This window comes from Reyranella sp. (genome assembly GCF_030651995.1).
GTDB lineage: Bacteria > Pseudomonadota > Alphaproteobacteria > Reyranellales > Reyranellaceae > Reyranella.
Genome location: NZ_JAUSBN010000041.1, coordinates 111,281 through 167,692 on the forward strand (window position 1 = coordinate 111,281; position 56,412 = coordinate 167,692).

Here is a 56,412-nt window from a genome sequence, read left to right on the forward strand (position 1 = left end):
AGCAGTCGCGACCAATTGTTTCCCGTTCGCACGGCGACACACCATATTTTGATGTTGTCGCCGTCCGGGCGGCACGTTTAACATAGGCTTGTGAGCGGGCCCTCAGGTCGCGGGGCCCCCCAAGCGGAGGTGCGTTACCGACATGCCAGCCGCCAAGTCCGGGGGTGATTCCCGCAACACCCTGTATTGCAGCTTCTGCGGCAAGAGCCAGCACGAAGTCCGCAAGCTCATTGCCGGTCCGACCGTGTTCATCTGCGATGAATGCGTCGAACTCTGCATGGACATCATCAGGGAAGAGAGCAAGACGACCCTCGTCAAGTCCAAGGATGGGGTACCGTCTCCCAAGGAAATCCGTCAGATCCTCGATGATTACGTCATCGGCCAGGATCAGGCGAAGCGTATTCTTGCTGTGGCCGTGCACAATCACTACAAGCGGCTCAGCCACGGCGGCAAGGCGAACGAAATCGAGATCGCCAAGTCCAACATCATGCTGATCGGCCCGACGGGCTGCGGCAAGACGTTGCTGGCCCAGACGCTGGCCCGCATGTTGGACGTGCCGTTCACCATGGCCGATGCCACGACGCTGACCGAAGCCGGTTACGTCGGCGAGGACGTCGAGAACATCATCCTGAAGCTGCTTCAGGCAGCCGATTACAACGTCGAGCGGGCGCAGCGCGGCATCGTCTACATCGACGAGGTCGACAAGATCAGCCGCAAGTCGGACAACACGTCGATCACGCGCGACGTGTCGGGCGAGGGTGTCCAGCAGGCGCTGCTGAAGATCATGGAAGGCACCGTCGCCTCCGTGCCGCCGCAGGGCGGGCGCAAGCATCCGCAGCAGGAGTTCCTGCAGGTCGACACGACCAACATCCTGTTCATATGTGGTGGCGCTTTCGCCGGCCTCGACAAGATCATCTCGATGCGCCGTCAAGGCACCTCGATCGGCTTCGGTGCGGAAGTGCGCGGGCCGGAGGATCGCCGCACCGGCGAAATCCTGAAGGATCTCGAACCGGAAGATCTGCTGCGATACGGCCTGATCCCCGAATTCGTCGGCCGCCTGCCGGTGATCGCCACTCTAGAGGACCTGGATGAGGTCGCGCTCATCGAGATCCTGACGCGCCCGAAGAACGCGCTGATCAAGCAGTATCAGCGGCTGTTCGACATGGAGGGCGTGAAGCTCAAGTTCTCCGACGATGCACTGCGCGCGGTGGCCCAGAAGGCGATCCTGCGCAAGACCGGCGCCCGCGGACTTCGCTCCATCATGGAGACGGTCCTACTCGACACCATGTACGACCTCCCGTCGCTGGACGGGGTCGAGGAAGTGGTGATCAACCGGGAAGTGATTGAGGGGCGCGCCCAGCCGCTTTATGTGCACGGCGAACGCAAAGAAGGCGTTGCCGCTGCGCCGGCCTGAGTTTTGCTGCGTCGGCGGCAACCGTCGCCGGCGGTCTCCCCGACGGGGCTTGAACAACCCTCTGTTCAGGCCAATCTCTGATAACGAGTGCGCGCGTTCGCGTGCCGTGGATTGCCCACTGGGGATCCGCGGCCGAGGCACGGGTAGCTCTAACAGCGTACGTTGCGAGGCATCATGAACGCCCCCATTCAAGGAACCGTCTATCCCGTCCTGCCGTTGCGCGACATTGTCGTGTTTCCAGGCATGATCGTCCCGCTCTTCGTCGGTCGCGAAAAGAGCGTCAAGGCCCTGGAAGAGGTCATGAAGGACGACAAGCAAATCCTGCTGATCGCGCAGAAAAATGCCAGCCAGGACGATCCCGGCCCCGACGACATCTATACGATCGGCACGCTCGGCACCGTTCTGCAGCTCCTCAAGCTGCCCGACGACACCGTCAAGGTGCTGGTCGAGGGCGGCCGTCGTGTGAAGATTGTCGGCTACAACGACCGCACCGACTTCTTCGAAGCGCGTGCAGTCGACATGGAAGAGTCCGCCGGCGAGAGCGCCGAGGTGCAGGCGGCCGCACGCACCGTGGTCTCGGAGTTCGAGAACTACGTGAAGCTGAACAAGAAGGTGCCGCCGGAAGTCGTCGTCTCGATCAACAAGATCGAGGAGCCGGCCAAGCTTGCCGACACCATCTCCGCCCACCTGGCGCTCAAGGTTGCCGAGAAGCAGCAGTTGCTCGAGCTCGACTCCGTCTCGAAGCGGCTGGAGCGCATCCTCGGGCTGATGGAAGGCGAGATCGGCGTCCTGCAGGTCGAGAAGAAGATCCGCAATCGCGTGAAGCGTCAGATGGAGAAGACGCAGCGCGAGTACTATCTCAACGAGCAGATGAAGGCGATCCAGAAGGAGCTTGGCGAGACCGAGGACGGTCGCGACGAGGTTTCCGAGCTGGAGAAGCGCATCAAGAAGACCCGCCTCAGCAAGGAGGGGAGGGAGAAGGCCAATGCCGAGCTGAAGAAGCTCCGGACGATGAGCCCGATGTCGGCCGAGGCGACGGTGGTGCGCAACTACCTCGACTGGCTGCTGTCGATTCCGTGGCGTAAGCCGACCAAGATCATCAAGGACCTGAAGTACGCCGAGGAAATTCTCAACGCCGACCATCACGGCCTGGAGAAGGTGAAGGAGCGTATCCTCGAGTATCTCGCGGTCCAGCAGCGCGTCGACAAGATGAAGGGCCCGATCCTGTGCCTCGTCGGCCCGCCCGGCGTCGGCAAGACCTCGCTCGGCAAGTCGATCGCCAAGGCCACCGGACGGAACTTCGTTCGCATGTCGCTGGGCGGCGTGCGCGACGAGGCCGAGATTCGCGGCCATCGGCGGACCTATATCGGCTCGCTGCCGGGCAAGGTCATCCAGAGCATGAAGAAGGCGAAGTCCTCGAACCCGCTCTTCCTGCTCGACGAGATCGACAAGCTGGGCGCGGATTTCCGCGGTGACCCGTCGTCGGCGCTGCTCGAGGTTCTGGATCCGGAGCAGAACACGACGTTCAACGACCACTATCTCGAAATCGACTACGACCTGTCGAACGTGATGTTCATCACCACGGCCAACTCGCTGCGCATGGCGCAGCCGCTGCTGGACCGCATGGAGATCATCCGCTTGGCCGGTTACACCGAGGACGAGAAGGTCGCGATCACCCGCAAGCACCTGATCCCGAAGCAGATCGAGGCAAACGGGCTCAAGGAGAGCGAGATCGAGATCCACGACGACGCCGTGCGTGACCTCGTGCGTTACTACACGCGCGAGGCGGGCGTCCGTAACCTGGAGCGCGAGATCGCCAACCTGGCCCGCAAGGCCACCAAGGAAATTCTCATGAAGGGGGCGACCAAGGTAAAGATCGGCCGCAAGAACCTCGAAAAGTATGCCGGCGTCCGGCGCTTCCGCTTCGGCGAGGCGGAGCTCGAGGACATGGTCGGCATCACGACGGGCCTGGCCTGGACCGAAGTCGGCGGCGAACTGCTTCAGATCGAGGCCGTGCTGGTTCCGGGACGTGGCCGCATGACCGTCACCGGCAAGCTCGGAGACGTGATGCAGGAGTCGGTGCAGGCGGCCAATGCCTATGTCCGCTCGCGCGCCCATGTGTTCGGCATCAAGTCGAATATCTTCGAGAAGCGGGACATCCACATCCACGTGCCCGAGGGCGCGACGCCGAAGGACGGCCCGTCCGCCGGCGTGGCGATGATCACCTCGATCGTGTCGGCGCTGACGGGCATTGCGGTGCGCAAGGAAGTGGCCATGACCGGCGAGATCAGCCTGCGCGGGCGGGTCATGCCGATCGGCGGTCTCAAGGAGAAGCTGCTGGCGGCGTTGCGCGGCGGTCTCAAGACCGTGCTCATTCCCAAGGAGAACGAGCGCGATCTTCCGGAGATTCCCGACAATGTGAAGAAGGGCCTGGAGATCGTGCCGGTCTCGACCGTGGACGAAGTCCTGGCCCGCGCCCTGGTGAAGCCGCTGGTGGCGATCGAGTGGGTCAACGACCTCGACGCCGTGGCCGCCAAGCCGGCCGAGCCGACAGAGGCTGCCAGGGCCCACTGAGCCCGTCTGGCCGAACGAGAATGCGAAGCCCCGGAGAGATCCGGGGCTTCGTCGTTTGGGGCCAAATCATGCGATCTGTTTCGGCGCGGCCACAAAATATGGTATAAGTGGCTTAGGATTTGGATTGCCGGACCGGGAGAGGCTCGCCTGTGAACAAGCACGATCTGATTGCCGCCGTCGCTGCGTCGACGAATCTCTCCAAGGTCGATGCCGCGAATGCCGTCGATTCGATCCTCACGGTCATCACCAAGTCGCTCAAGAAGAAGGAAAAGGTCCTTCTGGTCGGATTCGGGACATTCCAGGTGACCAAGCGGAAGGCAGGCGAGGGGCGAAATCCCCAGACCGGCGAGAAGATCAAGATACCTGCGGCAAATGTGCCGCGTTTCAAGGCCAGCAAGGCCCTGAAGGACGCGATCAACTAGGCTTTTCCCTCATCGCTGTGCTACCACGCGCGTCGGGCGATTAGCTCAGCGGTAGAGCATTCCCTTTACACGGGACTGGTCGGCGGTTCGATCCCGTCATCGCCCACCAATTTTGTTTCGCTGGTCATCATGTGTGTGGCGGAACGTATTGAAATATCGGGCATTTGTGCACCTCTTCGCTGGTGCAGTATGCTTGACACACAATAGGCGCTCCTATATCTCTCCGCGCGCCGTTTGGGGCTGAAAGCGGGCGTAGTTCAGTTGGTTAGAATGCCGGCCTGTCACGCCGGAGGTCGCGGGTTCGAGTCCCGTCGCTCGCGCCAGCCCAAACACTGGCAGCCCATAAAAACAGGGCGCAAGGGGTGGCGATGGAAGCTCTTCTGCGGGAATACCTGCCAATCCTGATCTTCCTTGGACTAGCCTTCGGGTTGGTCTGCGCCATGCTCGGCGGGTCGTATCTGATCGCCCGCCAGAATCCGAACTCGGAAAAGCTGTCGCCGTTCGAATGCGGCTTCGCACCGTTCGACGATGCGCGCGGCCAGTTCGACGTTCGCTTCTATCTCGTCGCGATCCTTTTCATCATCTTCGATCTCGAGGTCGCGTTCCTGTTTCCGTGGGCGGTGGCGCTGGGCGATATCGGCCTTTTCGGCTTCTGGTCGATGATGCTGTTCCTCGGCGTGCTGACGGTGGGCTTCATCTACGAATGGCGTAAGGGAGCCCTGGAATGGGAGTGATCACTCCGGCCAAGCCCAATTCGGCGGCCGAGGCGGCGCTGTCGCGGGCGCTTAACGACGAGCTGGCCGACAAGGGTTTCGTGGTCGCCCAGCTCGACAAGCTGGTCACCTGGGCGCGCACCGGTTCGATGTGGGGACTGACCTTCGGTCTGGCCTGCTGCGGCGTCGAGATGATCCATTGCTGGATGAGCCGCTACGATCTCGACCGCTTCGGCTTCGCCCCGATGCCCAGTCCGCGCGCCGCCGACGTGATGATCGTGGCCGGCACGCTGACCAACAAGATGGCGCCAGCGCTTCGCAAGGTTTACGACCAGATGGCCGAGCCGCGCTACGTGATCTCGATGGGCTCGTGCGCCAACGGCGGCGGCTACTATCACTACAGCTATTCCGTCGTGCGCGGCTGCGATCGCATCGTGCCGGTCGACGTCTACGTGCCGGGCTGTCCGCCGACCGCCGAAGCGCTGCTCTATGGCGTGCTGCAGCTTCAGAAGAAGGTCCGTCGCACGGGCACGCTGGTGCGCTGATGAGCGAGGCCCTCAAGGAACTCAGCGACCATATCGCCCAGACGCAGGCGGGCGTGGTGTCGAAGACGGAAGTCCGCCTCGGCGAGCTGATGCTAGAAACGACGCCGGACAAGATCGTCGCTCTGCTGACCTACCTGCGCGACGATCCGAAGTGCCTGTTCAAGCAGCTGATCGACATTTGCGGCGTCGATTGGCCCGAGCGCGAGAAGCGCTTCGACGTCGTCTACAATCTGCTCAGCCTCAAGAACAACCAGCGCATCCGCGTGAAGGTGCAAACCGACGAAACGACGCCCGTGCCGTCGGCCGCACCGGTCTACAGCTCGGCCGGCTGGTTCGAGCGCGAGACCTACGACCTTTACGGCGTGTGGTTCTCCGACCATCCCGACCTGCGCCGCATCCTCACGGACTACGGTTTCGAAGGGCACCCGCTGCGCAAGGATTTCCCGCTGACCGGCTTCGTCGAGCTGCGCTGGGACGACGTGCAGAAGCGCGTCGTGTACGAGCCGGTGAAGCTCGCCCAGGAATTCCGCCGCTTCGACTTCCTCAGCCCCTGGGAAGGGGCGCCCAAGGTTCTTCCGGGCGACGAGAAGGCCCAGGAACCGGCCGCGGCACCGGCGAAGGCGAACTGACATGTCCGACGTCGAAATCAAGACACTGACCATGAACTTCGGGCCGCAGCATCCGGCGGCCCACGGCGTGCTGCGCCTCGTCGTCGAGATGGACGGCGAGATCGTTGAGCGCTGCGATCCGCATATCGGCCTGCTGCATCGCGGCACCGAGAAGCTGATCGAGTACAAGAGCTACCTGCAGGCGGTGCCGTACTTCGACCGGCTCGACTACGTCTCGCCGATGAACCAGGAGCATGCCTACGCACTCGCGGTCGAGAAGCTGCTGGGCATCGAGGCGCCGGAGCGTGGCCAGTACATCCGCGTCCTGTTCTCCGAGATCACGCGCATCCTCAACCATCTGCTGAACGTCACGACCTTCGCGATGGACGTCGGCGCGCTCACGCCGCCGCTATGGGGCTTCGAGCAGCGCGAACTGCTGATGGAATACTACGAGCAGGTGAGCGGCTCGCGCATGCACGCGGCCTATTTCCGGCCGGGCGGCGTCCACCAGGACCTGCCGGCGGGCATGCTCGATTCGATGGAAGGGTGGATCAAGCAGTTCTACCCGTTCATGAAGGACATCGAGAGCCTGCTGAACGAGAACCGCATCTTCCGTCAGCGGACGGTCGATATCGGCATCGTGTCGGCCGACCAGGCGCTCGACTGGGGATTCTCGGGCCCGCTGATCCGCGCCTCGGGCCTGCCGTGGGACCTGCGCAAGTCGCAGCCCTATGACGTCTACGATCGCATGGATTTCGACATCCCGGTCGGCAAGACCGGCGACTGCTACGCACGGTACCTCGTGCGTATCGAGGAAATGTACCAGAGCACCCGCATCATGGAGCAGTGCATCGCCGCGCTGCGCAAGGTCGGTGGTCCGGTGCGGGTCGACGACCGCAAGATCTCGCCGCCGCGCCGCGGTGAGATGAAGGACTCGATGGAAGCGCTGATCCATCACTTCAAGCTCTACACCGAGGGCTACAAGGTGCCCGCCGGCGAGACCTACACGGCGGTCGAGGCGCCCAAGGGCGAATTCGGCGTCTATCTCGTGTCCGACGGCACCAACAAGCCTTACCGCTGCAAGATCCGCGCTCCCGGATTCCCGCACCTGCAGGCGCTCGAGATGATGACCAAGGGACACCAGCTCGCCGACATGTCGGCGAACATCGGCTCGCTCGACATCGTGTTCGGCGAGATCGACCGCTAGGAGACGATGCGATGGCGATGATCACCGCCGACCCCAAGGACGTCCCGCAGGTCGCGAGCTTTTCCTTTACGCCCGAGTACATGGCGAAGGTCGAGGAGCAGATTGCCCATTATCCGCCGGGCCGTCAGGCGAGCGCCGTGATCGCGGTGCTGGACCTGGCGCAGCGCCAGCAGGGCTGGCTGCCGCGCGCGGCGATGAACGAGGTGGCGCGTCTCCTCGAGATGGCGCCGATCCGCGTCTACGAGATCGCGACCTTCTATACGATGTTCCAGTTGCGGCCGAAGGGTAAGTACCTGCTACAGGTCTGCACCACGACGCCGTGCTGGCTGCGCGGGTCCGAAGCTGTAATGAAAGCCTGCCAGCATGCCGCCGACGGCGAGACGTTCAGCGTGCAGGAGGTCGAGTGCCTGGGCGGCTGCGTCAACGCGCCGGTCGTGCAGATCAACGACGATTTCTACGAGGATCTCGACGAGGCCTCGATGAACAAGGTGCTCGACGCGCTCCGGCGCGGCGAGACGCCAAAGGCCGGACCGCAGGTGGACCGCCAGACGTCGGCGCCGCAGGGCGGCCTGACAACGCTGAAGGGCGAATAGACGATGCTTGGCGACAAGGACCGCATCTTCACCAACCTCTACGGCGTCCATGACTGGCGCCTGGCCGGCGCGCGCACCCGTGGCGCCTGGGACAATACCAAGGCGATCCTCGACAAGGGCGTCGACTGGATCATCGACGAGATGAAGAAGTCGGGCCTGCGCGGGCGTGGCGGCGCGGGATTCCCGACCGGCATGAAGTGGTCCTTCATGCCCAAGGAAGTGAAGGACCGGCCGCACTATCTCGTCGTGAACGCCGACGAGTCGGAGCCCGGCACCTGCAAGGATCGCGACATCATGCGCCACGATCCGCACCTGCTGATCGAGGGCTGCCTGGTCGCGGGCTTCGCGATGCGCGCCCATGCCGGCTACATCTACGTGCGCGGTGAATTCTACAACGAGGCGCAGCACCTGATCGCTGCGATCAAGGAGGCCTATGACGCGGGCCTGCTTGGCAAGAACGCCTGCGGCTCGGGCTGGGACTTCGATCTCTACGTCCATCGCGGCGCCGGCGCCTACATCTGCGGCGAAGAAACGGCGCTGCTCGAGAGCCTAGAGGGCAAGAAGGGCATGCCGCGGCTGAAGCCGCCGTTCCCGGCGGGCGCCGGCCTCTATGGCTGCCCGACCACGGTGAACAACGTAGAGTCGATCGCGGTGGCGCCGACGATCCTGCGCCGCGGCGCCGCCTGGTTCGCGGGCATCGGCCGGCCCAACAACACCGGCACCAAGCTCTTCTGCATCTCTGGCCACGTGAACCGGCCGTGCAACGTGGAAGAGGAGATGGGCATCCCCCTGCGTGAGCTGATCGAGCGCCACTGCGGCGGCGTGCGCGGCGGCTGGGACAATCTGCTGGCGGTGATCCCCGGCGGTGCCTCGGTGCCGCTGCTGCCGAAGTCGATCTGCGACACAGTCCTGATGGACTTCGACTCGCTGCGCGACCAGCGCTCCGGCCTCGGCACCGCGGCGGTCATCGTCATGGACAAGTCGACCGACGTGGTGAAGGCGATCGCGCGGCTCAGCTACTTCTATAAGCATGAGAGCTGCGGCCAGTGCACGCCCTGTCGCGAGGGCACCGGCTGGATGTGGCGCGTGATGGAACGCATGGTCACGGGCAATGCGCGCCTTGAAGAGATCGACGCGCTCGAAGACGTCACGAAGCAGGTGGAGGGCCACACGATCTGCGCGTTGGGCGACGCGGCGGCGTGGCCGATTCAGGGCCTGATCCGGCATTTCCGGCCCGAGATGGAGCGCCGCATCCGCGCGCGCACCGAAAAACTGGCAGCCGAGTAGGCGGGGCGGGGAGCAGGCAATGCCCAAGGTCAAGATCGACGGCGTCGAGTTGGAGGTGCCGGCCGGCATCACCGTGCTGCAGGCCTGTGAGCTGGCGGGCGTCGAAATTCCGCGCTTCTGCTATCACGACCGTCTCTCCATTGCCGGCAATTGCCGCATGTGCCTGGTCGAGGTGAAGCCGGGCCCGCCCAAGCCGCAGGCGAGCTGCGCGCTGCCCGTCGCCGACAAGCAGGAGATCTTCACCCAGACGCCCACCGTGCAGAAGGCGCGCAAGGGGGTGATGGAATTCCTGCTCATCAACCATCCGCTGGATTGCCCGATCTGCGACCAGGGCGGCGAATGCGACCTGCAGGACCAGGCGATGGCCTACGGGTTCGACCGCAGCCGCTATCACGAGAACAAGCGCGCGGTGCCGGACAAGGAGCTTGGGCCCCTCGTCAAGACGTCGATGAACCGCTGCATCCATTGCACGCGCTGCATCCGCTTCGCGACCGAGGTCGCCGGCGTCGAGCAGCTCGGCGCCACGGGCCGCGGCGAGAGCATGGAAGTCACGACCTATGTCGAGCAGGCGCTGTCGACCGAGCTCGCCGGCAACCTGGTCGATCTCTGCCCGGTCGGCGCGCTGACGTCGAAGCCCTACGCCTTCGAGGCGCGTCCCTGGGAACTGACCAAGACCGAGTCGGTCGACGTCCTGGATGCGCTGGGCTCCAACATCCGCATCGACACGCGCGGTGCGCAGGTCATGCGCGTGCTGCCGCGCCTCAACGACGACGTGAACGAGGAGTGGATCTCCGACAAGACGCGCCACGCGATCGACGGGCTGCGTCATCAGCGGCTGGATCGGCCCTATGTCCGCACCAAGGGCAAGCTCGTGGAAGCGACCTGGGACCAGGCCTTCGCCGCCATTGCCGCCAAGCTGACCGGTCTGGACGGAAGCAAGATCGCGGCGATCGTCGGCGACCAGTGCGACGCCGAGTCGATGGTGGCGCTGAAGGACCTCATGGCTTCGCTGGGCTCGCCCAACGTCGACTGCCGCCAGGACGGCGCCAAGCTCGACGGTCCGCGCGGCAGCTACATCTTCAATGCCGGAGTCCGTGGCATCGACCAGGCGGATGCGATCCTGCTGATCGGCACCAATCCGCGCGTCGAGTCGCCGGTGCTCAATGCCCGCATCCGCAAGCGCTATGTCCACGGAAAGTGCCCGATCGGCAGCATCGGCACCGCTGAAGACCTGACCTATCCGGTCGAGCGGCTGGGCGCAGGCCCGGCGACGCTGCGGGAACTGGTCGATGGCAAGCTCGGCTTCTTCGACAAGCTCAAGAACGCGAAGCACCCGCTGATTGTCGTGGGCATGGGCGCGCTTGCCCGCGAGGACGGCGCCGCGGTGCTGGCGATGGCATACGAGCTGGTCGGCAAGCTGAACGCGGTGCGTGATGACTGGAACGGCTTTGCCGTCCTGCACACGGCGGCGGCGCGAGTCGGCGGCCTCGACCTCGGCCTGGTGCCGGGCGAGGGCGGCCGCGACGTGGCCGGCATCCTGGAAGGCTGCCAGAAGAAGGAGATCGAAGCGGTCTTCCTGCTCGCGGCCGACGAGATCGATACGACCAAGCTCGGCAAGGCCTTCGTGATCTACCAGGGCCATCATGGCGATGCCGGCGCCCATCGCGCCGACGTGATCCTCCCGGGCGCGGCCTATACCGAGAAGCCCGGTATCTACGTGAACACCGAAGGCCGCGTCCAGGTTGGTCGCCGCGCCGGTTATCCGCCGGGCGATGCCCGTGAGGACTGGGCGATCCTGCGCGCGCTGTCGGAGCGGCTGGGCAAGACGCTGCCTTACGACACGCTGCACCAGGTCCGGGCGCGACTCGTGGCCGTCAACAAGGTCTTTGCGGCGATCGACCAGCAGGCGCCCGGCGCCTGGGGCACGTTCGGCAAGCCGGGCGCGACCACCGATGCGCCGCTCAAGTCGGCGGTGCCGAACTTCTACATGACCTGTCCGATCAGCCGCGCGTCGAAGACCATGTCCGATTGCATGGCCTCCCGGTCCCATCTCATGGCGGCGGAGTAGGGACATGTACGCCGATCTGATCACCTTCTTCACGACCAACTGGCTGGGCATGGCGATCGTCATGCTGGCGCAGTGCCTTGCGGTCACCGTGCCGCTGCTGGTGGCCGTGGCCTACATGACCTATGTCGACCGCAAGGTCTGGGCCTCGATCCAGCTGCGCCGCGGTCCCAATGTCGTCGGTCCGTTCGGCCTGCTTCAGCCCTTCGCCGACGGGCTGAAGCTGGTGCTCAAGGAGACGATCGTTCCGTCGAGCGCCAACGGCGTCCTGTTCATCATCGCCCCGATGATCGCCTTCATGACGGCGCTGGTCGCCTGGGCGGTCGTGCCGTTCGACGACGGCTGGGTGATCGCCGACATCAACGTCGGTATCCTCTATCTCTTCGCCATCTCGTCGCTGGGCGTCTACGGCATCATCATCGCGGGCTGGGCCTCGAACTCGAAATACGCTTTCCTCGGTGCGCTGCGCTCGGCGGCGCAGATGGTGTCCTACGAGGTCTCGATCGGCTTCGTGCTGATCACCGTGCTGCTGTGCGTCGGCTCGCTCAACCTGTCGCAGGTCGTGCTGGCCCAGTCCGGCTGGTTCTGGAACTGGTTCTGGCTGCCGCTGCTGCCGATGTTCGTGATCTTCTTCATCTCCGCGCTGGCGGAGACGAACCGCACGCCATTCGACCTGCCGATGTCGGAAGCCGAGCTGGTGGCGGGCTTCCACACCGAATACTCGGCCATGACCTTCGGCCTGTTCTTTCTCGGCGAGTACGCCAACATGATCCTGCTCTCGGCCCTGGGCGCGGTCCTGTTCCTGGGCGGCTGGCATTCGCCGATCCCCTATGCGCCGTTCACCCTGGTGCCGGGCGTGGTCTGGTTCGCCCTCAAGATCGCCTTCCTGCTGTTCATCTTCAGCTGGACCAAGGGCACCCTGCCTCGTTACCGCTACGACCAGCTGATGCGTCTGGGCTGGAAGGTGTTCCTGCCCGTGTCGCTGGGCTGGGTCGTCCTCACCGCTGCCGTCCTGACGTTCGGCGGCTGGCTGCCGAAGCCCTAGGAGCAATCGCCAATGGCTTCCCTCGACCGTACCGCGCGCGCCTTCCTGCTCACCGAGCTGCTGGCGGGCTTCGCCCTCACCCTGAAGTACATGTTCAAACCCAAGGTGACGGTGAACTATCCCTACGAGAAGGGTCCGCTCAGCCCGCGCTTCCGCGGCGAGCATGCCTTGCGCCGCTACCCCAACGGCGAGGAGCGTTGCATCGCCTGCAAGCTCTGCGAGGCGATCTGCCCCGCCCAGGCCATCACGATCGAGGCCGAGCCGCGCGACGACGGCAGCCGCCGCACGACGCGCTACGACATCGACATGACCAAGTGCATCTATTGCGGCTTCTGCCAGGAAGCCTGCCCGGTCGATGCGATCGTGGAGGGGCCGAACTTCGAGTTCTCGACCGAGACGCGCGAGGAACTCATGTACAACAAGGACAAGCTGCTCGCCAACGGCGACCGGTGGGAGACACTGATCGCGGCGAACCTCCACTCCGAAGCGGCGTATCGCTGAGCCGGGCGGGGGAGAGACAGATCATGATACTCCAGGCCCTGGCCTTCTACGTCTTCGCCGCGATCACGGTGGCTTCGGCCGCCATGGTCGTCGTCTCGCGCAATCCCGTCTATTCGGTGCTGTTCCTGATCCTGGCGTTTTTCAACGCCGCAGGCCTGTTCCTGCTGATCGGGGCCGAGTTCATCGCGATGATCCTGGTCATCGTCTATGTCGGCGCGGTGGCGGTGCTCTTCCTCTTCGTGGTCATGATGCTCGACATCAACCTCACGCAGCTGCGGGAGGGGTTCCTCGATTACTTCCCGGTGGGCGCGCTGATCGGCGCTGTGCTGTTCGCGGAGCTGCTGCTGGGCGTCGGCATCATCGGTGCCGGCTCGGCGACCATCGCGGGCCTGAATGAGCATGGCGCCCAGGTGACGGCGATCGACAATACGCGTGCCATCGGGCGGGTGCTCTACACCCAGTACTTCTATCTCTTCCAGGTCGCCGGGCTGGTGCTGCTGGTCGCCATGATCGGCGCCATCGTACTCACCCTGCGCAGCCGGCCCGGCGTCCGCCGCCAGAAGGCGGGCGAGCAGATCAACCGCACGAAGGAACAGTCGATCACGGTGGTCAAGGTGCCGACGCGGGGAGGGGTGTGATGACGATCGGCCTGGGCCATTACCTCACCGTCGCCGCGGTGCTGTTCACGATGGGCATTCTCGGCATCTTCCTGAACCGCAAGAACGTCATCGTCATCCTGATGTGCGTGGAGCTGATGCTCCTCGCGGTGAACATCAACCTGGTGGCCTTCTCGGTCTTCCAGGGCAACATCGTCGGGCAGATCTTCGCCATGCTGGTGCTGACCGTGGCCGCCGCGGAGGCGGCGATCGGGCTGGCGATCCTGGTGGTCTATTTCCGCAACCGCGGAACGATCGAAGTCGAAGACATCAATGCGATGAAGGGCTAGGGGCGCGCTCATCATGGATCTCGCCATCAAGCTCATCGTCTTCCTGCCGCTGCTCGCGGCGGCGATCGCCGGCCTCTTCTGCCGCGTCATCGGGGCACGTCCCGCGCAGGTCGTGACCAGTGCCGCGCTGCTGATCGCGGCGGCCCTCTCGGTCTTCGTCTTCGTAAAGATCGGCTTCGGGACGGAGAAGCTGATCGTCGTGAAGCTCTTCTCCTGGATCGATTCAGGGACCCTCGACATCGCCTGGGCGCTGCGCGTCGACACGCTGACCGCGGTCATGCTGATCGTGGTCACCGGCGTGTCGTCGATGGTCCACATCTATTCCATCGGCTACATGGAAGACGATCCCGGCATCCCGCGCTTTATGTCGTATCTCAGCCTGTTCACCTTCTTCATGCTGATGCTGGTGACGGCCGACAACCTCGTGCAGCTCTTCTTCGGCTGGGAAGGCGTGGGCCTCGCTTCCTACCTGCTGATCGGCTTCTGGTACGACAAGCCCTCCGCCAATGCCGCCGCGATGAAGGCCTTCATCGTGAACCGGGTCGGCGACTTCGGTTTCGCGCTGGGCATCTTCGCCGTCTGGATGCTGTCGGGCTCGGTCGGCTTCGAGGAGATCTTCGGCAAGGCACCGCAGATGGCGCAGATGCGCATCGAGTTCCTCGGCATGGACCTGCCGGCACTGGAGACCGCCTGCCTGCTGCTGTTCGTCGGCGCGATGGGCAAGTCGGCGCAGCTCGGCCTGCACACCTGGCTTCCGGACGCGATGGAAGGCCCGACCCCGGTCTCGGCCCTGATCCATGCCGCCACGATGGTCACCGCCGGCGTCTTCATGGTCTGCCGCCTGTCGCCGCTGTTCGAGCTGGCGCCCACCGCCTCCATGGTCGTGACCCTGATCGGCGCCGCGACGGCCTTCTTCGCCGCGACCGTCGGCCTGACCCAGTTCGACATCAAGCGCGTCGTCGCCTATTCGACCTGCAGCCAGCTCGGCTACATGTTCTTCGCCTGCGGCGTGGGCGGCTACTCTGGCGCCATGTTCCACCTCACGACGCACGCCTTCTTCAAGGCGCTGCTGTTCCTCGGCTCGGGCTCGGTGATCCACTGCCTCCATCACGAGCAGGACATGCGCAAAATGGGGGGCGTGCGCGAGAAGGCGCCGCAGACCTTCATCCTGATGTGGGTCGGAACCCTGGCACTGTCGGGCATCGGCATCCCGTTCCTCCTAGGCAACGGCCTGGGATTCGCGGGCTTCTACTCCAAGGACATCATGCTGGAGTCGGCCTACGGCGCGCACACGACGGTCGGCCTGATCGCCTTCTGGCTGGGCATCATCGCCGCCTTCATGACCGCCTTCTACTCGACGCGCCTGATGTTCATGACCTTCTACGGCAAGTATCGTGGCGATCATCACACCTGGGATCATGCCCACGAGTCGCCGCTGGTCATGATGATCCCGCTCTATGTGCTGGGCATCGGCGCCGCGTTCTCGGGCCTGGTCGGCTACGACTGGTTCGTCGGCCACGACTGGCGCGCCTTCTGGGGCAATTCGCTCGCCGTGAAGGCCACGGAAGAGGTGCTGCACCACGCCCACGAGGTGCCGCTCTGGGTGAAGCTGCTGCCGCTGGCGTTCGCGGTCGCCGGCATCGCCCTCAGCTACTACTACTACGTCCTGCGCACCGACATGCCGGAGCGCACGGTGAAGCGGTTCCCGGGCCTGCACGCGCTGTTCTACAACAAGTGGTACTTCGACGAGCTCTACGATGCGGTGTTCGTTAAGCCCTCGCTGGCCATAGGCCGCTTCCTCTGGAAGAAGGGCGACGGCGCCGTGATCGACGGGCTTGGCCCCGACAATGTGGCCGCTCGAGCGCAGGACATGGCGGGCATGCTGATGCGCTTCCAGAGCGGCTATCTCTATCACTACGCGTTCGTGATGCTGGTCGGCGTGGCCGGTCTCGTCACCTATTTCATACTGTCGGCGAGGTAAGGCCCCCGATGTCGAGTTGGCCCATCCTCTCTCTGGTCACGTTCCTGCCGCTGGTGGGGGCGCTTTTCTGCCTGATCGTCAACGGCCCGAAAGAGGCTGTCGACCGTAACTGCCGCAGCGTGGCGCTGGTCACGACGCTGGCGACCTTCCTGATCTCGCTTCTTCTCTGGATCCGCTTCGACCCGACGAAGGCGGGGTTCCAGTTCGAGGAGAAGGTCGCCTGGGTGCCGGCGCTGAACATCGGCTATCACGTCGGCATCGACGGCATCTCGCTGTTCTTCGTGCTGCTGTCGACCCTGCTGACGCCGATCTGCATCCTGGCGAGCTGGGAATCGATCAAGGTCCGCGTCAGGGAATACATGATCGCGTTCCTCGTGCTCGAGACCTTCATGGTCGGCATGTTCTGCGCGCTCGACCTGGCGCTGTTCTACATCTTCTTCGAAGGCGTCCTCATCCCGATGTTCCTGATCATCGGCGTGTGGGGCGGCAAGCGGCGCGTCTATGCGGCCTTCAAGTTCTTCCTCTACACGCTGCTCGGCTCGGTGCTGATGCTGCTGGCGATCATCGCCGTCTACGGGCAGGTCGGCACCACGGACCTGCCGACGGTGATGGAGAAGCTCGACCTGCCGTTCACCTGGCAGTGCTGGCTGTGGCTGGCCTTCTTCGCGTCGTTCGCGGTGAAGGTGCCGATGTGGCCGGTCCACACCTGGCTGCCGGACGCCCACGTCGAGGCGCCGACCGCGGGCTCCGTCATCCTGGCCGGCGTGCTGCTGAAGATGGGCGGCTACGGCTTCCTGCGCTTCTCGATCCCGCTGTTTCCCGAGGCGACGCAGTACTTCGCGCCGATGGTCTTCGCCCTCTCCATCGTGGCCGTGATCTACACCTCGCTGGTCGCGCTGGTGCAGGAGGACATGAAGAAGCTGATCGCCTATTCGTCGGTCGCCCATATGGGCTTCGTGACGATCGGCGCCTTCGTCATGAACATGCAGGGTGTGCAGGGCTCGATCTTCCAGATGCTGAGCCACGGCATCGTGTCGGCCGCGCTGTTCCTCTGTGTCGGCGTGGTCTACGACCGCATGCACACCCGGGAGATCGCGGCCTATGGCGGCCTCGTGCATCGCATGCCGCGCTACGCCTTCACCTTCCTGTTCTTCACCCTGGCAAGCGTGGGGCTGCCCGGCCTGTCGGGCTTCGTCGGCGAGTTCCTGGTCCTGCTGGGTGCCTTCAAGGCCAATACCTGGGTGGCGTTCCTGGCTTCGACCAGTCTCATCCTGGGCGCGGCCTACGCGCTCTGGCTCTATCGCAAGATCGTCTTCGGCGAGCTCACCAAGGACTCGCTCAAGGGCATCCTCGACATGAACGGTCGCGAGATCGCGATCTTCCTGCCGCTGGTGCTGCTGACGATCTGGATGGGTGTCTATCCCAACTCCTTCCTCGACCCGATGGCGCCGGCGGTGGACAAGCTGATCGGCGACTATCAGGCGGCTTTGAAGCTCGCCCGCACCGCGGCGCTGGTACCGTGAGCGGCCGGGAGTAATGAACATGATCGTCGGTCTCGAATCCTGGACCCTGGCCCGGCCGGAAATCTTCCTCGCGGCGGCCACCGTGCTGCTGCTGATCTACGGCGTCGTCCGGGGTGAAATCGCCACCCCGTTCGTGTCGGTGGCGACCTCGGTGGCGCTGCTCGTGACGGCGGCGCTGCTGTTCCTGCCGTATCGCGAAGGGACGGCTTTCTCCTCGCTGTTCATCGTCGACCGTCTGACCGCGACCATGAAATCGATGGTGCTGGTGGGTTCCGCCATCGCCATCCTGATGTCGCGCGCCTATTTCGAGCAGGCCAAGGCCTGGCGGTTCGAGTATCCGATCCTGGTCGCCCTGGCGACGCTCGGCATGATGCTGATGATCTCGGCCAACGACCTGATGGCGCTCTATGTCGGCCTCGAACTGCAGTCGCTGGCGCTCTACGTCATCGCCTCGTTCCAGCGCGACAGCGTCCGTTCGACCGAGGCCGGCGTGAAGTACTTCGTCCTGGGCTCGGTCGCCTCGGGCATGCTGCTGTTCGGCTCGTCGCTGATCTACGGCTTCTGCGGCGGCACGGCCTTCGTCCAGATCTCGGGTGCGCTGGCCGACGGCCGCGCGACCGAAATCGGCGTCATCATCGGCCTGGTGTTCGTGGTTGCCGGTCTCGCCTTCAAGGTCTCGGCCGTGCCGTTCCACATGTGGACGCCGGACGTCTACGAGGGCGCTCCGACGCCGGTGACGGCGCTGTTCGCGGTCGCCCCGAAGATCGCCGCCCTGTCGCTTTTGGTGTCGGTCCTGATGGGCCCGTTCAAGCCGCTGTTCGCGCAGTGGCAGCAGATCATCGTCGTGGCTTCGGTGCTCTCGATGGCGCTGGGTGCCTTCGCCGCGCTCCGCCAGCAGAACATCAAGCGTCTGATGGCCTATTCGTCGATCGGCAATGTCGGCTACATCCTGCTGGGCGTCGCCAGCGGCACCGAGAAGGGCATCCAGGCGGTGGTCTTCTATCTCGCCATCTACCTGGTCATGACCCTGGGCGTCTTTGCCACCATCCTGATGATGAAGCGCCGCAACATCATGGTCGAGCAGGTTTCCGATCTTGCGGGCCTCGCCCGCAGCCAGCCGATGATGGCGCTCGGCATGCTGATCTTCATGTTCTCGCTGGCCGGCATTCCGCCGCTCGCAGGCTTCTGGGGCAAGCTCTACATCTTCATGGCCGCGGTCGACGCCAAGCTGTTCGTCCCGGCGGTGCTGGGCGTTCTCGCGTCCGTGGTGGCCTCGTACTACTACCTGCGCATCGTGAAGGTGATGTACTTCGACGAGCCGGCCGAGGCGATCGACCGACCGTCCTTTGGCGTCAACCGCGTGGTTGCGCTGGCGGCCGCCTTCCTGATCGCGATCTTCTCGCTGGTTCCGCAGCCCCTGAGCCTGATCGCCGAAGCGGCCGCCAAGGGTCTGTTCCAGTGACCTCGATGCCCGTCCTCCCGGACGGGTGGACGCTGGTCGCGCTCGAAAGCGTCGGCAGCACCAACGACGAGGCCATCCGTCACGCCGACGCCGGCGCTCCCGAAGGCACGGTCGTCTGGGCGCGCGAGCAGTCGGGCGGCCGCGGTCGTCGGGGCCGTAACTGGGCCTCACCGGTCGGCAATCTCTACAGTTCCACCATCCTGCGGCCGGCTTGTCTGGCGCAGCGCGCTGCCGAACTGGGCTTCGTCGCCGCGCTCGCGGTCGGCGACCTCGTGCCGCCGGACCGCAGCGTTCGCCTGAAATGGCCCAACGATGTGCTGGTCGATGGCGGCAAGGTCGCGGGAATTCTGCTGGAAAGCGCGATCGGCCAGGACGGGCTGGTCGAGCATGTCGTGGCCGGCATCGGCGTGAACGTCACCTTCGCGCCGCAGCTTCCGGAGATGCGCTATCCCGGCGCGGCGCTGGGCGGGACGGTCGAGGCGGCGCTGGAGGGTCTCACGCGGGCGCTGGCGGCGCGCTTGGCGCAATGGCGCCAGGACGGGTTCGAGACGGTGCGCCGTGAATGGCTGGCGAAGGCGGGCCCTCTGGGAGCCGAGGTCGACGTCCGGCTGGGCGAGGGGCTGCTCCGGGGCCGGTTCGCCGGGCTGGACCGCGAGGGCGCACTCCTGCTGGATACGGCGGAGGGCCCTCGCAAGATCGTGTCGGGTGAATTGCTGGGCCGGGCGGCCTGAGGAGGGCGGGAATGCTGCTGGCCATCGACGTTGGCAATACCAACTCGAAGTTCGTCGTCTTCGATCATGACAGGATCGTCGCCGCGTGGCGCCTGCGCACCGAGTCCAAGCGCACGTCCGACGAGTATGCCGCCTGGGTGACGCAGCTCATGCACCTGCAGGGCTTCGATCCCAGGTCGATCAAGGGCGCGATCCTGGCCAGCGTCGTGCCGGCGGTGAACACGCACCTGCGGCGCCTCTGCGAGACCTACTTTCACAGCAAGCTGCTGATCGTCGGCGAACCCGACTGCGAGCTGGGCATCAAGGTCCTGATCGACCGGCCGGCTGAGGCGGGCGCCGACCGTCTGGTCGGCGTCATCGCCGGCCATACAAAGTATGGCGGGCCGCTGATCACGATCGACTTCGGCAGCGCCACGACCTTCGACCTCGCCGACAAGGACGGCAACTTCATCGGTGGCGTGTTCGCGCCCGGAGTCGAGCTGACGATCGAGGCCTTCTATCTGATGACGGCGCGCCTGCCGCGCATCCGGGTCGAGAAGCCGGCCCAGGTGATCGGCAAGAGCACCGTGGCCAACATGCAGTCGGGCATCTTCTGGGGCTATGTCGGGTTGATCGAGAGCCTAATCCGGCGCATCCGGGAGGAGTATGGCGAGCCCATGAAGGTGATCGCCACGGGCGGACTCGCCAGCGTGTTCAAGGACGAAATCGGATTGTTCGACTTCATCGAGCCCGACCTGATGTCGCTCGGCCTGCTGGAGATCTGGCGGCGCAACCGCGGATGACGGTTCCCTCGAACGACGAGCTGCTCTTCCTGGCCCTCGGTGGGGCCGGCGAGATCGGCATGAACCTCAACCTCTACGGCACGGCCGGCAAATGGCTGATGGTCGATCTCGGCATCGGCTTCGCCGACAGTACGATGGCCGGCGTCGAGGTGGTAATGCCGGATCCGGCGTTCATTGTGGAGCGCCGCGACGACCTCGTCGGCATCGTGCTGACACATGCCCATGAAGACCATCTTGGTGCCGTCGCGGACCTCTGGCCGCGGCTCAAGGTACCGGTCTATGCGACGCCCTTCGCCGCCTCTGTCCTGAAGCGCAAATTGATCGACGCCGGCCTGCGGGACCAGGTTCCGGTCACCGAGATTCCGCTGGGGGGCAAGTTCAGCCTCGGGCCGTTCGAGCTTGAGATGATCACCATGACGCATTCGATCCTCGAGCCGAATGCGATGGCGATCCGCACGAAGTTCGGCACGGTCTTCCACACCGGCGACTGGAAGATCGACCCGGATCCGCTGCTGGGCGACCTCACCGACGAGGCCATGCTGAAGCGCATCGGCGACGAAGGCGCGCTCGCGATGGTCTGCGACAGCACCAACGTCTTCGTGGAGGGCGAGGCCGGCTCCGAATCGAAGGTCCGCAGGAATCTCGAGAAACTCACGAAGGGGCACGCGGGCAGGGTGGCCGTCACCTGCTTCGCCTCCAATCTCGCCCGGGTCGAGAGCATCGCCCTGGCGGCGGTCGCGGCCGGCCGACACCCGGTCCTGTCGGGCCGCGCGCTCACTCGCATGCTCGAATCGGCCCAGGAATGCGGCTACCTGCTGGATTTCCCCGAATGCGTTCCCGAGAAGCAGGCGGGCTACCTGCCGCGCGACAAGGTGCTGTTCATCTGCACCGGCAGCCAGGGCGAGCCGCGAGCTTCCATGTCGAAGCTGGCCGGCGGCGAACATCGCGACCTTGTCCTCGAGGCCGGCGATACCGCCATCTTCTCGTCGCGGGTCATCCCGGGGAACGAGCACTCGGTCGGGCGCCTGCAGAATTCTCTGATGGCCCGCGGGGTCAAGGTCATCACCGACCGGGAAGCCGACATCCACGTCTCGGGGCACCCGGCGCGGGACGAGCTGGTCCGGGTCTATCAGTGGGTCCGGCCCAAGATCGCCCTGCCAGTCCATGGCGAGGTGCGGCACATGATCGAGCATGCCGAACTGGCCCGAGCCTGCCAGGTGCCGGAAACCATCGTGGCGCCCAACGGCACGCTGGTGCGGCTGGCGCCGGGGCCGGCGGAAATCATCGACCATGTCTTTTCCGGCCGACTGGCACGCGACGGCGACGGGCTGATCCCGCTCGACGGCGAGTCGCTGCGCGAACGGCGCAAGCTCCTGTGGAACGGCGCGGCGGCGGCGACGCTGGTGGTGGACAAGCGCGGCAAGGCCCTGGCGCCCCCCAAGGTCTCGCTGCGCGGGATCGACGACGCAGGCGGCGAGCTGGAGGAGGCGATCGAGGACGCGCTGGCCGAGATGTTGGCCGACCTCAAGACCGCCGAACGCACCGACGACCGGCGCATCGAGGAGGCGGCCCGCCAGGCCGTCCGGCGCGTCGTGCGGGCGCACCTCGGCAAGAAGCCGTTGACGGACGTGCACATCGTCCGCATCTAAAGGGCGCGCAGCCGCCGGAGAAGACCATGATCGGACGCCTCAACCACATCGCGATTGCCGTGCCCGACCTGGCCAAGGCGAGCGAACTCTACCGCACCGTGATGGGCGCCAAGGTGAGTGCGCCCAAGGAACAGCCGGCCCATGGCGTCACGGTGGTCTTTGTCGAGCTGCCGAACACCAAGATCGAACTCCTGCATCCGCTCGGCGAGAAGTCGCCGATCGCCAATTTCCTGGCCCGCAACGCCGACGGTGGAATCCATCATGTCTGCTACGAGGTCGAGGACATCTACGCCGCCCGCGACAAGCTGAAGTCGCAGGGTGCGCGCGTTCTGGGCGATGGCGAACCCAAGATCGGCGCCCACGACAAGCCCGTGCTGTTCCTGCATCCCAAGGACTTCACCGGCACGCTGATCGAACTCGAGCAGGTCTGAGGAGCATCGCGCCATGGGCTGGGCTTCCGGCATCATGGTCTACCTGGTGATCTGGTGGATCGCGCTATTCATGGTTTTGCCGCTGGGCGTGCGGCGCGTCGAAAACCCGGGCAGGGGCCAGGAAACGGGCGCGCCCGAGCGGCCGGACCTGCTTCGCAAGGCGATCATCACGACCATCCTGGCGGCGGTGCTTTGGATCGCCTTCTATGGCTTCTACCAGCTGGATCTGCTGAGCTTCAGGCGGCTCGAGGGGTCCTGAGTAGCGCTGCCATGGGGCGCTCTTCCCAAAAGGAAACGGCGGACCGATGGTCCGCCGTCCTCTACCCCCGAAACTCGTCGTAGGCGGCTTGCGCCGCTCTCCTCCCTAAACCCGGACAGTGCCCAAGGCTGAGGCTGTTTAGCGTGCCGCTAATCGGTTGCCAAGACCTTTTCTTTCGATCCGACAGTCTTGGGCAGAAGAATCTTCAAGGCCCCGGTCGTTCGAGTACAAACTAATGTCCGTACCGTTTCCCTGTTCATACAATGACCATGTATTTGATCACGAACAGGACAGCGAGAATTGCCACGGCCGGATGTACATCGCGATAGCGGCCGGCGGCAATCTTGATGCCGGCGTACGAGATGAAGCCGAACGCGATGCCGTCGGCGATCGAGAAGGTGAAGGGCATGGCGATCGCCGCGATGACCGCCGGCGCCGCCTCGGTGACGTCGCTCCATTCGACCTCGGTCAGGCCGCGCGCCATCAGGCAGGCGACGTAGAGCAGTGCCGGCGCGGTCGCATAGGCAGGGATCGACGCGGCAAGAGGCGAGAGGAAGAGCGCCAGCAGGAACAGCACGCCGACCGCCGCGGCTGTGAGGCCGGTGCGTCCGCCGGCATTGATGCCCAGCGCGCTCTCGATGTAGCTCGTCGTCGTCGAGGTGCCGGCCGCCGCGCCGAGCATGGCGGCGGCACTGTCGGAGATCAGGACGCCACGCAGCCGTGGCACGGTGCCGTCGGGTCGCATGAAGCCGCCGCGATGGGCCAGCGCGATCAGCGTGCCGGTATTGTCGAACAGGTCGACGAACAGGAAGGCGAAGACCACCGTCACGAGCCCGACCTGCAGGGCCCCCGAGAGATCCATCTGGAGGAACACGGGCGCGATCGAGGGCGGAGTGTCGAAGATGCCCACGAACTTCTGCTGGCCGGCCAGGATGGAGATCGCCGTCACGACGAGAATGCCGATGATCACGCCGCCCATGATGCGGCGGTGTTCGAGCGCGACGATGAGGACAAAGCCCAGCACCGCCATCACCACCGGCCAGCTCGTCATCTTTCCGTGGGTGACCAGCGTCGCCGGATGGGCGACCACGATGCCGGCATTCTTCAGGGCGATCAGCGCCAGGAACAGCCCGATGCCGGCCGCAATCGCCATCTTGAGTGACTTCGGGATCGCATTGACGATCCATTCGCGGATCGGCAGCACGCTGATGATCAGGAAGAGGACGCCTGAGATGAAGACGCAGCCCAGCGCGACCTGCCAGCTGTGGCCCATGCCGCCGACCACGCCGAAGGCGAAGTAGGCGTTGAGGCCCATGCCCGGAGCGAGAGCAATCGGATAGTTGGCGAGGAAAGCCATCAGGAAGCAGCCGACCGCGGCCGCCACGCAGGTGGCGGCGAAAACCGCTCCGAAGGGCATCTTGGCCTCGGCCAGGATCGCCGGGTTGACGAAGATGATGTAGGCCATCGCCAGGAATGTCGTCAGACCGGCGACCAGTTCGGTCCGGACGTTTGTCTTGTTCTCGCTCAGCTTGAAAAGTCGTTCCAGCATCCCGCTCCCCCCGAAAGTCGCGCCCAGTGTGCGGGCACATGGCTGTGAAAAGCCAGACGTGCCACCCGGTTTGCCTTTGGCCGACCCGTTCCCTACAGTCCGCCGCCACCCCGATACCCGGACCGAGGACCGATTTCGCATGCGCATGAGCCAGTACTTTCTGCCGACGATGAAGGAGACTCCGTCGGAAGCGCAGATCGTTTCGCACCGGCTGATGCTGCGCGCCGGCCTCGTCCGCCAGACCAGCGCCGGCATCTATGCCTGGCTGCCGCTCGGCCTGCGCGTGCTGCGCAATATCGAGCGGATCGTGCGCGAGGAGCAGGACGGGGCAGGTGCCCAGGAAGTGCTGATGCCGACCATCCAGTCGGCCGACCTGTGGCGCGAGAGCGGCCGCTACGACGCCTATGGCCCCGAGATGCTGCGCATCAAGGACCGCCACGACCGCGAGATGCTCTACGGCCCGACCAACGAGGAGATGATCACGGTCCTCTTTCGCGACGGCGTGAAGAGCTACCGCGACCTGCCGAAGAACCTCTACCACATCCAGTGGAAGTTCCGGGACGAGGTCCGCCCGCGCTTCGGCGTGATGCGCGGCCGCGAGTTCCTGATGAAGGACAATTACTCGTTCGACATCGACAAGGCCGGGGCCATCCATTCCTACAACAGGATGTTCGTGGCCTATCTGCGGACGTTTGCCCGCATGGGCCTGAAGGCAATTCCGATGCGCGCCGATACAGGCCCCATCGGGGGCGACCTCAGCCACGAATTCATCATCCTGGCGGAGACCGGCGAGAGCGCCGTGTTCTGCCACAAGGGGCTGGTCGACAAGGACATCCTCAGCCGCAAGATCGACTATTCGTCCGACCTGCAGGACATCGTGAACGAGTGGACGTCGCTCTATGCGGCGACCGACGAGATGCACGACGCGAAGGCCTTCGAGGCGCTGCCCGAGAGCGAGCGCCTTGCCGCGCGCGGCATTGAGGTCGGCCACATCTTCTATTTCGGCACCAAGTACTCCAAGCCGATGAACGCCGTGGTCGCCGGCCCCGGCGGCGAGCAGATCACGGTCGAGATGGGCTCCTACGGCATCGGCGTCTCGCGGCTGGTCGGCGGCATCATCGAGGCCAGCCACGACGATGCCGGCATCGTCTGGCCGGACGAGGTGGCACCCTTCAAGGTGGCGATCGTCAACCTGAAGCCGGACGACGGCGCCGTCGGCGGCGCCTGCCAGAAGCTCTACGACGCGCTCAGCGCCAAGGGCGTGGACGTGCTGCACGACGATCGCGACATGCGGCCGGGTGGCAAGTTCGCCGACATGGACCTGATCGGCATCCCCTGGCAGGTCATCGTCGGCCCCAAGGGCCTGGCGGCCGGCAAGGTCGAGGTCAAGAACCGCAAGACCGGCGCCCGCGAGGAGCTGGCGCCCGAACAGGTTCTCGCGCGGTTCGGTTGAACCGCGGACAGGGCTCTGCCATGTCCTTTGCCGCCGAGCGCCTGATCGCCTTCCGCTTCCTGCGCGCCCGCCGCGAGGAGGGCTTCATTTCGGTGATCGCCGGCTTCTCGCTGATCGGCATCACGCTGGGCGTCGGCACGCTGATCGTCGTGATGTCGGTGATGAACGGCTTTCGCGTCGAGATGCTGGCGCAGATGTCGAGCATCAGCGGCCAGCTGGGCGTCCAGTCCAATGGCGGCGCGCTCGAGCCCACGCCCGATTTTCTGAAGCGCCTGGCGGCCGTGCCGGGCGTCGAGTCCGCAACACCAACGGCCGAGGGCCAGCTCATGGCGGTCGCCGGCGACCGCGTTCGCGGGATCGTGCTGCGCGGCATGCGGCCCGACGATATCCGCAATCGCGCGCCGCTCGCGTCGGCGATCGAGGGATCGCCGGAGAGCCGCGAGCGCTATCGCACGCTCTGCAAGGCGGAGGATGACAGGCCCATCGACTGGGGCACCCTCAAGGGCTTCGGCGACGACTTTACCGTGGTGGTAGGCCGGCGGCTGGCCGACCTTATGAACCTGAAGGTCGGAGACAGGGTCCAGCTCGTGTCGCCGGTCTCCGTCGCGACGCCGCTTGGCGTCATGCCGCGTTCGGCCGCGGTCAAGGTCTCCGCGATCTTCTGCACCGGCATGTACGATTACGATTCCAACTTCGTGTACGCGCCGCTGCAGGACGCCCAGCACATGCTCAACCTCGGGCCCAACGTCACGGGCATCGAGGTTTTCGTGACGGACAAGGCCTCCCGGGCCGAGACGCGCCGGCTGCTCATGCAGGCGGTCGGGACGCAGGGCTGGGTCTTCGACTGGTTCCAGGCCAATGCCGGTTTCTTCTCGGCCGTCGTCGCCCAGACCAACATGATCTTCCTGGTCCTGACGATGATCGTGCTGGTCGCGGCGTTCAACATCGTGTCCAGCCTGGTCATGCTGGTGCGGACAAAGACGGCGGACATCGCCATCCTGCGCACCATGGGTGCCAGCCGGGCGACCATCATGCGGATCTTCCTGCTCGACGGGCTGTCGATCGGCGGTGCGGGGACGATCCTCGGGGTCGTCCTGGGCCTCGCCTTCGCCCGCAACATCGAGGCGATCCGGCAGTGGCTGCAGCGGACCTTCGACATCGTGCTGTTCGACCAGACCCTCTATCTGCTGGCCGAATTGCCGTCGCGGATCGAGTGGAGCGAGGTCGCAGGCATTGCGGTCATGGCGCTGGTGTTCGCGCTGCTGGCCTCGATCTATCCGGCGGCCCGCGCGGCGCGCCTCGATCCCGTCGAGGGCCTGCGACGTGAGTGAGCGCGCGCCCGTTGTCGAGCGCTGGCTCGCCTGGCGCTACCTCGCGACACGTCAGCGCGAGGGCTTCGTGTCCTTCATCGCGATGTTTTCGCTGATCGGTGTGGCCCTGGGCGTGGGGACCCTCATCGCCGTCCTCTCGGTGATGGGTGGCTTCCGCGAGCAGTTGCTGGGCCGGATCATCGGCATGAACGGCCATGTCGTGATCGCCGCCCGCGACGGGCTGCTGCAGGCGACGCCCGAGCTGCTGGCGAAGCTCAAGGACATCCCCGGCGTCGAGGCGGTGCGCCTCACCCTGGAGAGGCAGGTCCTGGTGACGGGCCACGGCCTGACGCGCGGCGCCCAGCTGCGCGGCGTGCGGCGGGAAGATCTCCTGAACCGGGAGATCGTGTCGAAGAACATCGTCTTCGGCGATCTGGCGGAGTTCGGCACCAAGCCCGGCCTGGTGATCGGCGAACGGCTGCGCCAGCAGATGCAGGTGAGGGTCGGCGAGCCGCTGACCGTGGTGACCCATCAGCTGAACGAGGGCGGCACGATCGCGCCGCGCTACAGCGACTACGAGATCCTCGCCACCTTCCTGAGCCGCCGCTACGAGTTCGACAGCACCCTCGTGTTCATCCCGTTGGCGGTGCTGCAGGAGGATCTCGAATACGGCAAGGAAACAGTGAGCTCGATCGACCTGTTCCTGAAGGACCCGCAGGCCGCGCCGCGCGTGGCGCAGGAGCTGCGCCGGTCGCTCGGCCGGGAGGATCTCCGCGTATCACACTGGCTGGGTCTGAATGCGCGCTTCGTCGGCGCCCTGCAGGTCGAGCGCGTGATGATGTTCATCATCCTGACGCTGATCGTCGTGGTGGCCGCCATGAACGTGGTCGCGAGCTTCACCATGCTGGTGCGCGTGAAGCGGGGCAGCATCGCCATCCTGCGGACCATGGGCGCCAGCCCCGGCACGATCGTACGCGCCTTCTTCATGTCGGCCGCAGCGGTCGGCGTCGCCGGCACGGCGATCGGAGCGGCGCTGGGCCTGTTGCTCTGCGCCAACATGCCAGCGATCGGTCGCGCTCTGGCGTACGTCACCGGCGGTACCGGAACGGCGGGGGCCGAAGTCGACTTCATCACCTCGATGCCCGTGCGGGTGGATCCGGTCGAGGTGGCTTTCATCATCGCCGTCGCGATCGTGCTCTCGCTCGTCGCCGCGGCCTATCCGGCGTGGCGCGCCACCCGGGTCGAACCGGTCGAAGGATTGCGACATGAGTGACACCGCCAAGCCGCTTTCGCTGCAGGGCATCCGCCGCACCTTCGTCCAGGGCGACCGTCGGCTCGACGTGCTGCGCGGCGTTTCGGTCGACCTGCACCCCGGCGAGATCGTGGCCATGGTCGGTCAGTCGGGCAGCGGCAAGTCGACCCTCCTGCACATCGCGGGCCTTCTCGAAAGGCCAGATGAGGGGGAGGTCGTGGTCGACGGCAAGCCCACGGTCCGGATGGCCGACAAGGATCGCACGGGCCTGCGTCGCAATTTCCTCGGCTTCGTCTATCAGTACCATCACCTGCTGCCGGAATTCTCAGCCGTCGAGAACGTGATGCTGCCGCAGATGCTGAACGGTGTCGTGCGCGGGGCAGCACGCAAGCGGGCGGCCGATCTCCTCGGCCTGGTCGGGCTCGGCGACCGGCTCGACCACCGTCCGGGGCGCCTGTCGGGCGGCGAGCAGCAGCGGGTGGCGATCGCGCGGGCCGTTGCCAACGCCCCGCACGTCCTGCTGGCCGACGAGCCGACCGGCAATCTCGATTCCACGACGGCCGAAACGGTGTTCCAGCAGTTGCTGGCGCTGGTTCGCGAGACCGGCATGGCGGCCCTGGTCGCCACCCACAATCCCGAGCTGGCGGCCCGCATGGATCGCACGGTTCGGCTGAAAGATGGCGTGCTCGATGCCTGACAGTCCACAGGCCTCGGCGCGATGATGGCCCGTGGCCATCGCTGATTTCATCCATCTGAAAGTTCGTTCCGCCTATTCGCTCACCGAAGGCGCGAACAAGGTCGACAAGGTCGTCTCGCTGGCCAAGGAGGCGGAGATGCCGGCGGTCGCCGTCACCGACCGCAACAACCTGTTCGGCGCGCTCGAATTCTCGCAATACGCCTCCAAGGGCGGCATCCAGCCGATCGTGGGCTGCGACCTGGGGATCCGGCGCGAGGAGGAGGGAGGCATCGCCACCGCGAGCAAGGTCCTGGCCATCGATTGGTTGACCCTGCTTGTGCAAAGCGAGCAGGGCTATCTCAACCTGATGCGGCTGGTGAGCCGCGCCCATCTCGACTTCAAGGTCGGCTCGGTCGCGGCGCTGCCTCTGGTGGACCTCGAAGGCTCGACCGAGGGGCTCATCGCCCTGACCGGCAGTGTAGGCAGCGGCGTCGGCCGCTTGCTGGCCGCCGGCCAGACGCCGGCGGCGGCCCATATGCTCGACCGCCTGCAGGGTCTGTTCGAGGGCCGGCTCTATCTCGAACTGCAACGCCATGGCGAAGATCTGGAGCGCCGGATCGAAGGGCCGCTGGTCGATCTCGCCTACGAACGAAACCTGCCGCTGGTCGCGACCAACGACGTGCACTTCCCGAAGAAGTCGATGTACGAGGCTCACGACGTGCTGCTCTGCATCGAGCAGGGCGCGCATATCGACGATCCCAACCGTCGGCGCCTGACGCCGGAGCACTATTTCAAGTCGGCAGCCGAGATGCGCAGCCTGTTCTCGGACATTCCCGAGGCCTGCGACAACACCCTGGTGATCGCCCGGCGCTGCGCCTACATGCCGGCGCCGCGCAAACCCATCCTGCCGCGCTACACCAAGCTTCAGGGCCGCACCGAGGGCGAGGCGCTGCGCGACCTCGCGAAGACCGGGCTCGAGGAGTTGAAGACGCTCGGCCGTCTGGCCGTGGATATCACGTATGAGCGCTACACCGACCGTCTGACCTACGAACTCGACATGATCGAGAAGATGGGGTTCGCCGGCTACTTCCTGATCGTGGCCGACTTCATCCAATGGGCAAAGGACCATGACGTGCCGGTGGGGCCGGGCCGCGGTTCGGGCGCCGGCTCGCTGGTCGCGTGGTCGCTCAAGATCACCGATCTCGATCCGCTGCGCTGGGGCCTGCTGTTCGAGCGATTCCTCAATCCCGAGCGCGTGTCGATGCCCGACTTCGACATCGACTTCTGCCAGGACAAGCGCGACCGCGTGATCCGCTACGTGCGCGACGAATACGGCCACGACAGGGTCGCCGCGATCATCACCTTCGGCAAGCTGCAGGCCCGGGCCGTGCTGCGCGACGTCGGCCGCGTGCTGGGCATGCCCTACGGGCAGGTCGACCGTATCTGCAAGCTGGTGCCCAACAATCCGGCCAATCCGGTGACCCTGGCCAAGGCGCTGCAGACCGAGGAGCTGCTCAAGGAGCAGTACAACGCCGACGAGGAGATCAAGCGCCTGATCGACCTCGCGCTGCAGCTCGAGGGTCTGTTCCGCAACGCTTCAACCCATGCTGCCGGCGTCGTGATCGGCGACCGGCCGCTCGACCAGCTGGTGCCGCTGTTCCGCGATACCGACAGCAAGGAATCGCTGCCGGCCACCCAGTTCAACATGAAGTGGGTCGAAACGGCCGGGCTTGTGAAGTTCGACTTCCTCGGCCTCAAGACGCTCACGGTGATCGAGAAGGCCTGGGATTTCATCGGGCGCGACCAGATCGACATCGCGAAGCTGCCGCTCGACAACCGGAAAACCTTCGAGCTCCTCTGCCGCGGCGACGGTTCGGGCGTGTTCCAGCTCGAAGGCAACGGCATGCGCGACGTGCTGCGCAAGATGAAGCCCGACCGCTTCGAGGACATCATCGCCGTGGTGGCGCTCTATCGGCCGGGCCCGATGGAGAACATCCCGAGCTACATCAAGCGCAAGCATGGCGAGGAGGAGCCGGACTACCTGCATCCGCTGCTGGAAGGGATCCTGAAGGAGACCTACGGCATCATGATCTACCAGGAGCAGGTCATGCAGATCGCGCAGGTGCTGAGCGGCTACACGCTCGGCGGCGCCGACCTGCTGCGCCGCGCCATGGGCAAGAAGATCCAGGCCGAGATGGATGCCCAGCGGGCGAGCTTCGTCGAGGGCGCGGAGAAGAACGGCGTCAAGAAGGACAAGGCGTCGTCGATCTTCGACCAGGTCGACAAGTTCGCAGGCTACGGCTTCAACAAGAGCCACGCCGCCGCCTATGCGCTGGTCTGCTACCAGACGGCCTATTTGAAGGCCAACCATCCGGTCGAGTTCTTCGCCGCCACGATGACCCTCGACATGGGCAACGTGGAGAAGCTCAACGGCTACCGCCGCGACCTCGACAAGATCGGCGTCGAGCTGCTTCCGCCCGACGTGAACAGGTCGACGGCCGAGTTTACCGTCGAGAAGACCGAAGACGGCCGGAAGGCGATCCGCTACGCGCTGGCCGCCATCAAGGGCGTTGGCAAGGAGGCGATGAACCGTCTCGTCGAGGAGCGCGACGAGAAGGGGCCGTTCAAGGACCTGTTCGACTTCGCCGAGCGTCTCGACCAGCGCGTGCTGAACAAGCGCCTGCTGGAGAGCCTGGTGAAGGCGGGGGCCTTCGACTCGCTGAACAGGAACCGGGCACAGACCTTCGCCACCGTCGAAGCGCTCACCCGCCATTCTCAGGCGACGCACGAATCGCGCGGCAGCAACCAGAACAATCTGTTCGGCGACGACACCGCCCAGCGCCGTCCGCAACTGCCCAAGGTGCCGGACTGGGCGCCGATGGAGCGGCTGCAGAACGAATTCGCGGCCATAGGCTTCTATCTCTCGTCGCACCCGCTGGCCTCCTATGAACGCAGCCTGCAGCGGCTCGGGGTCAGTCGCGCGGCCGACCTGCCGGCCTTGCTGGCGCGGGGCACGCCCGGGCGGATCAAGCTCGCCGGTACGGTCATCGACCGGATGGAGCGCACCTCCGCAAAGGGCAACCGCTTCGCCTTCCTGCAGTGCTCGGATCAGTCCGGCGCCTTCGAATGCGTCATGTTCAGCGAACTGCTGAGTTCCAAGCGCAACCTCCTCGAGGCGGGCCAGGCGATCCTGATCTCGGTCGACGGCCGCCTCGATGGCGAGCAGGTGAAGCTGACCGCGCAGTCGGTGGAGAAGCTCGAGGATGCGGTCGCGAACTCCGCGGCGGGTCTGCGCATCGTGATCTCCGATCCCGTGGCCCTCGACGCCCTGCGCAAGGCGCTCGAGGGCAAGCGCGGGCGCGGGCGGGTCACGCTGGTGGTGCCCCTGGAAAAGGAGGAGTCGGAGGCCGAAGTCACCTTGCCCGGCACCTATTCCATCGCCGGCGGCCTGCGCGACACGATCGGAAGTCTGCCGGGGATCGCCCAGGTCGAGGAAATTTGAGCCTGCAGCCCGGCCTCTTCGAAAGCGAGATGGCGGCGCCGAGGCGGCATGCCGCGGCGGCGGGCGATGTCAGGCCCGCAAGGGACTCGCCTCTGCTGGAGGCACCGCTTCTCCCGCTGGATATCCGGCTCGGCACCTCCTCCTGGTTCTTCCCCGGTTGGCGAGGCCTGGTCTACGAAGGCGTCCATCCGCAGGCGACGCTCAGCCGCAAGGGGCTGGCGGCCTATGCCCAGATCCCGCTGCTGCGGACCGTCAGCCTCGACCGAACCTTCTACGCGCCGATCTCGGCCGTCGACTATGCGCGCTACGCCAGTCAGGTGCCGGAGCATTTCAGCTTCGTCGTGAAGGCGCCGGCGATCGTCTGCGATGCCGTGATGCGCGACGAGGAGGGCAGGGGCAAGGTGCCGAATCCTCACTTCCTCGACGCCGCGATCGCTACCCGGGAATTCGTTCTGCCCTGTCTAGAGGGGCTCAAGGCCAAAGCGGGCCCGCTGGTCTTCCAGGTTTCGCCTCTGCCGCGCAGCCTCGTCGAGGACGCTTCGCTGTTCATCGAGCGGCTGGAGGCATTCTTCGCGGCTCTGCCCCGTGAACTGGGCACGCATCGCCCAATTTACGCGCTGGAACTGCGGAATCCCGAGTTGCTGACGCCGCGCCTGATGCGCATGCTGGCCAGGGCCGAGGTCCGCTATTGCGTCGGCCTGCACGACCGGATGCCGGAGGTCGAGCGGCAGGAAGCGGCGCTCAGGGCGCTAGACGGTGAGGAGCCGGGGCCGCTCGTGGTGCGCTGGAACCTGCACCGTGGCTTCCTCTACCAGGCCGCAAAGCAGCGCTACGAACCGTTCGACAGGCTCGTGGACCAGGATGGCGAGACCCGGCGGGCCCTGGCGCGGATGGCAGCCACGGCCTTCAGGGCGGGCCGGAAGGTCTGGATTACCGCCAACAACAAGGCCGAGGGCAGTGCGCCCCTCTCGGTCCTCGAACTGGCCCGGGAAATAGCCAGTCAAATCGGCTAAGGCCTTGATTTCATTGGCACTTGCATTTTTGGCGGCAAACCACTAGAAACGCGCCACTTCGCACGCGGGTTTGCGGTCGACGGGGAGACATCCCGCCGCTCGCTCCGGTGTTCCCATTCCGGGAACGACGCCCGCGGAGGCTCAACCGGAAAAGGAGAACGGCATGACCATGCCGACATTCACGATGCGCCAGCTGCTGGAAGCCGGCGTCCACTTCGGCCATCACACGCGCCGCTGGAACCCCAAGATGAAGCCGTACCTGTTCGGGGTGCGCAACGGGGTCCATATCATCGACCTCACCAAGACCGTGCCGCTGCTGGAGCAGGCGCTGCGTCAGGTTCGCGACGTCGTCGCGAGCGGCGGCCGCGTCCTGTTCGTCGGCACCAAGCCGGCAGCCGCCGAGCGCGTCGCCGACGCGGCCAAGCGCTGCGGCCAGTACTACGTGAACCACCGCTGGCTGGGCGGCATGATCACGAACTGGAACACGATCTCGGCGTCCATCAAGCGGCTGCGCGAGCTGGACGAGCGCCTGAAGGGCGACGTCGTCGGCCTCACCAAGAAGGAGCAGCTCGACCTGACGCGCGAGCGCGACAAGCTCGAGCGCTCGCTGGGCGGCATCAAGGAAATGGGCGGCACGCCCGACATGCTGTTCATCATCGACACCAACAAGGAGTCGATCGCGGTCCTCGAAGCCCGCAAGCGTGGCATTCCGATCGTCGCGGTGGTCGACAGCAATTCCGATCCCGACGGCATCGACTTCCCGATCCCGGGCAATGACGACGCGATCCGCGCCGTGTCGCTCTACTGCGACCTGCTTTCGAGTTCGGTGCTCGACGGCATCCGCGCCGAAATCGCCGCCACGGGCGGTGACGTCGGCGAGCTCGCCGAGCAGCCGGCCGAGGAAATTCCCGCCGTCGAGGCCCCGGCGGCCGAAGCGGCACCGGCCGAGTAGTCCGGTCCCTTCATCGAAGAGAAACAGACGGGGCCGGTCGTAAGACCGGCCCTTGTTGCACTAAACGGAGCAAGACATGGCTGAGATCACTGCATCGCTCGTCAAGGAACTGCGCGAGAAGACCGGCGCAGGCATGATGGATTGCAAGAAGGCGCTGGGGGAGACGGCGGGCGACGTCGAGAAGGCGGTCGACTGGCTGCGCACCAAGGGCCTGTCGGCGGCCTCGAAGAAGGCCGGCCGCGTCGCCGCTGAAGGCCTCGTCGGCGTGGCGGCCGATGGCACCCGCGGTGCTGTCGTCGAGGTCAATGCCGAGACCGACTTCGTCGGCCGCAACGACCACTTCCAGAAGTTCGTCGCCGCGGCGACCAAGCTCGCGCTCGAGAATGGCGGCGACCTCGCCAAGGTCGCAGCGGCGCCGTTTCCCGGCACCGGCCGTGACGTGCAGGGCGAACTCACCAACCTGATTGCGACGATCGGCGAGAACATGAGCCTGCGCCGCGCCGCCTCGCTGTCGGTGTCCGACGGCGTGGTCGTGGCCTACACCCACAATGCCGTCGCGCCGGACCTCGGCAAGATCGGCGTGCTGGTGGCCCTCGAGTCGACCGGCGACAAGGCCAAGCTGGGCGCTCTCGCCAAGCAGCTTGCGATGCATGTGGCCGCGACCAACCCGCAGTCGTTGACGGTTGCCGACCTCGACCAGGCAGCGATCGAGCGCGAGCGTGCGGTGCTCGCCGAGAAGGCCGGCCAGCAGGGCAAGACGCCTGAGATCGTCGCCAAGATGGTCGAGGGCGGGCTGCGCAAGTTCCATCAGGAAGTCGTGCTTCTCGAGCAGGCCTTCGTCATGGATGGCAAGACCAAGGTCTCGAAGGTCGTCGAGGACGCGGGCAAGCAGGTCGGCGGGCCGGTCAGGCTCGTGGGCTTCCTGCGCTTCGCGCTGGGCGAGGGCATCGAGAAGAAATCTGAGGATTTCGCAGCCGAAGTGGCTGCCCAGCTCAAGAAGTAGTAGTAGAAACGACCGGGGCGCAGACATGTTGTCTGCGCGCCCAAGACAAACGTAATCAGAGGCATCTGATGCCGTCGGCTCCCCAATTTCGCCGTGTCCTTCTCAAGCTCTCAGGCGAGGGGCTCATGGGGAATCGGGAGTACGGCCTGGACCCCGACATGGTCACCATGGTCGCACAGGAAGTGAAGGCCGTGCACGACATGGGCGTGCAGGTCTGCCTGGTGATCGGCGGCGGCAACATCTTCCGCGGCGTGTCGGCGGCGGCTTCCGGCATGGACCGCTCCAGCGGCGACTACATGGGCATGCTGGCGACCGTCATCAATTCTCTGGCAATGCAGAGCGCGCTGGAGCAGCAGGGGCTGCAGACCCGCGTCCAGTCGGCGATCCCGATGACGACGGTGTGCGAACCCTATATCCGCCGCCGCGCCGCGCGCCACATGGAGAAGGGACGCGTCGTGATCTTCGCGGCGGGCACCGGCAACCCATTCTTCACGACCGACACGGCCGCCGCCCTTCGCGCGGCCGAGATGGGCGTCGACGCGCTGCTCAAGGGCACCCAGGTCGACGGCGTCTATTCCGCCGATCCGCGCAAGGACAAGAATGCCCAGCGCTACGACACGCTCGGCTATCTGGAGGTGCTGTCCCGCGACCTGCAGGTAATGGACGCTTCGGCGATCTCGCTTGCGCGCGAGAACCGCATCCCCATCATCGTCTTCGACATCCACAAGCCCGGCGCCTTCGCGGCGACGATGCGGGGCGAGGGCACCTTCACGATCATCAAGGACGAGGCCTGAACATGTCTGCCGATCTCAACGAGCTCGAGAAGCGCATGCACGGCGCGATGGATGCGCTGAAGAAGGAATTCGGCGGCCTGAGGACCGGACGGGCCTCGGTCAACCTCCTCGACCCGGTGATGGTCGAAGCCTATGGCCAGCGCATGCCGCTCAACCAGGTCGGAACGGTCAGCGCACCGGAGCCGCGGCTTCTGACCGTCAGCGTCTGGGACAAGGGCCTGGTGACGCCGACCGCCAAGGCGATCCGCGAGGCGGGCCTCGGGCTCAACCCGTCGCCGGACGGCCAGATGATCCGCATCCCGATTCCGGAGCTGACGACGGAGCGGCGCAACGAACTCGCCAAGCTGGCCCACAAGTATGCCGAGCAGGGCAAGGTGGCGGTCCGGAACATCCGCCGTGACGGCATGGAGGCACTCAAGAAGGCCGAGAAGGACCGCAAGATCTCGGAAGACGAGCACCGGCAGAAGGCCGACGAGGTGCAGAAGCTCACCGACCGTTACGTCAAGCTGGTCGACGAGGCGCTGGTGCACAAGGAAAAAGAGATCAAGACGGTCTGATGTCCACTGCGCCGCTGCCCGCCAACCCCGACTCAGGGTCGGGACCTCAGCACGTCGCCATCATCATGGATGGAAACGGGCGATGGGCGAAGGCGCGTGGCCTGCCGAGGGTCGCGGGACATCGCCGGGGCGCCGATGCGGTGCGGCGTGTCGTTCGCGGCGCCGGCGAGCTGGGCATACCCGTCCTGACGCTCTTTGCCTTCTCGACGGAGAACTGGACGCGCCCCGCCGACGAAGTGGCCGACCTGATGGGGCTGTTGCGGCACTACCTGCGCAGCGAGCTCGACGAGCTGCGCAAGAACGGGGCGCGGCTCCGGGTCATCGGCAATCGTGAAGGCCTTGCGGCCGACATCGTGCGCGACATCGCCGACGCCGAGGACATGACGGCGGGAAACGCGCGTATCGACGTCAACATCTGCATCAACTACGGCTCGCGCGACGAGATCCTGCGCGCGACGCGCCGCCTGGCGCAGCGGGTCGCGGCGGGAGAGATCAGCGCCGACGGCATCGACCAGAAGAGCTTCGAGCGCGAACTCCTGACGGCGGGCCTGCCTGATCCCGACCTTCTCATCCGGACCAGTGGCGAGCAGAGGATCAGCAATTTCCTGCTCTGGCAGTGCGCCTACTCGGAGCTGGTTTTCGTCGACACGCTGTGGCCGGACTTCGGCAAGGAACACCTGGAACAGGCCATTGTGGAGTTCCGTAGGCGTGAGCGGCGTTATGGCGGCCTCGGAAGGTAACGCCGCCCCGACGGCGCGCGGTGGGCGCTTCGCCGGTCTGCTGATGCGGGCGCTCTCGGCCGTGGTTCTCGGGCCACTGCTGCTCGCGGCGGTCTGGTACGGCTTCCCCTGGATCGATCTCGTGGCGGCGGTCGCGGCGCCCATCATATTCTTCGAGTGGTCGCGCCTGACCCGGGGCGCCCCTGTCTTGCGCCTCCTCGCCTGGGCCTACGGTCTCGCGGCGCTCGGGGCGTTGCTTTGGCTGCGGCACCAGCCGGGGGTCGGCCGTGAGACCATCCTCTGGATCCTGGTATGCATATGGGCGACCGATATCGGTGCCTATTTCGTTGGGCGCACGGCCGGCGGAGCCAAGCTCGCGCCGCGCATCAGCCCCGGCAAGACCTGGTCGGGACTGATCGGCGGCATGGCGTGGGCCGCTGCGGGGAGCGCCATGATGGGGTACGCCTTCGGTCTGGGAGAAACCGTGCATCTTGCCATCGCCGGAGCGGCCCTGGCGATCGTCGGGCAGGCCGGCGATCTACTGGAATCGGCTGCCAAGCGGCGGGCCGGCGTCAAGGACAGCGGGCGTCTCATTCCGGGCCACGGCGGACTGCTGGACCGGATCGACGGCTTGATGGCCGTGCTCGTTGCAGTGGGGGTCGCCCGACTGATCGCGGGAAACTCGTGGCCCTGGACATGACGCGGTGGGTTGCACCCTCACCAGAGAAGCCGCGCGGCGTCACGATCCTGGGCTCGACCGGCTCCGTCGGACAGAGCACGGTGGATCTCATAGCGCGCGACCCGGCGAGCTATCGTGTCGAGGCGCTGGTCGCCCGCAGCTCGGTGGAATTGCTGGCGGAGCAGGCGAGGCGCCTGCGGGCGCGCCTCGCGGTCGTCGCCGACGCCGAGCGGTACCAGGCGCTGAAGTCCGCGTTGGCCGGTACGTCGATCGAGGTGGCAGCCGGTCCCGAGGCGGTCATCGAAGCGGCACAGCGACCCGCCGAATGGGTGATGGCGGCGGTCGTCGGGTTCGCCGGCCTGGCACCGACGCTCGCGGCGGCGCGTCGAGGGGCGTTGGTCGCTCTCGCCAACAAGGAGGCCCTGGTTTGCGCCGGGCGCCTGCTGATCGACGCCATCGAGCAGTCGGGCGGCGTCCTCCTGCCTGTTGATTCCGAACACAACGCCATTTTCCAGGTGTTCGAACCCGACCATCATCGTGCCGTGGACCGGCTCATCCTGACGGCGTCGGGCGGCCCCTTCCGCAACTGGTCGCTGGCCGACATGGCCGATGTCACGCCGGAGCAGGCGCTGGCCCATCCCAACTGGGACATGGGAGACAAGATCTCCATCGATTCGGCGACCATGATGAACAAGGGCCTCGAGCTGATCGAGGCGCAGCTCCTGTTCGGGCTGCCGGAGACGCAGGTCGACATCGTCGTTCATCCTCAGTCGGTCATCCACTCGATGGTCGCCTACCGCGACGGCTCGGTGCTGGCCCAGCTCGGGACGGCCGACATGCGCATTCCGATCAGCCACGCCCTGGGATGGCCGGCCCGCATTGACGGCCCCTCTGCCAAGCTCGATTTCATGACCATTCCGGCCCTCACGTTCGAGCGGCCCGATTCCGGCCGCTTTCCGGCTCTACGGTTGGCGCGAGAGGCCCTGGTGTCGGGCGGTTATGCCCCCATCGTCCTGAACGCGGCGAACGAGGCGGCGGTGGCGGCGTTCCTCGCCCGCCGGATTGGCTTCCTCGACATCGCCCGGATCGTGGAGGACGTGATGTCGGGCTGGAACGGACTTTCGGATGAGGTCGATGGGCTCCAGCAGGTGCAGGCCGCCGATCTCGAGGCCCGCAGGCAGGCTGAGAGTTTCTGCCGGGCCAAGGCCCGTGGAATTTGATGTAGAATGAACTTCGTGGTCGAGTAGGGCATGCAAAGCATCGTCAGCCTGTTTACGACATACCTCCCGTATTTTTTTCTGGTGCTGACGCTGCTCGTTTTCGTGCACGAGTATGGTCACTACTGGGTGGCGCGTCGCTTCGGTATCCATGCCGAGGTGTTTTCGATCGGGTTCGGGCCCGAGATTTTCGGTTGGACCGATCGCAACGGTACGCGCTGGAAGGTGTCGGCCATCCCGCTCGGTGGATATGTCAAATTCCTGGGCGACAGCGACGCGACGAGCGCCACGCCAACCGGCGAGCCCTTGTCGACCAGCGATCGCAAGCGCGCCTTCTTCAGTCAGCCGCTCTATGCACGGGCTGCCGTCGTGCTCGGCGGACCGGCCGCCAATCTCCTGTTCGCATTCCTGTTGCTGACCGGCGTCTTCTTCTTCGCCGGCGAGCCGTATACGCCCGCGACCGTCGCAGTTCAGGTCGACGGCCCGGCGGCCAAGGCAGGGCTGCGCACCGGCGATGAGATCGTTCGCCTCGCCGACAAGCGCGTCAACCGCTATGAGGATATCCAGGAATCCCAGTTTCTCTACTGGACCAAACCGATGCCGGTCGAATACCGGCGCGGCAACCAGCTTTTGAATGGCGAGATCCAGCCGCAGTACTGCGAGCGCACCGACCGCTACAACAACACGCTGCGCTACGGCAACCTGGGTATCGACCAGTTCATTCGTCCCGTCGTCGGCGGCTTCACGGCCAATAGTCCGGCGGAGGCGGCGGGGCTCAAGGTCGGTGACCTTTTGGTGGCGATCGACGGCAAGCCCGTCGACTATTTTTCACGCATTCCCGAACTGATTGGCTCTCAGGGCGGTCAGCCGGTGACCGTCAAGTACGAGCGCGATGGAAGATACGGGGAAACGACCGTTGTCCCGATCGTCGACAAGGTGCTCGATTGCGCGGGCAAGGAGCAGGTCGTCGGCCGCCTGCGCGTGCGTCCGCCGGCGGTGACGGAGCTTCGCGACCACGGTGTCATCGGCGCCATGGGAGCGGGGGTGCGCGCCGTCTGGGGCATGACCTCGATGTTCTATACGTCGATGGGACAGATCCTGACCGCGACGCGTCCTGTGGATGAATTGGGCGGGCCGATCCGGATCGCCAAGGCCGCGGGTGAGGCCTCGCATGCGGGATGGGCAGGCATTCTGAACCTCGTCATCGCGCTTTCCGTGGTACTCGGCATCTTCAACCTGCTGCCGGTACCCATGCTCGATGGCGGTCACCTCGCAATGTATGCCTACGAGGCCGTGCGCGGTAAGCCCCTCAGCCTGCGGGCCCAGGAGGTCGGGTTGAAGCTCGGATTTGCGCTCGTGATCGGCATGGCGCTGATCGCAACTTTCAATGACATCAGGCTTTTGCTGCGCTGAATTCATGCGACGTAGCGAGAACAGCCTGGGGGACAAAAGGGGTGGCTTACGCCCTCTCGCCGGTCTAGAAAGCTGCGTTCACGTTTTTGACCATCGGCAGGTTTGACTGGCGCCGGGGGGAAGTTTGATCTTTCGTTGGGCCTTACTGGCCATTGTCGCAATTCTGGCCTTCAACACGCCGGCCTATGCCCAGCGCGGTGGTGCCGTGGCTGCGGCCGGCGGCACGATCGCTGGCATCCAGATCCAGGGCAACGTCCGTTCCGAAGTGGAGACGATCCGCTCCTACCTTCAGCTGAAGGTAGGCGAGCCGTTCGACGCGGCCGCGGCCGATCGATCGCTGAAGGCGCTGTTCGCGACGGGATTGTTCTCCGACGTGGTCATCGAGATGCAGGGCTCGACCCTCGTCGTGAAGGTCACGGAAAATCCGATCATCAATCGCGTCGCCTTCGAGGGAAACAAGAAGATCGACGACGACAAGCTGCGTGACGAAGTGCAGTCGAAGCCGCGCCAGGTCTATACGCGCGCGCGCGTCCAGGCCGACGTCGATCGCATCCTGACCATCTATCGGCGCAGCGGCCGCTACAACGCCTCGGTCGAGCCCAAGATCATCAATCTGGAGCAGGGTCGCGTCGACCTCGTCTTCGAGATCAACGAGGGCGACGTCACGGGCGTGAAGCGCATCAGCTTCGTCGGTAACGAGGCTTTTGGCGACGGCACGCTGAGGGGCAAGATCCGCACCTCCGAGAGCGCGTGGTGGCGTTTCCTCTCGTCGGATGACCGCTTCGACCCCGACCGCCTGAACCTCGACCGAGAGCTTCTGCGCAAGTTCTATCTCTCCGAGGGCTATGCCGATTTCCGCGTGGTATCGGCAGTCGCCGAGCTTGCGCCCAATCGCGAAGGTTTCTTCATCACCTTCACGATCAGCGAGGGCGATCGCTACAAGTTCGGCAATGTCGACGTCACGAGCCGCTTCCAGGGCCTGAACGTCGATGTGCTGAAATCCTTCCTGACGATCGCGGAAGGCGACTGGTACGACGCCAACGAGGTCGAGAAGTCGGTTTCCAACATCTCGGAGGCGGTGGGTTCGCTGGGCTACGCTTTCGTGGAGGTTCGGCCGAACATCCGGCGCAACAAGGACAACAACACCGTCGACGTGACCTTCGATGTCCAGGAGGGACCGCGCGTCTACGTCGAGCGCATCAACATCTCGGGCAACACGAGAACGCTCGACAAGGTGATCCGCCGCGAATTCCGTCTCGCCGAAGGCGATGCCTTCAGCACCGCCAAGGTCCGGCGCAGCCAGCAGCGGCTCCGCAACCTCGGATTCTTCGAGAATGTCGACGTCTCGGCAGCACCCGGCTCCGCGCCCGACAAGACCAACCTCGAGGTCCAGGTCGTCGAGCAGAGCACCGGCGAAATCTCGTTCGGCGCAGGCTACTCGACGACGGCGGGCATCGTTGGCGACATTTCGGTCAAGGAACGCAACCTGCTCGGCAAGGGCCAGGAGGCGCGTCTCGGTCTGTCGATCGGCACGCTGAGCACCTCGATCGATCTGGGCTTCACGGAGCCTTACTTCATGGACCGTGAGCTTTCGGCCGGCTTCGACGTCTTCTGGACGTCGAACGATCGCCAGAACATCGCGAGCTACAGTGACCGCAGCCTGGGCTTCGCGCTGCGCGCCGGCTGGGCATATTCCGAGAACATTCGCCAGCTCGTTCGCTACACGCTGCGGCAGACCGACATCTACAATGTCCAGCCTTGGGCTTCGTTCATCATCCAGGATAACCAGGGCACGCAGGTCGTCTCCGAACTCTCCGAGACCATCATCTGGGACACTCGCGACCAGCGCCTCAACACGACCAAGGGCTGGATGGTCCGCAACTCGATCGCAGCCGCGGGCCTGATCGGCACCGAGCAGTACTTCCGCACCACGGCGGACGCCGTCTATTACAGGTCACTGTTCGAGGACGTGGTCATCTCGGTCGGCGGTTCGGCGGGACTGATTCTCCCGTTCAACAACTCCTATGTCCGCCTGAACAACCTGTTCTTCATCGGCGGCGACACGCTCCGCGGCTTCGCCGTCGGCGGTATCGGTCCGCGTGACGCCAATACGACCGATTCGATCGGCGGCCAGTTCTATTACACGGCTACGACGGAGCTTTCCTACCCGTTGCCGCTCGTTCCCAAGGAAGTCGGCCTCCTCGGCAAGGCCTTCGTGGATGCCGGATCTCTTTGGGGCGTCCAGGCGCAGAGCTATGGCTTGGCGTCCGTGCTGACCAGCCAGCTGGTGCGCGTTTCGACCGGTGTCGGCATTCAGTGGGTATCGCCCTTCGGGCCCATCCGGATCGACTATGCGATACCGCTTCAGTACGAGTCGTGGGACAAGCAGCAGGCCGTGCGTTTCAGCTTCGGCACGCGATTCTGAGCGGAGAGGCCACGGTCATGAACGCCCCAGTCGAGAACACGACCGTTGCCGCGGCGAAGTCGGTGGACATCAAGCGGATCCTCGAGATGATCCCGCACCGCTATCCGATGCTCATGGTCGACCGTGTGATCGACATGCAGCTCGACCAGAGCGCGGTGGGCATCAAAAACGTCACGATCAACGAGCCGTTCTTCCAGGGGCATTTTCCGTCGGAACCGGTCATGCCGGGCGTGCTCGTCGTCGAGGCGATGGCGCAGACCGCCTGTGTCCTCGTTGTCTCGACGTTCGGGGCCGAGTCGGAAGGCAAGCTAGTCTATTTCATGTCGATCGACGGCGTGAGGTTCCGCCGTCCGGTCGTGCCCGGCGACCGTCTCGAGCTTCACGTCACCAAGGTGCAGAGCCGCGCCAATGTCTGGAAGTTCTCGGGCAAGGCGATCGTCGACGGCAAGGTTGCCGCCGAGGCGACGTTTGCCGCCATGATCCGAGACCGGTAATCCGCGAAAGAGCAGGGAGGGGATGATGCCCGATACCCAGTCCAGTTTCCGTATGCTGCATACGATGATCCGCGTCATGGATCTCGACAAGTCGCTTGCCTTCTACACTGGCCCGATGGGCATGAAGCTGCTGCGTCGTCGCGACGTGCCGGACGGCAAGTACAGCCTGGCCTTCGTAGGCTATGGGGACGAGCCGGAGCATTGCGTCGTCGAGCTGACCCACAATTGGGACCAGGCGAAGCCATACGAGCTCGGCACCGGATTCGGCCACCTCGCGATTGGCGTCCCCGATGTCTACAAGCTGTGCGAGGACGTCACCAAGGCTGGCGGCAAGGTCACCCGTCCGGCCGGTCCCGTGAAATTCGGGACGACCGTCATCGCTTTCGTGGAAGATCCTGACGGCTACAAGATCGAATTGATCGAGCGCAAGGGCTGAGCGATGCTCAGCGCGAGGAGCGACAGGACATTGCCATTGGCAATGTCCGAGAGCGCCGACGGAAGAACGCCCCAACGAAGCACAAAAAAAAGGCCCGCATCGCGGGCCTTTAAACTTTCCGACAGTCCGATCCTAGAAGAATCGCCAGTTCGCGGCCACCAGGGCCAGCGCTGCGCCGGCAAGACCAGCGACCAGCATCCATGTTCGCACGCCGCGGCGGCGGAAATTGTCGTTGGCAGGACGGCCCACCCGCACGATACGCGGCTGGGCCTTCGGTGTCTGGGTGGCCGCCCAGGATGTTTCCCCCTGGCGCGGCCCGAACGATGATCTTGCCATGTGCTTCTCGCTTCCCTCCCGGACAGCGATTTCAGCCCCTCATGTGGAGCGGCTTGTAGGGGCGTTCCGTCTGGCCGTTGTAGAGCTGGCGGGGACGGCCGATCTTCTGGTCCGGGTCCTCGATCATCTCGTTCCACTGCGAAATCCAGCCGACCGTACGGGCCACCGCGAAGAGAACGGTGAACATCGAGGTCGGGATGCCGATCGCCCGGAAAATAATGCCCGAGTAGAAGTCGACGTTCGGATAGAGCTTCTTGGAGACGAAGTAATCGTCCTTGAGGGCGATCTGCTCCATTTCCATTGCCAGCTCGAGCAGCGGGTCGTGGGTGATGCCGAGCGACGTCAGGACCTCGTGGCAGGTCTGGCGCATGACCTTGGCGCGCGGGTCGTAGTTCTTGTAGACGCGGTGGCCGAAGCCCATAAGACGGGTGTGATCGGCCTTGTCCTTCACGCGGGACAGGAAGCCCGGGATGTTCTGCTTGCCGCCGATCTCGTGCAGCATGTTGATGACGGCCTCGTTGGCGCCGCCATGGCTCGGGCCCCACAGCGAGGCGATGCCCGCGGCGATGCAGGCGAAGGGGTTGGCGCCCGACGAGCCGGCGAGACGGACGGTCGACGTCGAGGCATTCTGCTCATGGTCGGCGTGGAGCATGAGGATGCGATCCATCGCCTTCTCGACGATCGGATTGACCTCGTACTCCTCGGCCGGAACCGAGAACATCATGCGCAGGAAGTTGGCGGCGTAGGACAGGTCGTTGCGCGGATAGACGAACGGCTGACCGACCGAATACTTGTAGGCCATTGCCGCGATGGTCGGCATCTTGGCGACCAGGCGGTAGGAGGCGACCATCCGCTGGTGCGGATCGTGGATGTCGAGCGAGTCGTGATAGAAGGCTGAAAGGGCGCCGACGACGCCGCAGCAGATCGCCATCGGATGGGCATCGCGGCGGAACCCGCGATAGAACTGGCTGAGCTGCTCATGAACCATCGTGTGGTTCGTGATGTCGCGGACGAACTTGTCCTTCTGCGCCTTGTTCGGCAGGTCGCCCTTCATCAGGAGGTAGGCGACTTCCATGAAATCGCTCTGCTCGGCGAGTTCGGCGATATTGTAGCCGCGATGAAGCAGCAGGCCTTCGTCGCCGTCGATGTAGGTGATCTTCGAGCCGCACGAGCCGGTCGAGGTGAAGCCCGGATCGTAGGTGAACATGCCGGAGTCGCCGTAGAACTTGCGAACGTCCACCAGGCGCGGTCCGAGGGTGCCGTGGATGATCGGCATCTCGTAGGTTTTGCCGGTTTCGTTGTCGGTCAGCGTCGCGGTCGATTTGGCCATCGGGTGAACTCTTTTCCAGGCTCGATTCAAGCAAGGCGCGCGCATCCCGCAGGGTGCCGTTCGCCGGTTCGGCGGCACCCTAACAAGACCCTAAAGAAGGCGCAATTGAGCAGCCGGGCGGCTATTTCGCGGGGCGTAGAAAACGCACGATCCGACCGTCGATCGCGGCCAGCGCGAAACCGATCAGGACCATGCCGGCGAAATGCCGCGGCGCCAGCTGTTCGCCCAAGATCAGGGCGCCGAGCAGGATGGCCGTGACTGGTATCAGAAACGTAACAAGCAGCAGATTGGTTGCGCCGGCGGCGGCAAGTATCCGGAAATACAGGACGTATGCGAGGGCAGTCGATAGCAGCGCGAGACCCGCGAGTGCGGCCCATGTCGTCATGCCGGGAGGAGCGGTGAGCATCCAGGGCCGGTCGACGAGCAGCATGATCGGCAGAATCAACATGGTGCTCGCCGTGACCTGGCCCGCGGCAGCTTCGAGCGGTGCGACGCCCATCTTCCCGAAGCGGCTTCCATAGACACCGGCAAAGGCATAGGCGAAGGCAGCACCCAGGCAGGCGAGCTGGCCCATGCTTCCCAATCGATCGCCGATCAGCAGATCCGGGCCGACCAGGACCGTCACGCCGGCGAAGCCGATCAGCAGGGCGGCCCGCTTGGCGGGGGTCATTTTTTCGTCGCGGGTCGCGAGATGGGCAACGACCAGCGTGAACAGGGGCGTCGTGGCGTTCAGGATCGAGGCCAGGCCCGAGGCGATCTGCGTCTGGCCCCAGAAGATCAGGCTGAAGGGGATCAGGTTGTTCAGCAACCCCATGATCATGAAGGCGGCCCAGGGCGTTTCGCGCCGGAAGAGGCTCTGGCCGGTCAGCCAGAGCCACAGATTCAGTGCGAATGCGGCAAGGGCGACGCGACCGAAGACGACCGTTAACGGGCGTAACTCGGCAACGGCCACTTTGGCGAAGAAGAACGACCCGCCCCAGAGGACGGACAGCGACACCAGCCAGATCCAGACACGCAGGCTCATGGGTGGAGCCTGCGGGCATCGCGCGGACCGATCTATCCGGCTGCGGACAGCAATCGCGACTCGTCTCGGGGCAGCGCTACCTTTAACTCTGGACCTGCACCTTTGCCCAGGTGTCCCGCAGCTCGATCGTGCGGTTGAACACCAGAGCCTTCGACCGGCTCGCGAGGTCCGGGCAGAAATAGCCCAGCCGCTCGAACTGCACGGCTTCCCCTTCAGATGTCTCTGCCAATGAGGGCTCCACCAGCGCGCCCGGCAGGACTTCGAGCGAGCCTGGATTCAGGTCAGCGTCGAGATCGCCACCGGCGCCCGGGTCAGGGCGGTTGAAGAGCGTGCTGTACAATCGGACTTCGGCGGGAAGTGCATCCCGGGCGGACACCCAGTGCAGGGTGGCCTTTACCTTTCGACCGTCCGGCGCGTTGCCGCCGCGGCTCGCGGGATCGTAGGTGCAGCGCAGTTCGACCACGTTGCCGTCGGCGTCCTTGACCACCTCGCGGCAGGTGACGAGATAGGCGTAGCGCAGCCTGACTTCTCGCCCCACGGCCAGCCGGAAGAATTTGTTCGACGGATTCTCCATGAAATCGTCGCGCTCGACGAAGACTTCCCTGCGGAAGAGAAGGGTACGCGTGCCGGCGCCCGGATCCCCCGGGTGATTGACGGCCTCCAGCTCTTCGACGTGGTCTTCGGGAAAGTTCTCGATCACGAGCTTGAGCGGCCGCAGGACCGCCATGCGCCGCTGCGCCGCCTGATTGAGATGGTCGCGGATCGAGTGATCGAACATGGCGAGATCGACGACGCTGTTGGCCTTGGACATGCCGATGCGCCGAACGAAGTCGCGGATCGCCTCCGGCGGCACGCCGCGACGGCGCAGGCCTGCCAGCGTCGGCATGCGCGGATCGTCCCAGCCACTCACAATGCCGCGCCGCACCAGATCCGTCAGGTGGCGTTTGGAAAGGACCGTGTACCCGAGATTGAGTCGGGCGAATTCGGTCTGGCGCGGGCGCGCCGGCACCGGCAGGTGGTCGAGGAACCACTCGTAGAGCGGGCGATGGTCTGCGAACTCCAGGGTGCAGAGTGAGTGCGTGACGTGTTCGATGGCGTCGGACTGGCCATGCGCGAAATCATAGGTCGGATATATGCACCATTGCGTGCCGGTGCGCGGGTGAGCCGCGTGTAGGATGCGATACAGGACAGGGTCGCGCAGGTTCATGTTGCCGGAAGCAAGGTCGATCTTCGCTCGCAGCACGCAGGCACCGTTGGGAAACTTGCCGGCGCGCATGTCGCGAAACAGGCTGAGATTGGTTTCCATCGAGCGGTCGCGGTGCGGCGAAGCGCGGCCCGGTTCGGTCAGCGTGCCGCGCATTGCCCGCATCTCGTCGGGCGGGGTGTCGTCGACATAGGCGAGGCTGGCGCGGATCAGATGCTCGGCCCAGTCGTACAACGTCTGGAAATAGTCCGACGCATGGTGCAGATGCTCGCCCCAGTCGAAGCCGAGCCAATGTACGTCCCGCTTGATGGCGTCGATATATTCCTGCTCCTCCTTCACGGGATTGGTGTCGTCGAAGCGAAGGTGGCAGCGGCCGCCGGTTTCGGTCGCAATTCCGAAATTCAGGCAGATCGACTTTGCGTGGCCGAGATGCAGGTAGCCGTTCGGCTCCGGCGGAAAGCGAGTAACGATGCTTTGCACTTTTCCGCTGGCGAGATCCGACTGAACCAGGTCGCGAATGAAATCCCGCGCCTCTTCGTTCGCAGCGACCTCCGGCATCGGCTTCTTGTCATCCATTACGTGTCTCCCGTTCAAGCGGCGGCCGCCAGCAAACGAACCTTGCTCTCGGCGGGCCCGAGCACGGCCAGCACTTCGAAGATGCCGGGCGAAGCGGTCGAGCCGGTCAGCGCGACGCGGAGCGGCTGGGCGACCTGGCCAAGCTTGAGCCCGTTCGCCTCGGCGAACGTGCGCACGGCTTCTTCGAGCGCCTTTTCGCTCCAGTTGCTCGCCTGCATCTCCAGTGCCGGCGCGAGCTTGGCCATGACGGCACGGGCGTCGGGCGTCAGCACGCCGAGCGCCTTGTCGTCGGCGATCGGCGGCGCGCCGGCGCGCGCGTAGAAGGCGAGACTGTCAGCGAGTTCGACAAGCGTGCGCGCGCGCGGCTTCACGCCGTTCAGGCCGCGCACGATGCGTTCGCGGCCGGCGTCGGCGACCTTGCCGCCGATCTTTTCCTCGATGCGTGGCAACACCAGCGGCAGCAGCTCGGCATCCGGCGTCTCGCGCAGATAGTGCGCATTGAGGTTGGTGAGCTTGGCCATGTCGAAGCGCGAAGCCGAGCGTCCGACACCGTCCAGGTCGAACCATTCGATCGCCTGCGCCGTCGAGATGATCTCGTCGTCGCCATGGCCCCAGCCCAGACGCAGCAGGTAGTTTCGCAGCGCCGTCGGCAGGAAACCCATGTCACGATAGGCGTCCACGCCGAGCGCCCCGTGTCGCTTGCTGAGCTTGGCGCCGTCGGGACCATGGATCAGCGGGATATGGGCATAGACCGGCTCTAGCCATCCCATCGCGCGGATGATCTGCAGCTGGCGGAAGGCGTTGTTCAGATGGTCGTCGCCGCGGATCACGTGGGTCACGCTCATGTCGTGATCGTCGACGACGACGGCCAGCATGTAGGTGGGCGTTCCGTCGGCGCGCAGCAGGATCATGTCGTCGAGCTGCGCGTTCTCGACCGTGACCTCGCCCTGGACCGCGTCCTTGATGACCGTCTGTCCGGACGGCGGCGCCTTCAGGCGCACGACCGGCTTCACGCCGGCGGGAGCCTCCTTCGGATCGCGGTCGCGCCAGCGGCCGTCATAGCGCATCGGCTTGCCGGCGGCCTTCTGCGCCGCCCGCATCTCGTCGAGTTCCTGCGGCGAGGCATAGCAGTGATAGGCATGGCCCTTGGCCAGCATCTCGAGGGCGACCTCGGCATGGCGGGCGGCGCGCGAGAACTGGTAGGTGACCTCGCCGTCCCAGGGCAGGCCGAGCCACGACAGACCGTCGAGGATCGCGGCGATCGCCGGTTCGGTCGAGCGCGCGCGGTCGGTGTCCTCGATGCGCAGCAGATACTTGCCGCCGTGATGCCTAGCGAACAGCCAGTTGAACAGGGCCGTGCGGGCGCCGCCGATATGCAGGTAGCCGGTGGGCGAGGGGGCGAAGCGGGTAACGACGGTCATTGGCCAGGGAACTTGTGCTCGGTAAGCGCGGGTTTTGCCGCAATTTGGGCGGAAAAGCGCGCCGTAGGTAGGGGAGCGTCCGGTTAGTGTCAAACCTGCGCGCCTGGATCCTCGAACAGCTGGACGCCGAGCGCGGCCGATGGATGCTGTGGCTGCCGGTGGCGCTGGGATTGGGCATCGCCGTCTACTACGAGCTGCCGACCGAGCCTGCCCTGTGGCTGGGACCGGCGCTCGCGGCGGGATCGCTGCTCATCGCCGTCTTCGCGCCGGCCGGCAGCTTCGCCCGTGCTCTCGCCATTGGCGCCGTCGCCGCCTCGTCCGGCCTCGGCCTCGTCGCCTGGCGTACGGCGAGTGTCGCGGCACCGACGCTCACCCGGCCGCTGTTCAGCCTCAACGTCGAGGGCAGGATCGCCGACATCCAGCGTCTGCCCGAGGGCGTGCGCGTCGTGCTCGAAGCCGTCCGGCTCCGGGGTAACGGCGTGCCGCCGCCCGAGATGATGCCGGCGAAGGTTCGCGTGACCCTCAACCGGGGGGCGCCGCCCCTGGTGATCGGGGACCGCCTGCTCGTGCTCGCGAACCTGTCGCCGCCGGCCGGGCCAGCGGCGCCCGGCGCCTTCGATTTCCAGAGGGTCGCTTGGTATCACCAGCTCGGTGCTGTCGGATATGCCCTGGCGCCTGCGACGGTGATCGAACGCGGCCGGCCCGACGGTCTCGTGCGCAGGATCGACTCGCTGCGCGCCGATCTGTCTGCCCGCATCCTGCACGTCCTGCCCGGGCCGGCGGGTGGGGTGGTTGCGTCGCTGCTGGTCGGTGAGCAGACCGCCGTCAACAAGGACGTGGCGCAAGCCATGCGCGATTCCGGCCTGGCGCACATCCTGTCGATTTCCGGCCTGCACATCGTCTTCGCGGTCGGCCTCGTGATGGGCCTCGTGCGCTACGGCATTGCTCTGATCCCGCCACTCGCCCTGAGAGTCGACGCCAAGAAGGTGGCGGCCGTACTCGCCCTTATGGCAGCGGTGTTCTACACGGCGCTGGCCGGGGCGCCGGTGCCCGCGCAACGCGCCTGTGCCATGGCCGCCTTCGCGCTGCTCGCCATTCTGCTCGACCGCACGGCTCTGTCGCTGCGCCTGGTCGCCTGGTCAGCCGTGCTCGTGCTGGTCGTTGCGCCTGAGTCGCTGACCGGCGCTTCGTTCCAGATGTCGTTTGCCGCGGTCGTCGCACTGATTGCGGGCTGGGAATCGGCGGCACCCTGGCGGCGGCGCCTGCACGAGCGCGCCGAAATATCCCGCCATCACTGGATGTGGCGGCTCGGGGCCGCGCTCGGGGCCAGCCTGCTCACGACCCTGATCGCCTCGATCGCGACCGGGGCCTTTGCGGCCTATCACTTCAATCGCCTGTCGTTTCTCGGCGTGGTGGCCAACCTGCTGGGGGTTCCCCTCACAGGATTCTGGATCATGCCTTGGGGCCTGCTCGCCATGCTCCTGATGCCGTTCGGGCTGGAAGCCGTCGCCCTGGTGCCGATGGGCTGGGGCGTCGACGGACTGAACGCCATCGCCTTCCGCGTCGCGGCCTGGCCCGACGCCGCGATGTTGGTGTCGTCGCTGCCCGGGGCCAGCCTGTGGCTGCTGACCGCCGGTGGCCTCTGGCTCTGCCTATGGCGCCGCCGGTGGCGCTATGCGGGCCTTCCCATGGTGGCCATCGGTCTGATGCTCGGAACGCCGCCGGCCCCCGACCTGCTGATGAGCGAGGATGGCCGCGTGCTCGGCCTGCGCGACGAGCGCGGCGTGGTGCATGTCGCCTCGGCTCGCATCGATCGCTATGTCACCGATTCCTGGGCCCGACGCCAGGGGCAGGAGGGGGCCCGGCGCTGGACCGTCAGCGCCGACGAGCAGGCCCTGGGCCTCGGTTGCACCACCGGTCTTTGCCGTTGGCGCAAGGGACCGTGGCGCATTGCGCTGGTGAGCGACGAGCGACGCCTGGTCGAAGCCTGCGGCTCGGCCGACATCGTGCTTTCTACCGTCGATGCGCAGGCGCGTTGTCGTGGCCCGCGGCTGGTGATCGACCGGCGTGATGCCTGGAAGGACGGTGCGCACGCATTGTGGCTCGACGATCTCGGCGTGCGCCGCGAGACCGCGAACGGACGCCGCGGCGACAGGCCTTGGGTGCCCAACAGCTCGATGCGCCAGACCGCGCCGGTCAAGGCGCCCGGAGCGTGAGTTCAGTGATAGCGCCGGTAGAGGCCGGCGAGGCGGCCCTGGATCTTGACCCGGTCGGGCCCGAAGATGCGGGTCTCGTAGGCGGCGTTGGCGGGTTCGAGCGCGATCGAGGCGCCCTTCTTGCGCAGCCGCTTCAGGGTTGCCTCGGTGTCGTCGACCAGCGCCACGACGATCTCGCCGGACTCGGCTGTGTCGGAGCTCTTGATGATGACGATGTCGCCGTTCTGGATGCCCGCCTCGACCATCGAATCGCCCTGGACCTCGAGGCAATAATGGGCACCCGAGCCCAGCAGCGAGACGGGCACGTCGACGGTCGTCGAATTGTCGCGCAGCGCCTCGATCGGCGTACCCGCGGCGATCCGGCCGTAGAGGGGAAGGCTGAGCGCCTGGGCTTCGTTGGCGGCCTGGATGGCGCCGGCGAGCGGCACGCGATCGGCGCGGACGATCTGCGGCACGAAGCCTTCGCGGCCGTCGGAGAAGCCGGCCCGGCGCGAATCGGCCAGCAGCGGCGTGACGTTGGGCGCGGGCAGGGCGGCGCTGTCGGGCAGCTTGACGACCTGGAGGGCCCGCGCGCGATGCGGCAGGCGGCGCAGGAAGCCGCGCTCCTCGAGCCCGGTGATCAGGCGATGGATGCCCGACTTGGACTTCAGCCGCAGCGCTTCCTTCATCTCGTCGAAGGAGGGCGAGACGCCGTCATCGTTCAGCCGCTTGTTGATGAACAGGAGCAGTTCGTTTTGCTTGCGGGTGAGCACCGTCTTCTCCCCAGAACGCCTACCGGATTTAGGAACAAATCCTGAAACCCGGCACATGTTCTAGTTTAGTTCCTTCTTCCGGTCAAGTTATCCCGAGGAACGGAGGGGAGAATCAGTGGATCAATAGCCTCCGGGAAGGCTCGCGAGATCGACGACCTGCACGATGTCGCCCGCCTTGCGCGCGGGATCGTGGGGCGGGCGGATCATCAGCCCGTCGCAGGCGGCCAGCACCGACAGCATCGAACTGTCCTGCACCGGGTGCGGATCGACGGTGAGGCTGCCGTCGGCGTTACGGCCGAGGCGAGAGCGGACATAGTCCTCGCGCTGGTCGTTCTGCTTCACATCGATCGCGAGCCGGGCGGGCTGGGTCTCAACGAGGTCGCCGGGCTGGCCGAGCATCCGCTCCAGGGCGGGCTTCATGAACAGGAGCGCGCAGACCATGGTCGAGACCGGATTGCCGGGCAGGCCGAGCACGCGGGCGCGGTCACGGGCGGCGAACATCAGCGGCTTACCGGGGCGCATGGCGATCTTCCAGAAATCCATGTCGAATCCCTGGGCCTTGAGCGCACTCTGTACCAGATCGTGGTCGCCGACCGAGGCGCCGCCGAGCGTGATCAGCAGGTCGTGCTGCGCGCCGGCTTCGATGCAGCTCTCGATCAGCCTGGCATCGTCGCGCGCGATGTCGAAAAGCGTGGGCTCGCCGCCCCAGCCGCGCACGAGGGCGGCCACGGCAATACCGGACGAGGAGACGATCTGGTTCCGGCCGACCGGCTCGCCCGGCATGACAAGTTCGTCGCCGGTGGAGAGGATGGCGACCCTTGGCTTGCGACGAACGGAGAGCCACGGATGGTTCATCGCGGCGGCCAAAGCGAGGTCGCGCGTCGTTAGGGTGCGGCCCACCATCAACGGCGTGTCGCCCGCAGAGAAGTCGAGTCCAGCCTTGCGCACATGTCGCCCCAGGCGCGGCGCTTCCAGAATGGTGATCGTGGCACCGTCGGCCCTGGTGTCTTCCTGGATCACGATCGAATCGGCGCCCATCGGCAGCGGGCCGCCGGTGAAGATGCGTACGGCTTCGCCGGGATGCAGCGCCTGATCGTAGGAGCTGCCGGCCGGCGCCTGGCCCACGAGCGTGAGGGTCGCCGGTGCGGCGGGCACGTCGGCCGCGCGCACGGCATAGCCGTCCATCGCCGAGAGATCCGCCGGCGGCTGGGTAAGACGCGCCTTCGGCGAGACCGCGAGCACACGGCCCGCGGCTTCGGCGACGGACACGACCTCTGACGGAAGCGGGTCGAATGCCGCGATCACGCGGGCATGGGCATCACGAACGGAAAGCATTCCCGGCCTCATCGAGCTGCCCATGTCCCCGACTTGCCGCCGGACTTGTGGAGGAGCTTCACCTCGGAGATCACCATGCCGCGGTCGACCGCCTTGCACATGTCGTAGACGGTGAGGGCGGCGACGGAGGCCGCCGTCAGCGCTTCCATCTCGACGCCGGTGCGGCCCTTCAGCTTGCAGGTCGCCTCGATGTCGACCGCCTTGCGCTTCGGGTCGAGCGACAGCTTCACGTCGACCGAGGACAGCGCCAGCGGGTGGCAGAGGGGGATCAGGTCCGGCGTCTTCTTCGCCGCCATGATGCCGGCGAGCTGCGCCACGGCCAGAACGTCGCCCTTCTTGGCCTTCTTGTCGCGGATCAGCTTCAGGGTCGCGGCCTGCATGGTGACGCTGGCGCGGGCCACGGCGACGCGTTCCGTGATCTCCTTGTCGCCGACATCGACCATGCGGGCGTTGCCGCCCTCGTCGAAGTGGGTGAGTGCCGCCTTCCGCGTCATGCCGCCTCGCGCACCAGCATCTCGCGCACCGCCGCTTCCACGTCGGGCTTGCGCATGAAGCTCTCGCCGATCAGGAACGCCGAGGCGCCGACCCGGGCCATGCGCGCCAGATCGGCGGGGGAGCCGAGGCCGCTCTCGGCCACGAGGACGCGATCCTTCGGCACCAGCGGCGCGAGCTTCTCGGTCGTGGCGAGATCGACGGCGAGCGTCTTGAGGTTGCGGTTGTTGACCCCGATCAGGTCGGCATCGACCTCGAGGGCGCGTTCGAGTTCGTGGGCGTCATGCACCTCGACCAGAACGTCCATGCCCCATTTGTGCGAGAGCTTCGCCAGCTCGGCGGCCATCGCGTCGTCGAGGCAGGCCATGATGAGCAGGATGCAGTCGGCGCCCAGCGCACGGGCTTCCGGCACCTGGTAGGGATCGATCATGAAATCCTTGCGCAGCACCGGCAGCTTCACCGCCGCGCGCGCCTGCGTCAGGAACTCGTCCTTGCCCTGGAAGTAGGGCTGGTCGGTCAGGATCGAGAGGCAGGTGGCGCCGCCGCGCTCATAGGATTGGGCGAGGGACGGCGGATCGAAATCCTCGCGGATCAGGCCCTTGCTGGGTGACGCCTTCTTGATCTCGGCGATCAGGCCGTAGCGCCCCTCGGCGATCGTGGCCTTGAGCGCTTTGGCAAAGCCGCGCGGTGAATCCGTATCCCGGGCCAGGTTCTCGACGACCCTGAGCGAGCGCTGCGACATGCGCCCGGCCACATGGCGCTTCTTGTCGGCAACGATCCTGTCGAGCGTGTCGCTCATGCGCAAATCCTCTTCAATGTCGCCAGCGCGTCCCTGGCCTTGCCGCTGTCGATCGACTGGGCGGCCATGGCCGCGCCTTCCTTGAGATCCTTCGCCTTGCCCGCGACCATGATCGCGGCGGCGCTGTTCAGCAGGACGATGTCGCGGAAGGCGTTCTTCGCACCGCCCAGCAGCGCGTGAATCGCCTCGGCATTATGCGCCGCGTCGCCGCCCTTGAGCTGTTCGAGTGTGGCGCGCTTCACGCCGATCTCCTCGGGCGCGATCTCGATCTCGGTGACCTTGCCGTTCTCGAGCGAGGCGGCCCAGCTCGCGGTGGTCGTGGTGAGCTCATCCATGCCGTCCTGGCCATGCACCACCAGCGCCCGCTCGAGCCCGAGCTGGCCCAGCGCCTGCGCCACGGGCTTCAGCCAGCGGCGGTCGAAAACCCCCACGAGCTGGCGCGTCACCAGGGCGGGGTTCGACATCGGTCCGAGCAGGTTGAAAATGGTGCGCGACGGCGCCAGCTCGACGCGGGGGCCGGCCACGTTGCGCATGGCGCTGTGATGGCGCGGCGCCATCAGGAAACAGACTTTGGCCTCGACCAACGCCTTCTCGAGCTTCTCGATGGGAACTTCGAGACCGATGCCCAGGGCCGCGAGGACGTCGGCCGCGCCAGACTTGGAGGTGAAGGCGCGGTTGCCGTGCTTGGCCACCGGAATGCCGGCGCCCGCGACGACGAAGGCCGAGCAGGAGGAGACGTTGTAGG

The 56,412-nt window shown here is 65.6% G+C and carries 51 protein-coding genes and 2 tRNA genes (1 of these 53 running past the window's edge); 42 read left to right on the forward strand and 11 right to left on the reverse strand.

Annotation, left to right across the window (positions count from 1 at the left end; genetic code table 11):
- Positions 1 to 142 precede the first annotated feature (142 nt).
- The 24 genes from clpX to Q7V45_RS12875 all read left to right on the forward strand — a co-directional run bounded on the left by clpX (position 143) and on the right by Q7V45_RS12875 (position 22,738).
- Complete coding sequence (clpX, locus tag Q7V45_RS12760) at positions 143 to 1,414, forward strand: ATP-dependent Clp protease ATP-binding subunit ClpX (RefSeq protein ID WP_304852456.1); 1,272 nt, start codon at positions 143 to 145, stop codon at positions 1,412 to 1,414.
- 174 nt (positions 1,415 to 1,588) lie between these two features.
- Positions 1,589 to 3,988: an endopeptidase La gene (gene lon, locus Q7V45_RS12765; protein ID WP_304852458.1), complete on the forward strand. Its 2,400-nt coding sequence runs from the start codon at positions 1,589 to 1,591 to the stop codon at positions 3,986 to 3,988.
- A gap of 149 nt (positions 3,989 to 4,137) precedes the next feature.
- Entirely contained in the window at positions 4,138 to 4,410 is a 273-nt protein-coding gene (locus Q7V45_RS12770; RefSeq protein ID WP_304852460.1) for an HU family DNA-binding protein, read from the forward strand.
- A gap of 34 nt (positions 4,411 to 4,444) precedes the next feature.
- Positions 4,445 to 4,519 (forward strand) — tRNA-Val (locus Q7V45_RS12775).
- A gap of 137 nt (positions 4,520 to 4,656) precedes the next feature.
- A tRNA-Asp gene (locus Q7V45_RS12780) sits at positions 4,657 to 4,733 on the forward strand.
- 45 nt (positions 4,734 to 4,778) lie between these two features.
- Positions 4,779 to 5,144 (forward strand): NADH-quinone oxidoreductase subunit A, encoded by a 366-nt coding sequence (locus Q7V45_RS12785; RefSeq protein ID WP_068198877.1) that lies wholly within the window; start codon positions 4,779 to 4,781, stop codon positions 5,142 to 5,144.
- Positions 5,135 to 5,668 carry an NADH-quinone oxidoreductase subunit B family protein gene (locus tag Q7V45_RS12790; RefSeq protein WP_304852466.1) on the forward strand — a complete coding sequence of 178 codons (534 nt, stop codon included), beginning with the start codon at positions 5,135 to 5,137 and terminating at the stop codon, positions 5,666 to 5,668. The genes Q7V45_RS12785 and Q7V45_RS12790 overlap by 10 nt, the downstream gene beginning before the upstream one ends.
- Positions 5,668 to 6,297: an NADH-quinone oxidoreductase subunit C gene (locus Q7V45_RS12795; protein ID WP_304852468.1), complete on the forward strand. Its 630-nt coding sequence runs from the start codon at positions 5,668 to 5,670 to the stop codon at positions 6,295 to 6,297. The genes Q7V45_RS12790 and Q7V45_RS12795 overlap by 1 nt, the downstream gene beginning before the upstream one ends.
- Position 6,298: 1 nt before the next feature.
- On the forward strand, positions 6,299 to 7,483 hold the full coding sequence (locus Q7V45_RS12800) for an NADH-quinone oxidoreductase subunit D (RefSeq protein ID WP_304852470.1): 1,185 nt from the start codon (positions 6,299 to 6,301) through the stop codon (positions 7,481 to 7,483).
- An 11-nt stretch (positions 7,484 to 7,494) separates the two neighbouring features.
- Positions 7,495 to 8,076 (forward strand): NAD(P)H-dependent oxidoreductase subunit E, encoded by a 582-nt coding sequence (locus Q7V45_RS12805; protein ID WP_304852472.1) that lies wholly within the window; start codon positions 7,495 to 7,497, stop codon positions 8,074 to 8,076.
- A gap of 3 nt (positions 8,077 to 8,079) precedes the next feature.
- The gene (gene nuoF / locus Q7V45_RS12810) at positions 8,080 to 9,363 is read left to right on the forward strand and encodes an NADH-quinone oxidoreductase subunit NuoF (RefSeq protein ID WP_304852474.1); all 1,284 of its coding nucleotides are present in this window, start codon (positions 8,080 to 8,082) and stop codon (positions 9,361 to 9,363) included.
- 19 nt (positions 9,364 to 9,382) lie between these two features.
- Positions 9,383 to 11,431 carry an NADH-quinone oxidoreductase subunit NuoG gene (gene nuoG, locus Q7V45_RS12815; RefSeq protein ID WP_304852476.1) on the forward strand — a complete coding sequence of 683 codons (2,049 nt, stop codon included), beginning with the start codon at positions 9,383 to 9,385 and terminating at the stop codon, positions 11,429 to 11,431.
- A 16-nt stretch (positions 11,432 to 11,447) separates the two neighbouring features.
- Positions 11,448 to 12,473: an NADH-quinone oxidoreductase subunit NuoH gene (gene nuoH, locus Q7V45_RS12820; protein WP_304852569.1), complete on the forward strand. Its 1,026-nt coding sequence runs from the start codon at positions 11,448 to 11,450 to the stop codon at positions 12,471 to 12,473.
- A 12-nt stretch (positions 12,474 to 12,485) separates the two neighbouring features.
- Positions 12,486 to 12,974: an NADH-quinone oxidoreductase subunit NuoI gene (nuoI, locus tag Q7V45_RS12825; protein WP_298308953.1), complete on the forward strand. Its 489-nt coding sequence runs from the start codon at positions 12,486 to 12,488 to the stop codon at positions 12,972 to 12,974.
- A gap of 23 nt (positions 12,975 to 12,997) precedes the next feature.
- Complete coding sequence (locus Q7V45_RS12830) at positions 12,998 to 13,612, forward strand: NADH-quinone oxidoreductase subunit J (RefSeq protein ID WP_304852479.1); 615 nt, start codon at positions 12,998 to 13,000, stop codon at positions 13,610 to 13,612.
- Complete coding sequence (gene nuoK / locus Q7V45_RS12835; protein WP_304852481.1) at positions 13,612 to 13,920, forward strand: NADH-quinone oxidoreductase subunit NuoK; 309 nt, start codon at positions 13,612 to 13,614, stop codon at positions 13,918 to 13,920. Before Q7V45_RS12830 ends, nuoK begins: the two co-directional genes overlap by 1 nt.
- A gap of 13 nt (positions 13,921 to 13,933) precedes the next feature.
- Positions 13,934 to 15,901 carry an NADH-quinone oxidoreductase subunit L gene (gene nuoL / locus Q7V45_RS12840; protein WP_304852483.1) on the forward strand — a complete coding sequence of 656 codons (1,968 nt, stop codon included), beginning with the start codon at positions 13,934 to 13,936 and terminating at the stop codon, positions 15,899 to 15,901.
- 8 nt (positions 15,902 to 15,909) lie between these two features.
- Positions 15,910 to 17,424, forward strand: a complete 1,515-nt coding sequence (locus Q7V45_RS12845) for an NADH-quinone oxidoreductase subunit M (RefSeq protein WP_304852485.1) — start codon at positions 15,910 to 15,912, stop codon at positions 17,422 to 17,424.
- 13 nt (positions 17,425 to 17,437) lie between these two features.
- The gene (gene nuoN / locus Q7V45_RS12850; protein ID WP_370692595.1) at positions 17,438 to 18,886 is read left to right on the forward strand and encodes an NADH-quinone oxidoreductase subunit NuoN; all 1,449 of its coding nucleotides are present in this window, start codon (positions 17,438 to 17,440) and stop codon (positions 18,884 to 18,886) included.
- A 5-nt stretch (positions 18,887 to 18,891) separates the two neighbouring features.
- Positions 18,892 to 19,617 (forward strand): biotin--[acetyl-CoA-carboxylase] ligase, encoded by a 726-nt coding sequence (locus tag Q7V45_RS12855; protein ID WP_304852489.1) that lies wholly within the window; start codon positions 18,892 to 18,894, stop codon positions 19,615 to 19,617.
- 11 nt (positions 19,618 to 19,628) lie between these two features.
- Complete coding sequence (locus Q7V45_RS12860) at positions 19,629 to 20,399, forward strand: type III pantothenate kinase (RefSeq protein WP_304852492.1); 771 nt, start codon at positions 19,629 to 19,631, stop codon at positions 20,397 to 20,399.
- Positions 20,396 to 22,048 (forward strand): ribonuclease J, encoded by a 1,653-nt coding sequence (locus Q7V45_RS12865; protein WP_304852494.1) that lies wholly within the window; start codon positions 20,396 to 20,398, stop codon positions 22,046 to 22,048. The genes Q7V45_RS12860 and Q7V45_RS12865 overlap by 4 nt, the downstream gene beginning before the upstream one ends.
- Before the next feature lie 26 nt (positions 22,049 to 22,074).
- Complete coding sequence (gene mce, locus Q7V45_RS12870) at positions 22,075 to 22,479, forward strand: methylmalonyl-CoA epimerase (RefSeq protein ID WP_295136855.1); 405 nt, start codon at positions 22,075 to 22,077, stop codon at positions 22,477 to 22,479.
- 13 nt (positions 22,480 to 22,492) lie between these two features.
- Entirely contained in the window at positions 22,493 to 22,738 is a 246-nt protein-coding gene (locus Q7V45_RS12875) for a DUF1467 family protein (RefSeq protein ID WP_304852499.1), read from the forward strand.
- 256 nt (positions 22,739 to 22,994) lie between these two features.
- Here the strand turns inward: Q7V45_RS12875 and Q7V45_RS12880 are convergent, their stop codons facing one another.
- Positions 22,995 to 24,287 (reverse strand): NCS2 family permease, encoded by a 1,293-nt coding sequence (locus Q7V45_RS12880; protein ID WP_304852501.1) that lies wholly within the window; start codon positions 24,285 to 24,287, stop codon positions 22,995 to 22,997.
- Positions 24,288 to 24,426: 139 nt separating this feature from the next.
- Between Q7V45_RS12880 and proS the strand changes: the two genes are divergently transcribed.
- From proS to gloA, 17 genes are all read left to right on the forward strand, one after another.
- On the forward strand, positions 24,427 to 25,740 hold the full coding sequence (gene proS / locus Q7V45_RS12885) for a proline--tRNA ligase (RefSeq protein WP_304852504.1): 1,314 nt from the start codon (positions 24,427 to 24,429) through the stop codon (positions 25,738 to 25,740).
- 20 nt (positions 25,741 to 25,760) lie between these two features.
- Positions 25,761 to 27,071: a lipoprotein-releasing ABC transporter permease subunit gene (locus tag Q7V45_RS12890; protein ID WP_304852506.1), complete on the forward strand. Its 1,311-nt coding sequence runs from the start codon at positions 25,761 to 25,763 to the stop codon at positions 27,069 to 27,071.
- On the forward strand, positions 27,064 to 28,323 hold the full coding sequence (locus tag Q7V45_RS12895; RefSeq protein ID WP_304852508.1) for an FtsX-like permease family protein: 1,260 nt from the start codon (positions 27,064 to 27,066) through the stop codon (positions 28,321 to 28,323). Before Q7V45_RS12890 ends, Q7V45_RS12895 begins: the two co-directional genes overlap by 8 nt.
- Positions 28,316 to 28,999 carry an ABC transporter ATP-binding protein gene (locus Q7V45_RS12900; protein ID WP_304852510.1) on the forward strand — a complete coding sequence of 228 codons (684 nt, stop codon included), beginning with the start codon at positions 28,316 to 28,318 and terminating at the stop codon, positions 28,997 to 28,999. The genes Q7V45_RS12895 and Q7V45_RS12900 overlap by 8 nt, the downstream gene beginning before the upstream one ends.
- 31 nt (positions 29,000 to 29,030) lie before the next feature.
- Positions 29,031 to 32,480 carry a DNA polymerase III subunit alpha gene (gene dnaE, locus Q7V45_RS12905; RefSeq protein WP_304852512.1) on the forward strand — a complete coding sequence of 1,150 codons (3,450 nt, stop codon included), beginning with the start codon at positions 29,031 to 29,033 and terminating at the stop codon, positions 32,478 to 32,480.
- Positions 32,477 to 33,493 (forward strand): DUF72 domain-containing protein, encoded by a 1,017-nt coding sequence (locus Q7V45_RS12910; RefSeq protein ID WP_304852515.1) that lies wholly within the window; start codon positions 32,477 to 32,479, stop codon positions 33,491 to 33,493. The genes dnaE and Q7V45_RS12910 overlap by 4 nt, the downstream gene beginning before the upstream one ends.
- A gap of 163 nt (positions 33,494 to 33,656) precedes the next feature.
- Entirely contained in the window at positions 33,657 to 34,445 is a 789-nt protein-coding gene (gene rpsB / locus Q7V45_RS12915) for a 30S ribosomal protein S2 (protein ID WP_304852517.1), read from the forward strand.
- Between the two features lie 76 nt (positions 34,446 to 34,521).
- Positions 34,522 to 35,448, forward strand: coding sequence for a translation elongation factor Ts (gene tsf / locus Q7V45_RS12920; protein WP_304852519.1), 927 nt, complete (start codon positions 34,522 to 34,524; stop codon positions 35,446 to 35,448).
- Between the two features lie 68 nt (positions 35,449 to 35,516).
- On the forward strand, positions 35,517 to 36,242 hold the full coding sequence (pyrH, locus tag Q7V45_RS12925) for a UMP kinase (protein ID WP_304852521.1): 726 nt from the start codon (positions 35,517 to 35,519) through the stop codon (positions 36,240 to 36,242).
- A gap of 2 nt (positions 36,243 to 36,244) precedes the next feature.
- The gene (frr, locus tag Q7V45_RS12930) at positions 36,245 to 36,799 is read left to right on the forward strand and encodes a ribosome recycling factor (RefSeq protein WP_304852523.1); all 555 of its coding nucleotides are present in this window, start codon (positions 36,245 to 36,247) and stop codon (positions 36,797 to 36,799) included.
- Positions 36,799 to 37,539 (forward strand): isoprenyl transferase, encoded by a 741-nt coding sequence (locus Q7V45_RS12935; protein ID WP_304852525.1) that lies wholly within the window; start codon positions 36,799 to 36,801, stop codon positions 37,537 to 37,539. Before frr ends, Q7V45_RS12935 begins: the two co-directional genes overlap by 1 nt.
- Positions 37,490 to 38,218 (forward strand): phosphatidate cytidylyltransferase, encoded by a 729-nt coding sequence (locus tag Q7V45_RS12940; RefSeq protein WP_304852528.1) that lies wholly within the window; start codon positions 37,490 to 37,492, stop codon positions 38,216 to 38,218. Before Q7V45_RS12935 ends, Q7V45_RS12940 begins: the two co-directional genes overlap by 50 nt.
- Positions 38,215 to 39,417 (forward strand): 1-deoxy-D-xylulose-5-phosphate reductoisomerase, encoded by a 1,203-nt coding sequence (locus Q7V45_RS12945; protein ID WP_304852530.1) that lies wholly within the window; start codon positions 38,215 to 38,217, stop codon positions 39,415 to 39,417. Before Q7V45_RS12940 ends, Q7V45_RS12945 begins: the two co-directional genes overlap by 4 nt.
- A 30-nt stretch (positions 39,418 to 39,447) precedes the next feature.
- On the forward strand, positions 39,448 to 40,827 hold the full coding sequence (rseP, locus tag Q7V45_RS12950) for an RIP metalloprotease RseP (protein ID WP_304852532.1): 1,380 nt from the start codon (positions 39,448 to 39,450) through the stop codon (positions 40,825 to 40,827).
- 124 nt (positions 40,828 to 40,951) lie between these two features.
- Positions 40,952 to 43,252 (forward strand): outer membrane protein assembly factor BamA, encoded by a 2,301-nt coding sequence (gene bamA / locus Q7V45_RS12955; RefSeq protein WP_304852533.1) that lies wholly within the window; start codon positions 40,952 to 40,954, stop codon positions 43,250 to 43,252.
- 17 nt (positions 43,253 to 43,269) lie between these two features.
- Entirely contained in the window at positions 43,270 to 43,746 is a 477-nt protein-coding gene (gene fabZ / locus Q7V45_RS12960; protein WP_304852534.1) for a 3-hydroxyacyl-ACP dehydratase FabZ, read from the forward strand.
- Positions 43,747 to 43,771: 25 nt separating this feature from the next.
- Positions 43,772 to 44,182, forward strand: coding sequence for a lactoylglutathione lyase (gene gloA / locus Q7V45_RS12965; RefSeq protein ID WP_304852536.1), 411 nt, complete (start codon positions 43,772 to 43,774; stop codon positions 44,180 to 44,182).
- Positions 44,183 to 44,314: 132 nt separating this feature from the next.
- Here the strand turns inward: gloA and Q7V45_RS12970 are convergent, their stop codons facing one another.
- The 5 genes from Q7V45_RS12970 to gltX all read right to left on the reverse strand — a co-directional run bounded on the left by Q7V45_RS12970 (position 44,315) and on the right by gltX (position 50,073).
- The gene (locus Q7V45_RS12970) at positions 44,315 to 44,518 is read right to left on the reverse strand and encodes a hypothetical protein (protein ID WP_304852538.1); all 204 of its coding nucleotides are present in this window, start codon (positions 44,516 to 44,518) and stop codon (positions 44,315 to 44,317) included.
- 31 nt (positions 44,519 to 44,549) lie between these two features.
- Positions 44,550 to 45,848 (reverse strand): citrate synthase, encoded by a 1,299-nt coding sequence (gltA, locus tag Q7V45_RS12975; protein ID WP_295136877.1) that lies wholly within the window; start codon positions 45,846 to 45,848, stop codon positions 44,550 to 44,552.
- Between the two features lie 121 nt (positions 45,849 to 45,969).
- Positions 45,970 to 46,872: a DMT family transporter gene (locus Q7V45_RS12980; protein ID WP_304852541.1), complete on the reverse strand. Its 903-nt coding sequence runs from the start codon at positions 46,870 to 46,872 to the stop codon at positions 45,970 to 45,972.
- A gap of 82 nt (positions 46,873 to 46,954) precedes the next feature.
- The gene (locus Q7V45_RS12985) at positions 46,955 to 48,634 is read right to left on the reverse strand and encodes a glutamine--tRNA ligase/YqeY domain fusion protein (protein ID WP_370692597.1); all 1,680 of its coding nucleotides are present in this window, start codon (positions 48,632 to 48,634) and stop codon (positions 46,955 to 46,957) included.
- A gap of 32 nt (positions 48,635 to 48,666) precedes the next feature.
- Positions 48,667 to 50,073, reverse strand: a complete 1,407-nt coding sequence (gene gltX, locus Q7V45_RS12990; protein WP_304852546.1) for a glutamate--tRNA ligase — start codon at positions 50,071 to 50,073, stop codon at positions 48,667 to 48,669.
- 86 nt (positions 50,074 to 50,159) lie between these two features.
- On the opposite strand from gltX, the gene Q7V45_RS12995 reads away from it, so the two are divergent.
- Complete coding sequence (locus Q7V45_RS12995; RefSeq protein ID WP_304852548.1) at positions 50,160 to 52,289, forward strand: ComEC/Rec2 family competence protein; 2,130 nt, start codon at positions 50,160 to 50,162, stop codon at positions 52,287 to 52,289.
- A 2-nt stretch (positions 52,290 to 52,291) separates the two neighbouring features.
- On the opposite strand, the gene lexA is transcribed toward Q7V45_RS12995, so the two are convergent.
- The 5 genes from lexA to trpD form a co-directional block, all read right to left on the reverse strand.
- Positions 52,292 to 53,041 carry a transcriptional repressor LexA gene (gene lexA, locus Q7V45_RS13000; protein WP_304852550.1) on the reverse strand — a complete coding sequence of 250 codons (750 nt, stop codon included), beginning with the start codon at positions 53,039 to 53,041 and terminating at the stop codon, positions 52,292 to 52,294.
- Between the two features lie 120 nt (positions 53,042 to 53,161).
- A complete protein-coding gene (glp, locus tag Q7V45_RS13005; RefSeq protein ID WP_304852552.1) occupies positions 53,162 to 54,376 on the reverse strand; it encodes a gephyrin-like molybdotransferase Glp in 1,215 nt (404 codons plus the stop codon).
- Between the two features lie 8 nt (positions 54,377 to 54,384).
- On the reverse strand, positions 54,385 to 54,870 hold the full coding sequence (moaC, locus tag Q7V45_RS13010) for a cyclic pyranopterin monophosphate synthase MoaC (protein WP_304852554.1): 486 nt from the start codon (positions 54,868 to 54,870) through the stop codon (positions 54,385 to 54,387).
- Positions 54,867 to 55,667: an indole-3-glycerol phosphate synthase TrpC gene (gene trpC, locus Q7V45_RS13015; RefSeq protein ID WP_304852556.1), complete on the reverse strand. Its 801-nt coding sequence runs from the start codon at positions 55,665 to 55,667 to the stop codon at positions 54,867 to 54,869. The genes moaC and trpC overlap by 4 nt, the downstream gene beginning before the upstream one ends.
- Positions 55,664 to 56,412: the 3' portion of an anthranilate phosphoribosyltransferase gene (gene trpD / locus Q7V45_RS13020; protein WP_304852572.1), read on the reverse strand. 265 nt of this gene lie beyond the right edge of the window; the window shows 749 of its 1,014 coding nt (coding positions 266-1,014); its start codon lies off the right edge, out of view; it ends in the stop codon at positions 55,664 to 55,666. The genes trpC and trpD overlap by 4 nt, the downstream gene beginning before the upstream one ends.

Coding starts and splice junctions, on each gene's coding strand:
- Q7V45_RS12880 (WP_304852501.1), bottom strand. CDS start 24,287: ATGCTGGAACGACTTTTCAAGCTGAGCGAGAACAAGACAAACGTCCGG.
- proS (WP_304852504.1), top strand. CDS start 24,427: ATGCGCATGAGCCAGTACTTTCTGCCGACGATGAAGGAGACTCCGTCG.
- rpsB (WP_304852517.1), top strand. CDS start 33,657: ATGACCATGCCGACATTCACGATGCGCCAGCTGCTGGAAGCCGGCGTC.
- tsf (WP_304852519.1), top strand. CDS start 34,522: ATGGCTGAGATCACTGCATCGCTCGTCAAGGAACTGCGCGAGAAGACC.
- Q7V45_RS12890 (WP_304852506.1), top strand. CDS start 25,761: ATGTCCTTTGCCGCCGAGCGCCTGATCGCCTTCCGCTTCCTGCGCGCC.
- nuoI (WP_298308953.1), top strand. CDS start 12,486: ATGGCTTCCCTCGACCGTACCGCGCGCGCCTTCCTGCTCACCGAGCTG.
- gltA (WP_295136877.1), bottom strand. CDS start 45,848: ATGGCCAAATCGACCGCGACGCTGACCGACAACGAAACCGGCAAAACC.
- fabZ (WP_304852534.1), top strand. CDS start 43,270: ATGAACGCCCCAGTCGAGAACACGACCGTTGCCGCGGCGAAGTCGGTG.
- trpC (WP_304852556.1), bottom strand. CDS start 55,667: ATGAGCGACACGCTCGACAGGATCGTTGCCGACAAGAAGCGCCATGTG.
- Q7V45_RS12900 (WP_304852510.1), top strand. CDS start 28,316: ATGAGTGACACCGCCAAGCCGCTTTCGCTGCAGGGCATCCGCCGCACC.
- glp (WP_304852552.1), bottom strand. CDS start 54,376: ATGCTTTCCGTTCGTGATGCCCATGCCCGCGTGATCGCGGCATTCGAC.
- Q7V45_RS12790 (WP_304852466.1), top strand. CDS start 5,135: ATGGGAGTGATCACTCCGGCCAAGCCCAATTCGGCGGCCGAGGCGGCG.
- lon (WP_304852458.1), top strand. CDS start 1,589: ATGAACGCCCCCATTCAAGGAACCGTCTATCCCGTCCTGCCGTTGCGC.
- clpX (WP_304852456.1), top strand. CDS start 143: ATGCCAGCCGCCAAGTCCGGGGGTGATTCCCGCAACACCCTGTATTGC.
- rseP (WP_304852532.1), top strand. CDS start 39,448: ATGCAAAGCATCGTCAGCCTGTTTACGACATACCTCCCGTATTTTTTT.
- moaC (WP_304852554.1), bottom strand. CDS start 54,870: ATGACGCGGAAGGCGGCACTCACCCACTTCGACGAGGGCGGCAACGCC.
- Q7V45_RS12845 (WP_304852485.1), top strand. CDS start 15,910: ATGTCGAGTTGGCCCATCCTCTCTCTGGTCACGTTCCTGCCGCTGGTG.
- nuoG (WP_304852476.1), top strand. CDS start 9,383: ATGCCCAAGGTCAAGATCGACGGCGTCGAGTTGGAGGTGCCGGCCGGC.
- gloA (WP_304852536.1), top strand. CDS start 43,772: ATGCCCGATACCCAGTCCAGTTTCCGTATGCTGCATACGATGATCCGC.
- nuoK (WP_304852481.1), top strand. CDS start 13,612: ATGACGATCGGCCTGGGCCATTACCTCACCGTCGCCGCGGTGCTGTTC.
- nuoL (WP_304852483.1), top strand. CDS start 13,934: ATGGATCTCGCCATCAAGCTCATCGTCTTCCTGCCGCTGCTCGCGGCG.
- Q7V45_RS12980 (WP_304852541.1), bottom strand. CDS start 46,872: ATGAGCCTGCGTGTCTGGATCTGGCTGGTGTCGCTGTCCGTCCTCTGG.
- Q7V45_RS12945 (WP_304852530.1), top strand. CDS start 38,215: ATGACGCGGTGGGTTGCACCCTCACCAGAGAAGCCGCGCGGCGTCACG.
- Q7V45_RS12785 (WP_068198877.1), top strand. CDS start 4,779: ATGGAAGCTCTTCTGCGGGAATACCTGCCAATCCTGATCTTCCTTGGA.
- nuoN (WP_370692595.1), top strand. CDS start 17,438: ATGAACATGATCGTCGGTCTCGAATCCTGGACCCTGGCCCGGCCGGAA.
- nuoF (WP_304852474.1), top strand. CDS start 8,080: ATGCTTGGCGACAAGGACCGCATCTTCACCAACCTCTACGGCGTCCAT.
- Q7V45_RS12855 (WP_304852489.1), top strand. CDS start 18,892: ATGCCCGTCCTCCCGGACGGGTGGACGCTGGTCGCGCTCGAAAGCGTC.
- Q7V45_RS12860 (WP_304852492.1), top strand. CDS start 19,629: ATGCTGCTGGCCATCGACGTTGGCAATACCAACTCGAAGTTCGTCGTC.
- Q7V45_RS12875 (WP_304852499.1), top strand. CDS start 22,493: ATGGGCTGGGCTTCCGGCATCATGGTCTACCTGGTGATCTGGTGGATC.
- Q7V45_RS12830 (WP_304852479.1), top strand. CDS start 12,998: ATGATACTCCAGGCCCTGGCCTTCTACGTCTTCGCCGCGATCACGGTG.
- pyrH (WP_304852521.1), top strand. CDS start 35,517: ATGCCGTCGGCTCCCCAATTTCGCCGTGTCCTTCTCAAGCTCTCAGGC.
- Q7V45_RS12795 (WP_304852468.1), top strand. CDS start 5,668: ATGAGCGAGGCCCTCAAGGAACTCAGCGACCATATCGCCCAGACGCAG.
- gltX (WP_304852546.1), bottom strand. CDS start 50,073: ATGACCGTCGTTACCCGCTTCGCCCCCTCGCCCACCGGCTACCTGCAT.
- Q7V45_RS12865 (WP_304852494.1), top strand. CDS start 20,396: ATGACGGTTCCCTCGAACGACGAGCTGCTCTTCCTGGCCCTCGGTGGG.
- mce (WP_295136855.1), top strand. CDS start 22,075: ATGATCGGACGCCTCAACCACATCGCGATTGCCGTGCCCGACCTGGCC.
- Q7V45_RS12985 (WP_370692597.1), bottom strand. CDS start 48,634: ATGCCGGAGGTCGCTGCGAACGAAGAGGCGCGGGATTTCATTCGCGAC.
- Q7V45_RS12935 (WP_304852525.1), top strand. CDS start 36,799: ATGTCCACTGCGCCGCTGCCCGCCAACCCCGACTCAGGGTCGGGACCT.
- frr (WP_304852523.1), top strand. CDS start 36,245: ATGTCTGCCGATCTCAACGAGCTCGAGAAGCGCATGCACGGCGCGATG.
- Q7V45_RS12800 (WP_304852470.1), top strand. CDS start 6,299: ATGTCCGACGTCGAAATCAAGACACTGACCATGAACTTCGGGCCGCAG.
- Q7V45_RS12970 (WP_304852538.1), bottom strand. CDS start 44,518: ATGGCAAGATCATCGTTCGGGCCGCGCCAGGGGGAAACATCCTGGGCG.
- Q7V45_RS12805 (WP_304852472.1), top strand. CDS start 7,495: ATGGCGATGATCACCGCCGACCCCAAGGACGTCCCGCAGGTCGCGAGC.